Consider the following 57,053-nt stretch of genomic DNA (forward strand, 5'->3'; position numbering starts at 1 on the left):
TGGATTGGCGCGGCGCTGGATGTCCTGCCGGAAGCCGCGGGGGGATTGTCCGGCCGCCTGGCGGAAAAAGCGCGTGAAGTGCGCCGGTTCCGAGAACCCCAGGGCATCTGAAATCTCGCTGATCGTCATCGAGGTGTAGATCAGGCTGCGGCTGGCCTCCAGCGCCAGGCGTTCGTGGATCAGTTGCAGCGGCGTCTTGCCGGCATGGGTGCGGGCGATCAGGTTCAGGTGGGTGGTGCTCAGCCCCAGCTGCCGGGCGTACCAGGCCACGGCATGCTGGCGGCTGTGGGCCTGTTCCAGCAGTTCACCGAAGCGGGCATAGTGCTGCAGCCCCCGGTCTGTCTGTTGGCGCGGGGCGCCATCGCCGGAGCGGCTGCGCAGGCGCGTATAGAGCAGTGTCAGCCAAGCCTCGATCTGGGCTTCCCGGAAGGGCTGGCGCGCCGCGTACTGGGCATTCAGGTGGGCGCAGGCCTCGTGCAGGCCGGCGCCGTGTTCCCCGGACAAGAACCGATGCAGCACGGGGTGGGACGGCGGAGCCGCCGTCGGGCCGAGCCGTTGCGCAAGCTGTGCCAGCAGCGTGTTGGTGATCGTGATGACATGACCCGTGCAATCTGCATCGAATTCAAACCCGTGCACATAGGCCTGGGGAACTTCGACGGCCGCCGGCCCTTCGATGGCGGGGCGATCCTGATCCAGACTGACGATCGCACGCCCCCGGTGCAGATACAGAATCTGATAGAGGCCGGCATGCCGGTGAGGGCGGATATGCCAATTGTGCAATCTGCTGCGAGACGCAATGGTTTCGCAGTGCAGCATTTCTGCCATTGGCCATTCTGCTTGTTCGCCGTATAGCTGGAACAGGGGAGCATGCTGAAAATAGTTCATATTGGCAATTCTATGCTTGAAAAGGCCATTCTCAAACAGACCTGAAGCATTCACCATGTGATGTGCATGCCGGACTTGTTTGAGCGCCATGAGGCGCCTGGTGCCGGCCGGAGGAGCGTCATGAAAACACAAGTTGCCATTATCGGAGCCGGCCCGTCGGGGCTGCTGTTGGGGCAGTTGCTGCATCGTTGCGGAATCGACAATGTGATCCTGGAACGTCACACCCCGGACTACGTCCTGGGCCGGGTGCGGGCGGGCGTGCTGGAATACGGTTTTGTCGACCTGATGCGCGAGGCCGGCGTCTCCAGGCGTATGGACGCCGAAGGGCTGGAACATGATGGGTTTACGCTGGCCTTCCAGGGACACCGGCAGCGGGTCGACATGATGGCGCTGACCGGCAAGTCGGTGCTGGTCTACGGGCAGACCGAACTCACCCATGATTTGATGGATGCCCGGCAGGTCAGCGGGGCGCCGATCTACTATGAAGCCACCGATGTACAACTGCACGATTTCCTGGATGGAAAGCCGCGCGTCACTTTCATGTACGAGGGGCAGCGCAAGACGCTGGATTGCGACTATATCGCCGGCTGCGATGGTTTTCATGGCGTATCGCGCCAGTCCGTGCCGCAGGATCGCATTCAGAATTTTGAACGCGTCTATCCCTTTGGATGGCTGGGGCTGCTGACCGAGACGCCGCCAGTCGAAGACGAGTTGATCTACGTGCACCATCCGCGCGGCTTTGCCCTGTGCAGCATGCGCTCGCATACGCGCAGCCGCTATTATCTGCAGTGCAGTCTGGCCGAGCATGTCGAGGACTGGTCCGATGACCGGTTCTGGACGGAGCTGTCCGCCCGTCTGCCCGAAGACGTAGCTGCCAAGCTGCAGACCGGTCCGTCGTTTGAAAAGAGCATTGCTCCTTTGCGCAGCTTCGTTGCGGAACCCATGCGTTTCGGCCAGCTCTTCCTGGTGGGGGATGCGGCGCACATCGTGCCGCCTACCGGGGCCAAGGGCCTGAACCTGGCCTCCAGCGACGTCTACACCCTGTATCACGCTTTGCGCGGCGCCTGCCTGGACAACCGTCCTGACTTGCTGGATCGCTATTCGGAAATCTGCCTGCGCCGCATCTGGAAAGCGGAACGCTTTTCCTGGTGGATGACGTCTTTGATGCACGCGTTTGATGGGGATGCCTTCAGCCAGCGCATCCAGCAGGCGGAACAGAACTACTACACCAGCACCCAGGCGGGCCTGACCACCATTGCGGAAAACTACGTCGGCTTGCCCTACGAGCCCGTCGTGTGATGGCGGCTGGAGGATCCGGGCGGCATTTGCGCGATAATGGCCGCCATGGATACTTCACTGCTGTCGGTTCGCGTGACCGCCAAACGCCAGGTGGCGCAGGACACCATCTGCCTGGAACTCAGTCCTCTGGATCAGGCCGGCCTGCCGGCATTCTCACCCGGAGCGCATATCGACGTCTATGCGCCTGGCGGGTTGATCCGCCAGTATTCGCTGCTGAACGACTGCAGGCAGCATGCGCATTACCGCATCGGCGTGCTGCGCGAAGCCCAGTCACGTGGCGGCTCGGCAGCGCTGCATGATCGCGTACAGGTCAACGATATTCTGCAGATCAGTGCGCCGCGCAACCGCTTTGCCTTGGTGTCTGCCGCCCGCAGTCTGCTGTTTGCGGGCGGGATCGGGGTGACGCCTTTGCTGTGCATGGCCAGGCAGCTGCAGACGCAGGGGGCGGATTTCGCCTTGCACTACAGCAGCCGGACGCGTGCACGGGCGGCGTTTCTGGACGAGGTCCAGGCGCTGCCCGGGGCTTGCGCCCATGTGTACTTCGATGATGAACCGGTGCTGCATCTGGATGCGGCGGCGGTGTTGGCGGGCGAGGGCGCCGGCACGCATCTGTATGTCTGCGGGCCAGCGGGCTACATTGATTTCATCTGCGCTCAGGCGCGTGCCGCAAGCTTTGACGAGGCTCGCATCCATGTTGAACACTTCGCGCTGGATGCGGCGGACCGCCCGGCGATCACGGATCAGGATGTGGCGTTTCAGGTGCAGCTGGCCAGTACCGGCGAACTGTTTGACATCCCCGCCGATGAGTCGATCACGTCTGCCCTGGACCGCCAGGGGGTATTCATTCCTGTTTCATGCGAAGAAGGCATCTGCGGCACCTGCCTGACCGGCTTGCAAGAAGGCATCCCGGATCATCGCGATACCTACCTGACCGACGAGGAGCATGCGGCCAATGACCAATTTACGCCGTGTTGCTCGCGCGCCCGGACGCCGCTGCTCGTCCTGGATTTGTGATGAACAGGGAAGGCTCATAGCAAGTCGTTATAACTGCTAGTGCCGGGCTCGGGCTTACCCCGCGCCGGTATTCTGGGGATAATCGGGCCACTATGACGCAGACACGTATGATCGCCGGCATGCCGGTGTTTCCGATCGGCCTGGGCTGCATGGGCCTGAGCCATGGCTATGGCCAGGCGGTCACGCCGGAACAGGCGCAAGCCCTGCTGTTGAGGGCGCTGGACCTGGGCGTGACGCTGTTCGACACGGCGGCCCTCTATGGCTTCGGCCACAACGAAGAACTGGTCGGCCGGGTGCTGTCGCCCCATCGCAGCCGTTTCTTCCTGGCCAGCAAATGCGGCATCTTCAAGGAAGACGGCAAGCGCCGCATTGACGGCCGCCCCGAGACCCTGCGCCGCACCTGCGAGGATTCGCTGCGCCGCCTGCGCACCGACGTCATCGACCTGTATTACCTGCATCGTTGGGATAAAGCGGTACCGATCGAAGACAGCATCGGTGCGTTGGCTGATCTGGTGCAGGCGGGCAAGATCCGCCATATCGGCTTGTCCGAGGTCTCTGCCGCTACCTTGCGCCGGGCGCATGCGGTGCATCCCATCGCAGCGGTGCAAAGCGAATATTCCCTGTGGTCACGCAATGTCGAGCTTGCCGTGCTGCAGGCCTGTCGCGAACTGGGGGCTGCCCTGGTGGCCTTCAGTCCCTTGGGGCGAGCGTTTCTGGCCGATGGCCTGTCGTCCGCCGCGTCGCTGGCCGATACGGATCTGCGCCGCAACATGCCGCGCTTCCAGGCGGATGCGTTTTTGCGCAATCAGGCCTTACTGGCGCTGCTGCGGGATCACGCCCGGGAACAGGCCTGCACGCCGGGTCAGCTGGCCCTGGCATGGTTGTTGCACCAAGGGCCGGACATCGTCCCGATTCCGGGAACGACGGATCTGGCGCATCTGCAGGAAAATCTGGCGGCGGTGAATGTGACCCCGGACGATGCGCTGTGCGCCGAGCTGGCTGCGCATTTCCGCCATGACCGGATTGCGGGAGACCGCTACGGGCCGGCGACATTGGCTGAAATCGATACCGAATCGTTTCCGCTGGCCTGAGCCGCTGGCAGCGGCCAGTGGGATGACACACCATCAAGTAGGGGAGCAGTCATGCAAAAAACGCATCTAGGCCTGATCGGCTATGGCGAGGTCGGCGGAATTTTCTGCGCGGGTCTGGCGCCGCAGGTCGAGAGCGCCCGGGCCTGGGATCTGAAACTGGCCGATCCTGGGACCGCCGAGCCCTTGCGCGACAGGGCGGCACATGACGGTGTCACTCTGTGCGCCTCGGCAGCAGATCTGTGCGCCGCCAGTAATCTGGTGATTTCGGCGGTCACGGCATCCAATACGGTGGCCGTGGCCCGAGAAGCGGCTGCCCATCTGCAGCCGGGGACGGTGTTCCTGGACCTGAATTCCGCCTCGCCGGGCGCCAAGCGCGCAGCCGCCGCCCTGATCGAAGCGGCAGGCGGGCATTACGTCGAAGCCGGGGTGATGACATCGGTACCGCCATACGGGATTCGTGTGCCCATGTTGCTGGGCGGCGCGCATGCCGACGCACTGGCCAGGCGGTTGGCGGCCTTCGGTATGGACGTCAAGGTCGTCTCGTCGGATCTCGGTGTGGCGTCGGCCATCAAGATGTGCCGCAGCGTCATGATCAAAGGCCTGGAAGCGCTGGTGATCGAAAGCTATACCGCGGCGCGCGCGTATGGGGTCGAAGACTACGTGTTGCCGACATTGCAGGAAACCTTCCCATCGATCGACTGGTCAGAGCAGGGCCGCTATTTCTACAGCCGGGTGGTGCAGCATGGCCGGCGTCGCGCCGAGGAAATGCGTGAAGTCGCCAATACCGTGCGCGAGGCCGGTTTTGAACCCTGGATGGCAGCCGCTACCGCTGAAAAGCAGGACTGGGTGGCGCGTCAGGCCGCGCAGGGCGTATTCGAGGGCGTCCAGGCGGCGGACAGCTGGCAAGCTTATGCCGACCGCCTGATTGCCGCCGGGCGGCAAAACGCATCCTGATGCCAGAGCCTTGCGGGGCCTGGCGCATTCAGTCTGTCTGAGTCATCGTGGCCGGATAGACTTCGCGCACCGTGTCGCGGATCAGTTGCAGCATGGCCTGTTGTGTCAGCGTCGTGATGCGTCCGGATGCGGTCGCCAGATATAGCTGACTGGGCAGTTCCGGCTGGCAGATCGGCCGGATGTGGTAGCGGTCCGGCTGTGCCGAGGTCAGCACGGCGTGTTCGGTCAGTACCGCATAGCCGGCGCCATCGGCGACCAGATCCAGGATGGCCGGCACCCCGTCGATTTCCAGGCGGATATTAGGACGGCAACCGATCAGGGCCATTTGTGATTCCAGCAGCATGCGTACGGTATGCGGTCGGTTGGGGATGACCAGAGGGATGCCCGCCAGGGATTGCAGCGACATGGCTTGTGTGGACGGGTGGGGGCCTTTGGGGCCGACCAGGTACAGCAGTTCGCTGGTCAGCGGGCGCAGATCCAGTTCCGCCGAGGCGCTGGGGTTGTAGAGCAAGGCGATGTCCAGTCGGCCCGCCAGCAGCCATTCCTGCATCATCAGCGACAGGCCCTCGCTGATGGACAGCGAAGCATTAGGCAGCTGCTTGCGGAATTTTCGCGTCAGCTGCACCGTCAGCATTTTCGACGCACTGGGGGCGATGCCCAATGCTACCCGGCCAGCCAGGGCGCCTTGGACCCGGCCCATGTCTTCTTTGGCGCGTTCGATCTGGTGCAGAATGCCCCGGCAGTGTTCCAACAGCAGCTTGCCGGCATCGGTGGTGGTCACGCCCCGACCATTGCGGTTCAGCAGATTCTGACGCAGTTCCACTTCCAGCAGGCGCACCTGGCGGCTGAGCGCCGGCTGTGCGATGCCCAGGGCATGGGACGCCTGGGTGAAGCTGCCCAATTCGGCGACCCGGGTGAAATATTCCATCTGCTTGATGTCCATCTTGGGGTTTACCCTTAATTTCGGCATGAGGTCCCAGTAATTATATCAATTTGGTATAGCAGCTAGTGTGTTCATGCTCTTATTCATCAGGCTCCTGCCGCCCATAATGGCTGCAATACAGCAAGGGTGATGATGTGATGCAAAAGCCTGTTCCTGCTCTGTTCATGCGTGGCGGCACCTCGCGCGGGCCGTTCTTCCTGGAATCCGACCTGCCGTCCGATCCAGCGGTCCGTGACCGGGTTTTGCTGGCGGTGATGGGGTCGCCTGATCGTCGCCAGATCGACGGCATGGGCGGGGCGCATCCCCTGACCAGCAAGGTCGGTATTGTGCGGGCGGGGACGACCCCGGGCGTGGATCTGGAATTCCTGTTCGCCCAGTTGCAGCCGGATCAGGACACCGTCGACACCACGGCCAATTGCGGCAATATGCTGGCGGCGGTGGTGCCGTTCGCACTGGAGCGCGGCCTGATCGCGGCGCTGGACGATGAAACCACGGTGCGTGTGCTGACGCGCAACACCGGCATGCAGTGCGATATCACGGTGCAGACGCCGCTGACGTCAGCGGGCCGGCGTGTCAGCTACGAAGGCCAGGCCCGGATCGACGGCGTGCCCAAGACTTCAGCCCCCATCACCATCAATTTTCTGGATACCGCCGGTTCGGTGTGCGCCAGCCTGTTGCCGACCGGCCAGGTGCTGGATCATGTGCATGTCGCACCGCCTGCCGGGGCGTCCTTCGAGCCGTTTGACATCGATGTGACCTGCATCGACAACGGCATGCCGCTGGTGCTGTTCCGGGCTCAGGATCTGGGTTGCAGCGGGCAGGAAAGCCCGGCGGAACTGAATGCCGATACGGAACTGAAGGCCAGGATCGAGGCCCTGCGCTTGAAGACAGCCGAACGCATGGGTTTGGGGGATGTCAGCGGGCGCAATTACCCCAAGATGACCCTGGTATCGGCCCCACAGGCCGGCGGCGCGATCAGCACGCGCAGCTTTATCCCGCACGTCTGCCATGAAGCCATCGGCGTACTGGCGGCCGTGACGGTCGGCACCGCCTGCGTGCTGGAAGGTTCCGTGCCGCATGCCCTGGCGCAATTGCCGGGTGGCGTGCGCAAGGCGGTGTCTATTGAGCATCCCAGCGGCGAATTCACCGTTGAACTCGAACTGGACCTGCATGACGCGCAGAAAGTCGTGCGGGCCGCCTTGCTGCGCACGGCGCGCCTCATCATGCGCGGTGAAGTCATGGTCCCTGAATCCGTCTGGTTGGCGGCAGGGGTGAATGGCGAGCACGCTCGCTGATGCGGCTTATCAAAAGGAAACTGTCAGCAATGAACCGAAAACCCCTGATCATCGATTGCCATGGGCACTACACCACGGCGCCGCAGGCCCTGGCTGACTGGCGTGAGCGCCAGATCGCCGGCATACAGGACCCGGTGCAACGTCCGCAAGCGTCCGATCTGCGGATCAGCGATGATGAGTTGCGCGAGAGCATCGAGTCCAATCAGCTGCGCCTGATGCGCGAACGCGGCTCGGACCTGACGATCTTTTCGCCCCGCGCCAGCTTCATGGCGCACCACATCGGTGATTTTCAGGTGTCCAGCACCTGGTCGGCGATCTGCAATGAATTGTGCCATCGGGTCGCGACGCTGTTTCCAGATCATTTCGCCATGGCGGCGATGTTGCCGCAGTCGCCCGGCATCGATCCGGCGACCTGCATTCCCGAGCTGGAAAAGTGCGTCAAGGAATACGGCGCTGTCGGCATCAATCTGAACCCGGACCCTTCCGGTGGCCACTGGACGGCGCCGCCGCTGTCGGATCATTCCTGGTATCCGATCTACGAAAAAATGGTGGAATACGACATTCCCGCCATGATCCACGTCTCGACCAGCTGCAATCCCTGCTTTCATACGACGGGCGCGCACTACCTGAATGCCGACACGACGGCGTTCATGCAGTGCCTCAGTTCGGATCTGTTCAAGGACTTTCCCACGCTGCGTTTCGTCATCCCACATGGCGGCGGGGCAGCGCCCTATCACTGGGGGCGGTTCCGCGGCCTGGCCCAGGCGCTGAACAAACCTTTGCTCGACGAGCATCTGCTGCACAACGTGTTTTTCGATACCTGCGTCTATCACCAGCCCGGGATTGATTTGCTGACACGCGTCATCCCCGTCAAGAACGTGCTGTTCGCCTCGGAGATGATCGGTGCAGTGCGCGGGATCGACCCTGAAACCGGCCATTATTTCGATGACACCAAGCGCTATATCGAAGCCGCCGATGTCCTGAGCGATGCCGACCGATTCCAGATTTACGAGGGCAATGCCCGGCGCGTCTATCCGCGCCTGGATGCCGCCCTGAAGGCCAAGGGCCTTTGACGAACGGAGAACCGAAAAGATGAGCACTTCCCTGAACCAGTTAGGTATCGTTCACAGGACCATCCAGCGGGCCGATGCCGCTGCTGTCGAACATCTGTCGCAGTTCGGCTCGGCCACCATCCACGAAGCCATGGGGCGTGTGGGCCTGATGAAACCCTATATGCGGCCGGTCTGGCGGGGCGCGCGCCTGTGCGGCACCGCCGTGACGGTCTTGCTGCAACCGGGCGACAACTGGATGCTGCATGTGGCCGCCGAGCAGATCCGGCCTGGCGACGTCGTGGTGGCTGCTTGCACGACCGACAGCACGGATGGTTTTTTTGGGGATTTGCTGGCGACTTCCTTCAAGGCGCGCGGCGCCCGGGGCCTGATCATCGATGGCGGCGTGCGTGACGTCGATACCTTGGAATCCATGGATTTCCCGGTCTTCGCACGGGCGGTCAATGCGCGGGGCACGGTCAAGGGCACGCTGGGTTCGGTGAACATTCCCGTGGTGTGCGCCAATGCCGCCGTCATGCCGGGCGACGTGATCGTGGCCGATACCGACGGCGTGGTGGTCGTGCCGGCCGCTATTGCCGCCCAGGTGGCAGCCAGGGCCCAGGCCCGCGAAGACAACGAGGTCAGCAAGCGGGAAATCTTCGCCTCCGGCGTCCTGGGGCTGGATTACTACAAGATGCGCGAAGGCCTGGAAAAAGCCGGCCTGACGTATCTGGATTAAGGACTGCGTCCATGAGTTCCGCCGACACCTTCGTCAAAACACCTGGCTGGCTGGATTATTACGACGGCCCCAGCCGACCGCATTTTCGCTTGCCGCCCGATGCCGTGGATGCCCATTGTCATGTCTTTGGGCCGGGGGCGGTGTTCCCCTATGCGCCGCAACGCAAGTACACGCCTTGCGATGCGCCGAAAGAGGCCCTGTTCGCCTTGCGCGATCACCTGGGCTTTGCGAAGAACGTGATCGTGCAGGCCACCTGCCACGGCACGGACAACCGCGCTTTGGTCGATGCGCTGCAGGCCTCCGCGGGCAGGGCGAGAGGGGTGGCGACGGTGGCGCAGGACGTCACGGATGCCGAACTGCAGGCCCTGCATGCCGCCGGCGTGCGCGGCACGCGCTTTAATTTCGTCAAGCGCCTGGCGGATTTCACGCCGCGCGATGTCCTGGCCGACATCGCTGCCCGCATTGCCCCGCTGGGCTGGCATGTGGTGGTCTATTTCGAGGCCAAGGATCTGCCGGAACTGTATGATTTCTTTACTGCGCTGCCCACCACTGTCGTGGTCGATCACATGGGCCGCCCGGATGTCACGCAGCCGGTCGATGGGCCGGAATTCCAACGTTTTGTCGCGTTGATGCGCGAACATCCCAATATCTGGAGCAAGGTCAGCTGCCCGGAACGCCTCAGCCAGTCGGGGCCGTATGCCCTGGATGGTGAACAACACGCCTACCGGGACGTGACGCCGTTTGCCCGCCATCTGGTGGAGACCTTTCCTGAACGCGTCCTGTGGGGTACCGACTGGCCGCACCCGAACCTGAAGTCCCATATGCCCGATGACGGCCTGCTCGTGGATTTCATTCCGCAGATTGCGCCGACCGCCGAATTGCAGCGCAAGCTGCTGGTCGACAATCCAAACCGCTTGTACTGGAGTTGAGCCATGTCTCTGAACAAGCCTTACACCGACATTCCCGGCACCACGATCTTCGATGCCGATCAGTCCCGACTGGGTTATCACCTGAATCAGTTCTGCATGTCGCTGATGAAGGCGGACAACCGCGCCCGCTTTCTGGCTGATGAACGCGCCTACGTGGACGAGTGGCCCATGAGCGAAGATCAGAAGCAGGCGGTGTTGGCCCGCGATCTGAATCGCTGCCTGCAGCTGGGCGGCAACATCTATTTCCTGGCGAAACTGGGCGCCACGGACGGGCGATCCTTTCAGTACATGGCGGCCAGCATGACCGGCATGTCCCAGGAAGATTACGCGGCCATGATGCTGGCCGGCGGCCGTTCCATCGAAGGCAATCGCAAAACCGGAGAACATTCATGAGCCAGACCCATGCCCGCATCACCGCCAGCGTGTATACCTCGCACGTGCCGGCCATCGGGGCCGCCCTGGATCTGGGCAAGTCCGGTGACAATTATTGGGCTCCTCTGTTCAAAGGCTACGAGCCCTCCAAGCAGTGGATGCAAGATCATCGCCCCGATGTGATCTTCCTGGTCTACAACGACCATGCCACGGCCTTCAGTCTGGACATGATCCCGACTTTCGCCATCGGTTGCGCAGAGCAATACCAGCCGGCCGACGAGGGCTGGGGCGCCCGTCCGGTGCCGCCCGTCATCGGTCATCCGGAACTGGCCGCGCATATCGCGCAATCGGTCATTCAGCAGGATTTCGATCTGACCATCGTCAACAAGATGGACGTGGATCATGGCCTGACGGTGCCCTTGTCACTGATGTGCGGCCAGCCTCAGGCCTGGCCGTGCCCGGTCATTCCTTTCGCCGTCAATGTGGTGCAGTATCCGGTGCCGTCCGGACAGCGCTGTTTCCAGCTGGGGCAGGCGATCCGCCGCGCCATCGAAAGCTTCGACCGGCCCTTGAATGTGCAGATCTGGGGCACCGGCGGCATGAGCCATCAGCTGCAGGGGCCGCGCGCAGGGCTGATCAACCGCGAATTCGACAACGCCTTCCTGGATCGCCTGATCGCCGATCCTGCAGGGCAGGCGTCGGTGCCGCATATCGACTATGTACGCGAAGCCGGTTCCGAGGGCATTGAACTGGTCATGTGGCTGGTCGCCCGTGGCGCCATGGCCGATGTGGCGGGCGGGCCCGCGCCGCGCCTCGTGCACCGCTTCTACCATGTACCTGCCTCGAACACGGCGGTGGGACACCTGATTCTGGAGGAACAATAATGGCCCGGCAGCATCTGAAAGTCGCCCTGGCTGGGGCCGGCGCGTTCGGTATCAAGCATCTGGACGGCATTGCCCGCATAGATGGCGTGGATGTCGTCGCGCTGGTCAGCCGGGATCTGGACAAGACCCGTGCCGTTGCTCAGAAGTACGGCATTGAACAGGCTGCTACCGATCTGGACGCGGTGCTGGATCGTCCGGAGGTGGACGCCGTGATCTTGTGCACGCCCACCCAGATGCATGCGGCGCAGGCGATGGCCTGCCTGCGGGCGGGCAAGCATGTGCAGGTCGAAATCCCCATGGCCGACAACCTGAAGGACGCGCAAGCGCTGGTGGATCTGGCGCAGCAAAGCGGCAAGGTCGCCATGTGCGGTCATACGCGCCGTTTCAATCCCAGCCACCAGTACGTGCATCAACAGGTCCGGAAAGGCGCATTCCACCTCCAGCAGATGGATGTACAGACTTATTTCTTTCGCCGCACCAATATGAATGCGCTGGGCGAGCCACGCAGCTGGACCGACCACCTGCTGTGGCACCACGCTGCGCATACCGTAGATCTGTTCGCCTATCAATGCGGCAGCCCGGTGGTCAAGGCGCATGCCGTGCAGGGGCCGATCCATCCGGCCTTGGGCATCGCCATGGACATGTCCATCCAATTGCAGGCGGCCAACGGGGCCATCTGCACCTTGTCGCTCAGCTTCAACAATGATGGCCCGCTGGGCACGTTCTTTCGCTACATCGGCGATACCGCCACTTATATCGCCCGCTACGACGAGCTGATCACCGGACGCGACGAGGTCATCGATGTCAGCCGGGTGGACGTGTCCATGAACGGCATCGAATTGCAGGATCGCGAATTTTTTGCGGCGATCCGCGAGGGGCGGGAACCGAATGCCAGCGTGGCGCAGGTCCTGCCGTGTTATCAGGTTTTGCATGACCTAGAGCAGCAGCTGGCCGGCTGACAAGCTGGTTTCTTTATTATGATTCTTCCAGGAGTGAGACCATGAAATTCATCAAGACCCTAGGGGCGGTGGCGCTGGCCTTCAGTACTGCCGCCGCCTTCAGCACCGTACAGGCCAAGGATCTGACCATCGGCGTGGTCATGCCGATGTCCGGGCCGTTTGCGGCTCACGGCAAGCAGGTCCAGCACGGCATCGATCTGTATATGGCCGAACACGGCGATGAGGTCGCTGGCCGCAAGATCAAGATCCTCATCAAGGATGACACCGGCATTGCGCCGGCCGTGGCCAAGCGTCAGGCGCAGGAACTGCTGATCAAGGACAAAGTCGATATCCTGGCCGGCTTCACGCTGACGCCCAATGCCTTTTCCGTGGCCCCGCTGGCGACCGAGGCCAAGGTACCCATGGTCGTGCTGAATGCAGCGACTTCGTCCATCACCGAAAAATCGCCCAATATCGTGCGAGTGTCCATGACGCTGCCGCAGGATACCGCCCCCATGGCGCAGTGGGCCTATGCCAACGGCATCCGCTCGGTCTATACCCTGGTGTCCGACTATGGTCCCGGGCATGATGCCGAACAGCAGTTCCAGAAGACCTTTACCGCATTGGGCGGCAAGATCATCGGCGAGGTCCGCACCCCGGTCGCCACGCCCGATTACGCGCCGTATCTGCAGCGCATCAAAGACGCCAAGCCCGATGCCGTGTTCCTGTTCGTGCCCAACGGCGAACAGGGTGTGGCATTGGCGAAAGGTTTCAAGGAACGCGGTCTGGATCAGGCCGGTATCAAGGAACTGGCCACGGGTGACGTCACCGACGAAGACGTGCTGAACGCCATGGGTGACGCCGCTCTGGGCATGATCACGTCTTTCCATTATTCGGCCGCGCATGATTCGCCGGAAAACAAGGCCTATGTCGCCGCTTACCATAAGGCGTTTCCGAACGACCGCCCGAATTTCGTGTCGGTGGCGGGCTATGACGGCATGCATCTGATCTATGCCGCTCTGGAAAAGACCAAGGGTGATGCCAGCGCGCCTGCCTTCATGGATGCCGTCAAGGGCATGAAGTGGACCAGTCCGCGCGGCCCGGTGGAAATCGATCCGCAGACGCGCGACATCATTCAGAACGTCTACATCCGCAAGGTTGAAAAAGTCGACGGCGTGCTGCAGAACGTGGAATTCGACACCATCAAAGCGGTGAAAGATCCCGGCAAGCAAGGCTGATCCGTGCGGGCGGCGGCGCTGATCCGATGCGTTGCCGCCGTCCGGGTTCCTGCGGAGGCGGCGCCTCACCTGGTGCGCCGCCTGTCTTACCCTCCAGGATGAATCATGACTATATTGTTCGACGGCCTTGCCTACGGCATGCTGCTGTTTCTGATCAGCGTGGGCCTGTCCGTGACGCTGGGCCTGATGAATTTCGTCAACCTGGCCCATGGCGCGTTCGCCATGCTGGGCGGCTATGCCTGTGTGATCCTGCTCAACAACTATGGGGTGCCGTTTCTGGCGACGCTTCCGGTGGCGGCCATTGTGCCGGGCATTGCCGGCATCATCCTGGAGCGTTTGCTGTACCGGCGGCTGTATGCAGCGTCCGACCTGGATCAGGTGCTGTTTTCCATCGGTCTGGTGTTCATGGCGGTCGCGGCGGCGCACTATTTTTTCGGCGCCCAGCAGCAGCCCTTGCACCTGCCTGAATTCCTGTCTGGACAGATTCATGTCATGCAGGGCCTGGATGTGGGCGTCTATCGTCTGTTTCTGATCATTGCCGGCCTGCTGGTGGCGGTGTTGCTGCAATGGTCGGTGATCCGCACTTCCTTTGGCGCGCGCCTGCGCGCCGCCGTGGACAATCAGCGTGTGGCACGCGGTCTGGGAGTGGATGTCAACCGCGTATTCAGCCTGACCTTCGCCCTGGGCTCGGCCTTGGCGGGCCTGGGCGGCGCCTTGGGCGTGGAGATGCTGGGTCTGGATCCTGAATTTCCCGTCAAATACCTGGTGTATTTCCTGATCGTGGTGTCGGTAGGGGGCAGCGGCAATATTCTCGGTTCCTTGTATGCCGCCATTCTGTTGGGGGTGGCTGATGTGGCCGGCAAGTACTACATCCCCCAGATAGGCGCTTTCATCATTTACGCCGTCATGGTGGTGACGCTGATCTATCGCCCTCATGGCCTGTTTGGCCGCTCTCACAAATAGGACGCCGACATGACGACTTCTTTCCTATCCGGGGCGGGTGCTGACCGAGGCTTGCAGCGGGCCGAGGTGCTGGCCGCCTATCGCCGCACGGCGCGCTGGAAGCCGCTGGAATATCTGTTCTGGTGTTTGCCGGTCCTGGCATATTTCGCTTTCCCCGGTAATTATCTGCTGCTTAGCCAGATTGCCATCACGGGCTTGTTCGCCCTGTCCCTGGACTTGATTTTCGGCTATGCCGGCGTGATTTCCCTGGGACATGCCGCCTTTTTCGGCGTTGGCGCCTATACGGTGGGATTGCTGGGCTCGCACGGCCTGGGGGATCCCTTGCTGGGGCTGGCGCTGGCCGCTTTTTTCGCCGGCGTGCTCGGGTTTCTCAGCAGCTTCCTGCTGTTGCGTGGTAATGATCTGTCGCGTCTGATGGTGACGCTGGGCGTGGCCTTGATGCTTTATGAATTGGCCAACAAATTCACCAGCATCACGGGGGGCGTGGATGGCATGCCGGGCGTCGAGATCAAACCCATTCTGGGTTTGTTCGATTTCGACATGTTCGGCCGGGTAGGTTTTATCTATTCGGTGATCGTGCTGTTCGTGCTGTTCTGCGTGGCGCGCCGTCTGGTGTATTCGCCTTTCGGGCAAAGCCTGCGCGGCATCCACATGAACGTGCTGCGTATGCCGGCGCTGGGCGTGCCGGTCAATAGCCGCCTGGTCCGGGTCTATACCATCGGTGCGGCGTATGCCGGCGTGGCGGGCGCCTTGCTGGCGCAGACCAATCAGTTCGTGTCCCTGGATGTGCTCAGTTTCCAGCGCTCAGCCGATCTCTTGCTGATTCTGATCTTGGGCGGCGCCGGTCATTTGTACGGCGGCCTGATCGGCGCCGTGGTTTTCGTGATGATCAACTATTTCCTGTCCGACATGAACCCGCAATACTGGCAGTTCTGGTTGGGCCTGATCCTGGTGCTGATCGTGCTGTTTGCGCGCGGCGGCATTCTGGGTACGGCGCAACAATGGATACGATCCGCCCGCCATCGGGCTCAGGCTACTGCCCGTACGGAGTCCTCTTCATGAATGCGGTTCTGCAAACCCATGACCTGGTGCGGCGTTTCGGCGGCTTCATCGCCACCGATCAGGTCAATCTGTCGATCGCGGCAGGTTCCCGTCATGCCTTGATCGGTCCCAACGGGGCAGGCAAGACCACCTTGATCAATCTGCTGACGGGCTATCTGGAACCCACTTCAGGGCGTGTCAGCCTGATGGGGCAGGACGTCACCCGTGTGCCGCAGCACGAACGCTGTCGCCAAGGGCTGGTGCGCACCTTCCAGATCAATCAGCTGTTCATGGGCATGACGGTGTTGGAATCCGTGGCCCTGGCGGTCAGCGAACGCCTGGGCCTGGGTACTCAATGGTGGACGCCGTTGGCGATCCGCGCGGATGTCCTGGACGAGGCAGCTGCCATTCTGGATCAGTTGAAGCTGCTGTCCGATGCCTACGAAACCACTCGCGATCTGGCCTATGGTCGTCAGCGGCTGATCGAAATCGCCTTGGCGCTGGCGCTGCACCCCAAAGTCCTGCTGCTGGATGAACCGGCAGCGGGGGTGCCCACGGGTGAATCGCGCGAATTGTTCGACACCATTGCGCAATTGCCGCGCGACGTCACCATCTTGCTGATTGAACACGATATGAATCTGGTCTTCCGTTTTGCCGAACGGATTTCTGTCCTGGTGTCGGGGGCCTTGCTGGTTGAAGACACCCCTGATGTCATCGCTCACCATCCCAAGGTCAAGGAAGTCTATCTCGGAGAAGCTCATGTCTGATCTCCTGCGTATGGAAAACGTCTGGGCCGGGTACGGCGACGCCATCATTCTGGAAGATCTGTCCTTTGCGCTGGCGGCAGGCGGCAGCCTGGCCTTGCTGGGGCGCAACGGCATGGGCAAGACCACGCTGCTGGCCACTCTGATGGGGGCGACCCGCTTGCGCAAGGGCCGGATTTTCTTTGAAACCCGCGACATCGCCAGGGTGCCCAGCCATCAGCGGGCGCGGGCCGGACTGGGCTGGGTGCCCCAGGAACGCGATATTTTCCCCTCGCTGACAGTCGAAGAAAATCTGACGGTTGTCGCCCAAGCGGGGGAGTGGACGGTGGATCGTGTCTACGACCTGTTTCCGCGTCTGCGGGAACGCCGTGCAAATCTGGGCAATCAGCTATCGGGCGGCGAGCAGCAGATGCTGGCCATGGGGCGGGCGCTGATGCTCAATCCCAAGGTCCTGCTGCTGGACGAACCCCTGGAAGGTCTGGCGCCCTTGATTGCCCAGGAACTGCTGCACATCATCGACCGCATGGTCTCGGAAGGGCGCATGGCGGTGATTCTGGTGGAACAGCATGCCCGGCAGATTTTGCCCATCATGCGTCAGGCGCTGATTCTGGAGCGTGGCAGAGTCGTCTATGCTGGCGACAGTGCCACGCTGTTGCAGGATGCCGCACAGCTGGACCACTGGCTGGGGGCGGGGTCGACGGAAGACAGCTCCAGCGTCCAGGCGGCGCCCGCGTCGGCATCCGGTCTGGATGAGCGGATTCCGGCCATCGAAGCCATCTGCGAGGAACACCGGGCGATCGCCGCCATCCTCAGCGCTTTGTCGCGCATTCTGGAGGGTATCGAATCCGGCCGCCTGCAGCCGGATTTCAAGCTGCTGGCCAGCCTGGTGGAATACATTGCGGAAATGCCGGACAAGCTGCATCACCCCAAGGAAGACCGTATTTTTTCCCTGCTGCGCAGCAAGACCTCAGAGATGGATGCGCATCTGGAGGCGCTGGAGGCCGAGCACCGCAATAGCGTGCCGGCCACCAGCCACCTGGATCGCGCGCTGATCAGCTATATCCAGGGCGGAACAGATGCCTTTGCGGGGTTCCGGGATGTGGTGCGCACTTATATCGCCAACGAGTGGGTGCATCTCAATACCGAAGAACAGCACATTCTGCCGGCGGCGCAGCGTCTGTTCAGCGCCCAGGAGTGGCAGGACATCAATGCGGATTTCGCCCGCAACGGCGATCCCTGGTCGGGCCGGGACAATCGCTACGCCGACCTGTTCAAGCGTATCGCGCATCAGGCGCCGGCCCCGATCGGCGTGGGAGGGGCGGTGCCGCGCGAGGACTGATCCAGGCGCGTTCCGGTCGCCGTGGTTTCAGGCGCGCCGTTTCTGGATCGCCAGGCAGATGGCGCCCAGCACCAGCCCCCAGAAAGCACTGCCGATGCCCATCAGGCTCATGCCGGATGCCGTGGCCAGGAACGTCACCAGGGCGGATTCGCGGTAGTCGGGGGCCTGCAGCGATTCGTGGATGCTGGCCCCCAGCGTGCCCAGCAAGGCCAGCCCGGCAATGGCGGCCACCAGCTCTTGCGGAAAGGCGGCAAACAGGGCGACGACAGTGGCGCCGAAAATTCCGGTCAGCAGATAGAATGCACCGGCCCAGACGGATGCCTTATAGCGTTCCCGGGTGTCCGGGTCTGCGTCGGGGCTCATGCAGATGGCAGCCGTGATCGCCGCCAAGTTATAGGCGAAGCCGCCGAAGGGCGCCAGGACGATACCGGTCAGGCCGGTCCAGGAAATCAGCGGGGAAGCCGGCACGCGGGCGTAGCCGTTGGCCCGCAGAACCGCCAGGCCGGGGACGTTTTGCGACGTCATGGTCACGATGAACAGCGGCAAGGCCACGCCGATCAGGGCAGAAAGAGAAAAGGACGGCGCCATCCACACCGGATGGGCAGGCGTCCAGTTCAGCCCGCCCAAGGCCAGACCGCCTTGCCAGGCGGCGCAGACTATCCCGGCCAGCAGCGCCAGCGGCACGCTGTAGCGTGGCAGCAGGCGCCGCGCCAGGATGAAGGTGGCGAACATGGTGATGACCAGCAGCGGCCGGCCATGCATCGAGGCGAACAGGTCCATGCCGAAACGCAGCAAAATGCCTGCCAGCATGGCTGACGCCAGATGGCGCGGCACCCAGTCCATGATTTTCTGGAACCAGCCGGTGATGCCGCATAGCGTAATCAGCACGGAGCTGGCCATGAAGACACCGATCGCCTGATGCAGGCCGATGTCCCCCAGACTGGTGGCCAGCAGCGCTGCGCCAGGGGTGGACCAGGCGGTCAGCACCGGCGCTTTCCAGGCCAGGGACAGGCCGATGCAGGTGATCCCCATGCCGATACCCAGGGCCCACATCCACGAAGCCAGTTGTGCGTCTTGTGCGCCGGCTGCGCTGGCGGCTTGAAAGACAATCGCGACGGAACTGGTGTAGCCGACCAGGACCGCGATGAAGCCTGAGGAAATATGTGAAACCCGCAGCCAGCCGCCGATCCCGCGCCGGACGGATGCTGCGGGCCGGGAGACGGGGTCGGAGGGAACGGTCATGGCGCGGCGCGGGTGATGCCGTGCGCCCAGGTAAAGGCTTGTTGGACCAGGGAGCCGAGCTGTTCGGCCTGCACGTTCAGGGCCTGCAGCAGCGGCGCTGGCGATTCGATCGGATCCCGGTCCGAGGGGAAGATCAGGGTCGCCAGTCGCAGATCGGTTCCGAGGGCGCCTTCGTGGCGCAGCAGCGCGTCGCGGATCGGCACATCGACACTGACCTGGGACAGCAGATCGCTCATGGTGCCGTTGAACAGCTGGTCCATGATGGACAGGATCCCGGTGGTGAACGCCGATTCGGCGCGCACGGGTTGTTCCGGGTAGCGCAGGGTCGACAGGGCTTCCATCAGGTGAGCGCGGGCGCTGGCCTGGATCAGGATGGGGGACAGGTAGCCTGCCGGGCGGCCTGCCTCGGTGTACATCAGGACCTGGATCCAGCGCTGCAGCTGTCGGCGGCCCAGCAGCATGATAGCCTGGTTCAGGGATTCGACTTCCTGGCTAAGACCATAGGCCGGAGTGTTGACCATATCCAGCAAGGTCTTGACCAGTTCGGCGTCCTGCTTCAGGCAGGCCTCGATTTCGGGCGCTTCGCCTTCTCCCATGATCAGGGTAATCAGGCGCAGCAGGGTTTTTTGGCGCGGCGTCAGCGTCGCGGCGACCAGGTCCCTGGGCCAGTGGCCCTGGAAGATGCTGAAGCCCAGCAGCAGGAAGTTGTCCAGCGTGGCTTTGTCAGGGGTGTTGATCGCCATCAACTGCCGCCCGGCCTGTTTGTGCTGGAAGCTTTGGCGGAAGATGTCGGCTTTATTGCTGAGCGCCGGGTCAAAACCTACGACTTTGGTGAAAGGCAGCAGGGCGGCGCGTTCAGGCTGTGCAGCCAGGTCGCCGCGCAGCGAAAACTTCAGACCGGCGTGGGCCAGGCTTTGCAGTGACTGGATCAGTTCGGGCGTGATCTCCAGCGTTTCCGGAAATTCCAGGTAGCAGCGGTTGCGCGGCAGCGTCGAGGTAAAGACGCTTTGCAGCAGCGCCGGGGTGCCGTCGATCCAGTGCGGCGCGTAGGCCAGAAAGCTGCCGACGCCGTGTTCACGGGCTGCTTGCATCAGGGCGGGCCCCGTATCCACGTCGGCAGGGTCGGGATCCGTCCACAGGATGCGCAAGCGATAGCCGCTTAAACCCCGGTTCTGATCCAGAACGGGTTCGCGGCGAATCAGATACGGAGGGACCGTGGCTGAGGCGTCGTCTTGCGGCAAAGTGGTGTCTGTATCAGCCATCAGTGTTGTCTCCATATATGCTCCTGTGAGGGCTTAGGGCGGGTCTTATGAAGCCGCCTCGTATTGTGTTTTTTAACATTACTTAACTTGCAAGCAGCCATCCGTAATGGTAGATGGCGGATGCCATTATAAGGAAGTCTACAATCAGAAGATTCTTTAATTGGAGAAACCCATGCCAGGATTGCTGCCTCAAGTCGACCCGGACGGTTTGTTGGAATATTCCGTGGTCTATACCGATCGCGCCCTGAACCATATGTCCCAATCGTTTCAGGAGGTCATGCGTGATATTTCAAAGACCTTGAAAGCCGTCTACGGCGCCCATTCGGCCATCGTGATTCCCGGCAGCGGCACCTTCGGCATGGAAGCCGTCGCCCGCCAATTCGGGACGGGCAAGCGCTGCCTGGTCATCCGCAACGGTTGGTTCAGCTACCGCTGGACGCAGATTTTCGAAACCGGCGATATTCCGTCGGCGTCGCACGTGCTCAAGGCCCGTCCGGTCGAGTCCGGCGATCAGGCGCATTTCGCACCGCCGCCGGTTGCGGAAGTCATCGCCGCCATCCAGGCATTCAAACCCGATGTCGTCTTTGCCGCCCATGTGGAAACGGCCTCCGGCATCATGCTGCCCGATGACTACATCCGCCAGGTGGCCGATGCCGTGCATGCGGCTGGCGGCTTGTTTGTGCTGGATTGCATTGCTTCCGGCACCCTCTGGGTCAATATGCGGGATGTGCATGTGGACGTGCTGATTTCCGCCCCGCAAAAGGGCTGGACGTCTTCCGCCTGCTGCGGTCTGGTGATGTTGGGCGAGACTGCCCGCCAGCGCATCGAATCCACGCAAAGCACCAGTTTTGCCTGCGATTTGCGCAAGTGGCTGGGCATCATGGAAGCCTACGAAAAGGGCGGTCATGCTTATTACACGACTTTGCCCACGGATTCCCTGATCGTGTTGCGCAACGTCATGGCCGAGACCGAAGCCTATGGCTACGACAAGGTCAAGGCCGAGCAGCAGCAACTGGGCAATGCCGTGCGTGCCTTGTTGCGCGAACGCGGCTTCAAGAGCGTCGCCGCGCCGGGCTTCGAAGCGCCGGGTGTCGTGGTCAGCTACACCACGGATGACGGCATCCAGTCCACGCGCAAATTCGCGCAGGCTGGTCTGCAGGCCGCCGCCGGCGTGCCGTTGGCCTGCGACGAGCCGGAGGGCTTCAAGACGTTTCGCATCGGTCTGTTCGGCCTGGACAAGCTGCACAACATCGAGCGCACCGTCGGTACGCTGGCCCAGGCGCTGGACCGCATGCAGTAAATATTTATGGGCGCAGGCGGTAGCCGGTCCGAAAGATCCAGGCTACCGCCGCCAGGCACATGACCAGAAACAGGGTCGTCATGCCCAGGCTCAGCCAGATATTGACGTCGGCCAGGCCAAAGAAGCTCCAGCGAAAGCCGCTGACCAGATAGACCACCGGGTTGGCCAGCGTCACGGTCTGCCAGAAAGGCGGCAGCATGTCGATGGAATAGAAGCTGCCCCCCAGAAAGGTCAGGGGGGTGACGATCAGCAGCGGCACGAATTGCAGTTTTTCAAAGTTGTCCGCCCAGATGCCGATGATGAATCCCAGCAGACTGAAGGTAAACGCGGTCAGGATCATGAAGGCGAGCATGGCCAGGGGATGGTCGATGCGCAAGGGCACGAACAGCGTGGCGGTGGCCAGAATGATCACCCCCAGGATGATGGATTTCGTGGCGGCTGCGCCAACGTAGCCCAGCAGGATTTCCAGGTAAGACAGCGGAGCGGACAGGATTTCGTAAATAGTGCCGGTGAATTTCGGGAAATAAATACCGAAGGCGGCGTTCGAGATGCTGTGGGTCAGCAGCGACAGCATGATCAGCCCCGGCACGATGAAGGCTCCGTAACTGACGTCGCCCACCTGCTGGATGCGCGACCCGATCGCGGTGCCGAACACCACGAAATACAAAGAGGTCGAAATGACCGGGGCGACGATGCTTTGCAGCAGAGTGCGCCGGGTGCGGGCCATCTCGAAACGATAGATGGCGTAGATGGCGGGCCAGTTCATGCCGGGCTCCTGATCAGATCGACGAAAATGTCTTCCAGGGATCGTTGTTCGGTATCCACGTCGGCCAGCGCCAGGCCTTGGGCCTGCAGCGCCGCCATCAAGGCCGGCACGGCTGCGCCCGCCTGGGGCGTTTCGTAGCGGTAGCGCAGGGTGCGTCCGTCATCGGCCAGTTCCAGTGGCCAGACGGCCAGGGAATCCGGCAGTCGCGTCAGCGGGACTTGCAGGTGCAGCGTCAGGAATTTCTGGCCTAGTTGGCGCATCAGGCTGGCTTTTTGCTCGACCAGCAACAGCTGGCCGTGGTTGATGATGCCGACGCGGTCGGCCATTTCCTCGGCTTCCTCGATATAGTGGGTCGTCAGGATCACCGTGACGCCGGTGGCCCGCAGCGAACGCACCAGATTCCACATGTCCTTGCGCAGCGCCACATCCACCCCTGCAGTGGGTTCGTCCAGGAACAGGATGGCGGGCTCGTGCGATAGCGCCTTGGCGATCATGACGCGCCGTTTCATGCCGCCCGATAGCGTGATCAGCTTGCTGTCGCGCTTGTCCCACAAGGAAAGCGAGCGCAGGATGCGCTCCAGGGCATCGGGGTCGGGCGCCTTGCCGAACAGGCCGCGGGTAAAGCAGACCGTGTCCCAGACGGTTTCAAAGGCGTCGGTGGTCAGTTCCTGGGGTACCAGCCCGATGGCGGAACGGGCTGCCCGATAGTCGCGTACGATATCGTGGCCGGCCACTTGAACCGTTCCCGCGCTGGGGTTGACCAGGCCGCAGACGATGCTGATCAGCGTGGTCTTGCCTGCGCCGTTGGGGCCCAGCAAGGCGAAGATCTCGCCCGTCCGGATGTCCAGGTCGATCTGCTGCAGGGCGCGGTGGCCGGAGGCGTAGGTCTTGCTGAGTTGCCGGATGGCGATGATCGTGTCCGCCGGGGCTTGCGTCGCGGCGCTGGGTAAGGCTGAAGTATCTGGCATAGTGCGAGAAAATAGGGCGAAGGGCCTAGCGTAACCCGGATGGAGAAATCAGTGCGATCCAGCATCACCCTCAAACTGTTTCTGGCGATTCTGGCGACTTGCATCGTCGTGGCGCTGGCCATGGGCGTGGCGGTGCGGGTCAGTTTCGACAGCGGTTTTGATGATTATGTCCAGGAACGCGAGCAGCAGCGTCTGGATACGCTGGCCCAGCTGCTGGCGGCTGACTATGCTGAATTCGGCGGTTGGCAGTTTTTGTCTGATCGCCGCGATCACTGGTGGCGCAGCCTGCGCCTGTCGCGGCGTGATTTATCTGATCGGCGGGGACATGATGGCGGGCCGCCGCTGCGGGTGACGCTGATAGACGGGCAGGGCGACTGGCTGGCCGGTCCTCGTGTGCGGCCTGCCGCCGACATGCGCCGCGTGCCGGTCGTCGCCTTGGGGCAAACGGTGGGCTGGTTGCTGACGCCGCCTTTCATGCCGCGGGTGGTCAGCGACGACATCGACGAGCAGTTCCAGTCGCGGCAGCTGCGAGCGACCTGGGTCATCGTCGGCCTGTCGGTCTTGCTGGCCGCGTTGGTCAGCCTGTTGCTGGCGCGGATATTGTTGGTGCCGGTACGGCGTCTGGCGCAGGCCACGCATCGTCTGGCGAGCGGCGATTATCAGGCGCGGGTGCGTGTGGGGGCGCCGGATGAATTGGGCAGGCTGGCTCGGGACTTCAATCGCCTGGCGCACAATCTGGCGCGGCACGAGCAGTGGCGGCGTGAATTGATGGCTGACGTGTCGCATGAACTGCGTACGCCATTGGCGGTGCTGCGTGGTGAAATCGAGGCCTTGCAAGATGGCTTGCGCCCCTTGGACCAGGCGGCCTTGGCTTCGCTGGTGCACGAGGTCAAGCAACTCAGCGATTTGATCGACGACCTGTATGAGTTGTCGCTGGCGGATGTGGGGGCCTTGAATTACCACCTGGAAGCGGTAGACCTGGAATCCATTGTCACGCAGGCGGTGGATGCCGTACGGGACCGTTTCGAGCGCCATGGCCTGGCGCTGGATGTGCATGTGACGCCGGGTTTGATGCTGCAGGGGGACGCGCGGCGTTTGTCGCAATTGGTGGGCAATTTGTTGGAAAACAGCTTGCGGTATACGGACAGCCCGGGTCAGGTCCGGGTGAGAGCCGGCCGTCAGGGCGGTGACGTGTTGCTGGAAATCGCGGACACGGCCCCGGGGGTTGCGCCCGAGCATCTGTCGCGCCTGTTCGAGCGCTTGTACCGGGCGGAAGCCTCGCGCAGCCGTCAGTATGGCGGCGCCGGCCTGGGGCTGGCGATCTGCCGCCGCATTGTCGAAGCGCATGGCGGGCAGATCAGCGCCTCGGCAGCCGATCTGGGGGGGCTGGCCATACAGATGCGCTGGCCTGCCAATGGAATCACAGAGGGAATCGCATGAATATCCTGGTTGTCGAGGACGAACCCAAATTGGCCGAGGTGCTGCGCACCTATCTAGAAGCCGCGGGTTATGCGGTCCGCTGGGTGGACAACGGTTTGCAGGTCATGGATATCGTGCGCGAATGGGCGCCCGACTTGGTGCTATTGGATCTGATGTTGCCGGGGCGAGACGGTCTGGATATCTGCCGGGACATCCGCGCCCAGACGACGATTCCGGTCATCATGGTGACCGCCCGCACCGAGGAAATCGACCGGCTGCTGGGCCTGGAACTGGGGGCGGATGACTATATCTGCAAACCCTACAGTCCCCGCGAAGTCGTCGCCCGGGTGCGGGCGGTGCTGCGCCGGGCCGAGGCCGCCGTGGCGGCGCCTGCGGCGGATGGGGCGTCTGCGTCGGGGTTGATGATCCAGGCCGAAGCCTGGCAAGCCCGCCTGGATGGGGTGGCGCTGGATCTGACGCCAGTCGAATTCCGTCTGTTGGCCCTGTTGGCCAGCCAGCCGGGGCGGATCTTCAGCCGGGATCAAGTGCTGGATGGTTTGTACGACGACCACCGCGTCGTCACGGATCGCACCGTGGATAGCCATGTCAAAAATCTGCGCCGCAAGCTGGCGGATGTGCGCCCCGATGAAGACCTGATCCGCTCGGTGTACGGGGTGGGATATCGGCTCGAACTGTCAGGGGGTGCATCATGATGCAGCGGCTGTTTGGTCTGGATGCTGGCGCACGGTGGGCCGCCCTGTCGCGCTGGTGGCTGATGGCTGGGCTGGCAGCCGTTCTGGCGGGGTGCGCGGGGCCTTCAGGGCCGCAGCATACCGGTCAGGCATTCATCCAGATCGATGCAGCGCAACGCACCGAGGTCGTGATGACGGCGCTTAGCCTGTTGGATACCAAATACCGCTACGGCAGCGCCCGGCCTGCAGGGGGATTGGATTGCAGCGGCTTGGTCAAATATGTGTTTGCCACGGCGACGCGCACGACGCTGCCGCACAACACGGATCAGATTGCGCAGCTTAGCCGCTCCGTGCCGCGCCGGGATTTGCAACCGGGCGATCTGGTGTTTTTCAACACGCTGGGGCAGCCCAATTCGCACATGGGCATTTACCTGGGGGATGGCCGTTTCATCAACGCTCCCTCGACAGGCGGGCAGGTGCGCGTGGATTCTTTGGATAACCCCTATTACCGCAAGCACTTCCAGTCAGTTGGAACCCTGTTTGGCAGCTGAGGGGGTGTCTTTGCCTTGGGACGGCCCGGCGACAAAGAGGGCCCCCGCGCGGCGCAAGCGGGCGCCTGCTGGCAGGGGGGGCCGTGAAGTGACAGCGGAGCGCTTGGGTGATCAGGATTTCTTCATGCCGGATTCGCCTTTGTCTTTACGTTGATGGCGTTTGGCCATTTGCTGCCGCTGTTCAGGCGTCAGGACGGCGCGGATCTGGGCCATGGATTGCGCCCGCAGCAGCGCCAGCTGACCCTGGGCCTGGCCCAGTGTGTCGGCGGCTTGTTTGGCCTTGGCTTGATCAAAGGCATCTGACTGGCTCAGCTCGCGCAGCGTGCCGGCAGCGGCTTTTATCGCCTTTTTCTGATCGTAGACGGCTTGTTCCTGGTCGTGGCGGATCTTGAAGATCTGGTCCTGCTGATCCTGGCTGAGGTTCAAGCCGCGCAGCCAGCGGTCGCCATGTTGCCGGGCCTGATGATCGGCTTTCTGGTGGTGGCGCGCACCTTCGGCGTGCGGGCCGGACGCTGCGTTGACGGCCAGCGGTGCGGCAATGATGGCGGCTGCCAGGGCCAGAGCGGAAAAAGTACGAGTGGCTTGGATCGTCATGATCTGTGTCCTTCTGGTGTGGCCGTACCCGGGTGGTGCGGCGATGGAGACAGATTACGGGCCGACTGCGGCGCAACCGTGGATGAAATGTGGAAAAAATATGGAACCGTCCAGAGCAGGCCGTGGGCCGCAGGACGCGTCAAGCCGTTGGTGCGACGGCTTGACGCGATCGGTCAGGGCTTGGTCTTGTCTTCTGGCCAGTAATAGCTGTCGGGCAACGTCCGCGATCCGAAGATCGCCTGGCCGACGCGCACCGTGGTGGCGCCTTCTTCAATGGCCCATTCAAAATCGCCCGACATGCCCATCGATAATTCGGCAAAGGCCTCGCCCTGGGGGGCGTCCTGGCGCAGTTGATCGCGCAGGGTGCGCAGCAGTACGAAGCAGGGCCGCACATGGTTTTTGTCGGACGAGAACAGCGCCAGCGTCATCAGGCCGCGCACCCGCAAGCTGCTGTAAGCGGGCAGGGCGCGGACGAAATTCAGCACCTGATCGGGCGCCAGCCCGAACTTGCTGTCTTCGTTCGAGGTATTCACCTGCACGAACACATCCAGGCTGCGGCCTTCTTCCTGCAGGCGGCGGTCCAGGGCCTCAGCCACGCGCAGATTGTCCAGGGCCTGGAATTCCTGTGCGAAACGGGCCACGAATTTGGCCTTGTTGGTCTGCAGGTGGCCGATGACGGCCCAGTGCAGATCTGTCAGGTCGTTCATGGTTTCCCATTTGCCGTAGGCTTCCTGCACCTTGTTTTCGCCCAGCAGGCGGCAGCCCGCCGCGTAGGCCATGCGAATGCGGGATTCGTCCACGGTCTTGCTGACCGGCAGCAGACGGATGTCGGCCGGATCGCGGCCTGCGCGAGAGCAGGCGGCGGCGATTCTATGCCGGATATCGGCTAGATTGGCCTGGATTTCTTCCTGGGACGATGCCGTCTGGTAAGCGGGACGGACCGGTGGAACAGCGCTCATGGCAAGCCTCGGATCATGCAGTCACAAATCCATTAAGGATACCCGCAATTGCGGGCGCAGGCCTGGGTGAACAGCTGGCTTTGCAGCGTGAATCCCGTATCATGCTGTTGTTGAGGACGGGAGGCATGCATGCGGGAACCAGCGACGGAACTGATGCCAGGTCTGGTGCTGGTGCATGGCAACCGGGCTGAACAGCTGCGCGACATTCTGGTCGCCTGGATGCAGCACGACCCGCTGAGTCCGCTGGAAAATGAATGCCTGCTGGTCCACAGCAACGGGATCGCCCAGTGGCTGCGTCTGGCGCTGGCCCAGGATGATCAGGGCGGGATTGCGGCAGCGCTGGATTTTCTGCTGCCCTCGCGTTTCATGTGGCAGGCCTATCGTAGCGTGCTGGGGGCCGGCGCCGTGCCCGAAGACTCCCCCCTGGACAAGGACGCCTTGATCTGGCGTCTGATGCGTTTGCTCCCGACCGTGCTGGATCGGCCTGAATACGCGGTGTTGCAGCGGTTTCTGGCGGATGATGCCGATGTGCGCAAGCGCTATCAACTGGCCGGCCGGCTGGCGGATCTGTTCGATCAGTACCAGGTCTATCGGGCCGACTGGCTGCAGGCCTGGTCCGAAGGCCGCACCGCGCTGCCCGATGGCCGAGGCCAGTCACAGGAACTCCCGGCGACGCAAGCCTGGCAGGCCCATCTGTGGCGCGCATTGCTGGATGATCTGGGCATGCAGGCGGCTGGCGTCGTTGGCCGCGCCGCGACTCACGAATCCTTCATGGCCAGCGTCCTGTCGGCCGATGCAGCGGATCGCCCCGCAGGTCTGCCGCGCCGCATCCTGGTATTCGGTATTTCCGCCATGCCGCGACAGACCTTCGAGGCGCTGGCCGGACTATCGCGCTGGGTGCAGATACTGGTCTGCGTCCATAACCCTTGCGCCCATTATTGGGCGGATATTCAGGGGGACCGGGATCTGCTGCGGGCGCGGTTTCGCCGCCAGGCCCGCCGGCCGGGAATGCCGGAGGTGCTGGATGACACGGCGCTGCATCAACAGACGCATCCCTTGCTGGCATCCTGGGGGAGGCAGGGGCGCGACTATATCGGCATGCTCGATGATTTCGACGACCCTGCCCAGCGCGCGCGCTGGGACCCCTTATTCGCTGCGCTGCATCGGCGTATCGATGCATTTGAGGAACTACCCGGCGGCAGCTTGCTGGCGCAGTTGCAGGATGATATCCGCGATCTGCGCCCCTTGTCCGAAACACGCGCCCGCTGGCCGACGGTGGATCCGCTACGCGACGAGTCCATCCGTTTTCAGGTGGCCCATAGCGCCCAGCGCGAGGTGGAAATTCTGCAGGACCAGCTGCTGGCTGCCTTTCAGGCGGACCCTGCCTTGCAGCCACGCGACGTCATCGTCATGGTGCCCGACATCGAGGCCTATGCGCCCTACATCCAGGCCGTGTTCGGTCTGTACGGGCCACGCGACTGGCGCCATATTCCCTATGCCCTGGCTGATCGCAGCTCGCGCCGTGCCGATCCGCTGGTGATCGTGCTGGAACAATTGCTGTCGCTGCCGCGCCTGCGGCTGGGCATCAATGAAGTCCTGGAATGGCTGGAAGTGCCCGCCTTGCGGCAGCGTTTCGGGATTGCGGCCGAGGATCTGCCCTTGTTGCAGACCTGGGCCAAAGAATCCCAGGTGCGCTGGGGGCTGCATGCGGCACACCGGGCGACGTTCGAATTGGATCAAAACCCGCAGGCGGCGCACCGGCATACCTGGCATTTCGGCCTGCAGCGCATGCTGCTGGGGTATGCGGCAGGCGCCGATGCCCCTGCCTGGCAGGGCATCGAGCCCTACGATGAACCGGCCGGGCTGCAGGCCGCCGTCCTGGGGGGGCTGGCCCATTTCCTGGATGCCTTGGACCGCTATTGGCAACGGCTGAGCGAGTCCGCCAGTCCGTCGCAGTGGGGCAGCTGCCTGCAGGCCCTGCTGAATGATTTTTTTGCGCCGGATCAGGATGCTGACACCTTGATCCTGAGCCGCTTTCGCGAAGGCTTGCAGGATTGGCTGCAGCACTGCCAGGCAGCCGGTCTGCAGGAACCTTTGCCGTCGGGCATCGTGGCCGAGCATTGCCTGGCCTGGCTGGATCAGGGCGGCCTGTCCCAGCGATTCTTTGCCGGCGCCGTGACGTTTGCCACCTTGATGCCGATGCGGGCCATTCCTTTTCGCCGGGTATGTCTGCTGGGCATGCAGGATGGCGCCTTTCCGCGGATCCGTCCGCCATCCGACATGGATCTGATGGCCACCCACCCGCGCCCGGGAGACCGTTCGCGACGGGAAGATGACCGCTATCTGTTTCTGGAAGCCTTGTTGTCCGCCCGTGAACAACTGAGCATCTCGTGGATCGGCCATAGCATTCAGGATAATGCCGAGCAACCGCCGTCGGTGCTGGTTGCCCAGTTGCGCGACCATCTGGACCGGGGGTGGCGCAGCATCCAGGAAGGCCCGCTGCTGTCCGAGGCATTGACCTGTCACCACCCCTTGCAACCCTTCAGTCGACGCTATTTTCCCCGCTTGCCGGCGGCGGGGCCGCAGGGCTTGTTCACCTATGCCGTCGAATGGCGCACGGCGCAACGGGATGCCGAACAAGCGCAGACCGCAACGATGGGTACGGCAGATCTGCCGCCCTTGCGTCTGTCGGATGCGCCCCTGACCCTGAGCCGCTTGAGCGCCTTTCTGGCGCATCCCGTGCGGAATTTCTTCCAGCAGCGGCTGCAGGTCAGTTTTCAGGATGCCAGCGCCGCGCTCGATGAGGACGAGCCCTATGCGCACGATGCGCTTGAGCGCTGGCGCCTGTGTCAGGAACTGCTCGATGCCGCCGTCTCGGCGCAGCGCGGCGTGCCGGCGCAGGATGCCCGCCGCGACAGCCTGACGCCGTCCATCTGGCGGGCGGTCGATCAGGGGCTGCGGCGCCAGCAGCGTCGCGGTGATCTGGTGGATGGGGCGCTGGGCCGTGTGGCCGCCGATGCGCTGCGCAGCCTGCTGGATCAGCCGCTGGCAGCGTATGTTCAGGCCTGCGAGGATTGGCCTGTTCAGGCTGAGGACCCCTTGCGCTTGCAGGTGAGCGTACCGGTCCTGCACGACGAATGCCGGTCGGTTCAGGATGTGCTTGACGGCTGGCGGCGCAACGATCAAGGCGACTGGTGTCGTGTGCTGTTGCAGGCCGGCCACCTGGTCAGCACTAAAAATCGCTACCGTTTCAAGGCCTTGCTGGGTGCATGGGTGGAGCATGTGGCGGCGCATCTGCAGGGCCGGAGCCTGACGACTGTGCTGATCAGTCCCAAAGGGCAGCTTGTCTTTGCGCCTCTGCCGCCGGATGCGGCTCGAACGATCTGGCAGGATTGGTGGTTGTGCTGGCAGCGGGGCATGCAGGCGGCGCTGCCGATAGACGCCAATGCGGCGGGCGCCTGGCTGCGATCCGGGGCGGACCCGCAAGCAGACAGCAGCGCCTGTCAGGCGGCCCGGGATGCGTATGCCCAGGCCCTCGAACGGGATCTGTATTTGCGCCGCTGCTATCCGGATTTCGACGCGCTCAGTCAGGATCAGCGGTTCTTCGCGCTGGCTCGCACGCTGTATGGCGCGCTATCCGACAGCCTGCCGGCGGACACCCGCAAGCGCGCAACCAAAGGGAGCGCGGCATGACAGCGGATCAAGCGATGATCGTGCCTGACCTGCCCCAGGTGGACCCTCTGCGTTTCGTGCTGCAGGGCAGTCATCTGATCGAGGCCAGCGCCGGTACTGGCAAGACGTGGACGATTGCAGCGCTGTATGTGCGGCTGGTATTGGGGCATGGCGGGCAGCCGGCCCGGCTGCCGGGGCAGATCCTGGTGCTGACGTTTACCGATGCGGCGGCTCAGGAACTGCGTGATCGCATCCGCAGCCGGCTTTCCGAGGCGGCCGCCGGGTTTGCCGATGGCGCCGACCCGGCAGTCGCTGCGCCGCTGGACGACCCCTTCCTGCATGCCTTGCGCGCCAGCTATCCGCAGGATCAGTGGCCCGCCTGCGCCCGCACCCTGGATCTGGCGGCGCAGTCCATGGACGAAGCCGCCATTTCGACCATCCATGCCTGGTGCGCCCGGGTGTTGAAAGAGCACGCGTTCGACAGCGCCAGCCAGTTCGAACAGGAATTGCTGACGGATCTGAGCGAAGCCAAGCGCCAGGTCGCCTGGGATTATTGGCGCGCCTGCGTCGCGGCACTGGACGGCGTGGCGCTCGACGAATGGCTGAGCATCTGGGCGGGCCCGGATGCGCTGAATCAGGCTTTGTCTCATGTGTTGACCCAAGAAGGCCTGCCAGCGCCCGGTGGCGACACGCTGGCGCAGGTCTGCGACCGGGCGCTGGCGGATCGTCTGGCGGCGCTGCAGGCGCTCAAGACGCCGTGGGCCGATCTGGCGGATGCTTTCGAGGCCTGGCTGGAAGCGCAAGGCAAGCAGCTCAAGATGCGGCCGCATGATCGCGGCAATTGGCTGCAGGCGTTGCGGGATTGGGCCGCCCAGCCGGACCAGATCGAACCGGCGCTCAGCAAAACGGCGTGGGATGCGCTCCTGCCCGATGGGCTGACGGATCGGTGGCTGGGCGGCGGCCCGGCGCCGGAACCGCCGCTGGCCAGTCGGGCCTTGCAGCAGCTGCAGCAGGACTTGCGCAGCTTGCCGACGGTGCAGCTGCCGGCGCGCCGGCATGCGCTGGCCTGGATGGCGGATCGCTTGCGCCAGGTCTTGAACCGCCGCGCGGCCATGGGCTTTGACGGCTTGTTGACCGGTCTGGATACCGCCTTGCAGGATGTGCGCGGCGAACCGCTGGCGCAGACCTTGCGGCAGCAATTTCCGGTCGTGCTGATTGATGAGTTTCAGGATACGGATCCCATCCAGTACCGGATTTTTGACCGGATCTACCGCGTAGCGGACCCGCAGCCCTTGACGACGCTGATCTTCATCGGCGACCCCAAGCAGGCCATCTATGGATTTCGCGGCGCTGATGTGCAGACGTATCTGCAGGCGGCGCAGGCGTGCGGGGATAGGGTGCAGACGCTGAACTGCAATTACCGTTCCGCACGCCCATTGGTGCAGGCGGTCAATCATTGTTTTGACCGGCGGGATGGCGAACCGGTGTTCCCGACCGGTCTGCCAGGCCAAAGCATCGCCTTTCATCCGGTGCAGGCCCGGGGCCGGGACGAGCGCTGGACGGTAGGCGGCCACGTGCCGGCTGCGCTGCAGGCTTATTGGATCGAGGCGGACGCAGAAGGGGGGCTGGGGGTCGGCGCCTATTGCGCCCAGGCGGCGCAGGCCTGCGCCCGGCAAGTAGCGGATTTGCTGCGGTTGGGACGGCAGGCGCAGGCCGGATTCCGGTCGGCGCAGGGCTTGCAGGCGGTCCGGCCGTCGGATATGGCGATTCTGGTCAACAATCGGGATGAAGCCGGACTGATCCGGGATGCTTTGGCGGCGCTGCGCGTGCGCAGCGTCTACCTGTCCGACAGGCGTTCCGTGTATGAGTCCGACGTAGCCCTGGAATTGGGTTTCATCCTGAATGCCTGCGCCCATCCCGATCGTGAGCAAGCCGTTCGCGCGGCCTTGGCGGTTCCCTTGTTGGGGCTGGATGTGGCGCGCCTGGCGGAGTTGGTCGAGAGCGAATGGGAATGGGATGAGCAGGTGGCGCAATTCCAGCTCTACCATCAGCGCTGGCGGCAGCGCGGCGTGCTGCCGATGTTGCGCCAGCTGCTGCACGATTTTGCCGTTCCGGCCCGCTTGCTGGCCCAGGGCGCGGCAGGCGAACGTCAGCTGACCGATTGCCTGCATCTGGCCGAGCTGCTGCAGCAGGCCAGCGTGCAGCTGGATGGGGAAGAAGCGCTGTTGCATTATCTGGAACGGCAGCGTGAGTTTCTGGATGCCGATGCGGACGCCGAGGGCGCCCGCCGCCTGCGCCTGGAAAGCGACGAAGCGCTGGTGCGTGTTGTCACGGTCCATAAGTCCAAGGGCCTGGAATATCCCCTGGTGTTTCTGCCCTTTGTGTGCCGTGGCCGCTCAACCCGGGTCAAGGCCGGGCCCTATGCGCTGCACTGGGAAGGGCGGCGGCAGTGGTTGCTGCAGCTGGATGCCGAGCAGACGCAGCAGATGCTGCGCGAGCAGTTGGGCGAGGAAACGCGCAAGCTCTATGTCGCCTTGACCCGTGCCCGGCATGCGGTCTGGATGGCTTTGGGCGATACGGGTCGAGACAGCGGCATGGCGCATGTGCTGGGGAATCAGGTGCGGCAGGCCTGGGATCAGCGTTGCCAGGACCACCCGGAGCAATTCGCCTGGGAGACAGTGCGGGTTGAGGCGCCGGTTGCCGAAGACGAGACGCAGCCGTCTGTCGACCCGTTGGGTCCCGCCCGGCGCTTGTCCGATTTCGTGATCCGGGAATCTTGGTGGATCGCCAGTTATTCCGCCTTGCAGCTGGCGGATCGGCCGATGCGTGCGGCTGATCCGGCGGATGTGCCGCCGGAGTCGGTGGCGGAGGACGTGCTGCGGGAAGAGCAGGACAGGCGTTTGCCTGCAGATCCTGCGCAGCGAGTGTCGTCGGCGAGCACCGACGGCGATGCGCCGGACCTGGCCTTGCTGCCTGCTTGCCTGCCCGATTTTCCCCGGGGCAGTGAGGCCGGCACTTTTTTGCATAGTCTGTTGGAATGGGCGGCGCAGCGGCGATTTTGCCGCCTGGACGGGATGCGGGACATGATTGCCCGGCGCTGCGCTGTACGGGGCTGGGAAGCGCATATCGATGACCTGCACGCCTGGTTGTCGCGTTTTGCGCAGACCGACTGGTGTCCGCAGCTGCCGGGTGATCCGGTGATCCGGCTGGATGCCTTGCCTGCCTGCTTGCCTGAAATGGAATTCTGGCTGCCGGTGCAGCAGGCGCCGGTCGCCGAGCTGGACCGTCTGATCACGACGGGCGTTTTCGGCGGTGCGCCGCGCCCGGCCCTGGCTGCGCATAGCCTGAACGGCATGTTCAAGGGCTTCATCGACCTGACGCTGCAGCTGGGTGATCGGTATTACCTGATCGATTACAAATCCAATTATCTGGGGCCGCGTGCGGCGGATTATGCGTCGCCGCTGTTGCAGCAAGTGATGTGCGACACCCGCTACGATGTGCAGATGCTGATGTATGTGCTGGCGCTGCATCGGCAGTTGCGCGTGCGCCTGCCGGACTATGACTACGGGCGTCACATGGGCGGGGCTGTCTACCTGTTTTTACGCGGCCAGGAGGCACCGGGCCAGGGACTGCTGTCCCTGTGTCCGCCGCAGGATCTGGTCGAGTCACTGGATAGGCTGTTTGCCGCAGAGGGAGCCGGCCATGACTGATCGACTCCCGAGCTGGCCGGCATGGCTTTCCTACGGACAGAGCGATACCGTTCAGGATCTGGGTGTCGCCTTTGCCCGCCTGCTGGTCGAGCAATTTCCGGATGCGCCGGAACCTGCTGTTCGTCTGGCGATGTGGTGTTGTGCGCAATTGGCCCAGGGCCATCCTTGTCTGGACCTGGAGGCCGCGCCGGGCCGCTTGCCCCTGCCGTTGGGGGATTGCCTTGATCTGCTGGCGGCCGCCCCTTTTGTCGGAGACGGCAGCGGCAGCGAACCGCTGGTGCTGCATGGCGCCCGTCTGTACCTGGCCCGCTATTGGCGCGCCGGTGAACGCATCCGTCAGGCCATCGGCTGGCGCCTGTCGTCTGCAACGGATGCGGTGGCGGACATGCATCTGGCGCGCCAGTGGCTGGATCGTCTGTTCCCGCCCATGGCCGAGGAGGCGCTGGATTGGCAGAAGCTGGCCTGCGCAGTGATGCTGGGGCAGCGCTTCGGGTTGATCACCGGAGGGCCGGGCACCGGCAAGACGACCACTGTGGTGCGTTTGCTGGCGGTACTCCAGGGTCTGGCCCAGGCGCGGGGCCTGACGCAGGGGCTGCGCATCCGTCTGGCTGCGCCGACGGGCAAGGCGGCGGCACGACTGAATGAATCCATCGCAGGCAAGCTGCAGGAGCTGGGGTGCGAGAGCGATCCTCTCTTGCAGGCGGCGCTGGATTGCGTGCCGTCCCAGGTGGTGACGCTGCATCGTCTGCTGGGCAGCCGGCCGGGCACCCGGCGCATGAGTCATCATGCAGGGCATCCGCTGGATGTGGATGTGCTGGTGATCGACGAGGCGTCGATGATGGATATTGAAATGACCGACGCCGTTCTGTCGGCATTGCCGGCCACGGCGCAATTGGTGCTGCTGGGAGACAAGGACCAGCTGGCGTCGGTCGAAGCCGGCGCCGTGCTGGGGGAGCTCTGCGCGCGCGCCGAAGGCGGTCATTACACTCCGTCCACCTGCGAGCGCCTGGCTGATCTGAGCGGTCAGGATTTGCTGGCAGCCGCCGAAAAACCGGCATTGGCCGGGGTGGATGAGGACATCCTGAGCTGGCCGGACCCCAGCGGCACTGCCCTGGATCAGGCGCTTGTCATGCTGCGTCGCAGCATGCGTTTTGGAGCGGACAGCGGCATTGGCCGTTTTGCCGATGCCGTCAATCGGGGGCGGGTGGCGCAAGCGCGCACCTTGTTGCAGGCCGGCTTGGCGGATCTGAACGGCATTGTGCCTGCTGCTGCGGCGGGAAACAAAGGATCAAGCGGCCCGGGCAGCGCAGCCGGCTGGCTGCAGGATGCAGGCATACTGGCGGATACCGCTTATCCGGCGGTGTTCACGTCCTTGCAAGCCCATCGGCCCGCGCCGGACGCACCGCCGCCGGATTGGGACCAGTGGGCGTTGGGTCTGTTGGGTATCCAGGCGCAGTTTCAGGTCTTGTGCGCGGTCCGCCAGGGAGCCTGGGGCGTTCAAGGGCTGAATCAGCTGATCGAATCGCGGTTGAAAGCTGCCGGCCTGATCCAGGCCGGGCCTGGCCCCTGGTATCCAGGACAGCCGGTGCTGGTGCGCCGCAATCTTCCCGCGTTGGGGCTGGCCAATGGCGATATGGGGCTGGTGCTGCCTATACCGGCGCCTGGCCAATCGGGGGATCGCCTGCGGGTGGCTTTTCCCGGCTCCCGGCAGGGTGAAGTGCGTTGGGTGTCGCCCGCGCGCCTGAGTGATGTCGAGACCGCTTATGCCCTGACGGTGCATAAATCCCAGGGTTCTGAATTCGAGCGGGTGGTGCTGGTCCTGCCGGATCGTCCGGGACCGCTGGTGACGCGTGAACTGCTCTATACCGGTGCGACCCGGGCGCGCCGATCCTTGACGCTGGTGTTGCCGTCGGGTGAGTCCATCATTGACCATGCCGTGCGCCATCCGACCCGGCGCGCCGGTGGGGTGTGGAATCCCTGATTGTTTGCGCAGGCGCAGAGGGTGTGCACGCCTTGCGCCGTTAAAATGGCGCTTATCCCGAAGGAGACTCCCATGGCTTCGATATACGATCAGGATTTACCCCAGAGTGCTGCCAATTTCGCGGCTTTGACGCCGCTGCTGTACCTGGAACGCGCTGCCGGCGTCTATCCGCAGCGTCTGGCCGTGGTGCATGGCCTGGGCGCAAACGCCATTCGCCGCAGCTGGGCTGACGTGTATCAACGCAGCCGGCGTCTGGCCAGCGCCTTGGCAGGCAAGGGCATTGGTCACGGGCAGACCGTGGCCGTCATGTTGCCCAATGTGCCAGCGATGGTCGAAGCCCATTTCGGCATTCCCATGTGCGGCGCAGTCCTGAATGCGCTCAATACCCGGCTGGATGCCCAGACGCTGGCCTTCATGCTGGATCACGCCGAGGCTCGCGCCGTTATCGTCGACCGGGAATTTTCCCGCGTCATGAGCCAGGCGCTGGCGCTGCGTGCGCGCACCGATCCCATCCTGGTCATCGATGCCGATGATCCGCAGTACGGCGGTCCGGGCGAAGCCATCGGGTCCCTGGATTACGAGGCCCTGCTGGCCCAAGGGGATCCGGCGTTTGCCTGGTCGATGCCGGCATCCGAATGGGATGCGATCGCCCTGAACTACACCAGCGGCACGACCGGCAATCCCAAGGGCGTCGTCTACCATCATCGGGGCGCCGCCCTCAATGCCATCTCGAACATTCTGGAATGGGACATGCCCAAGCATGCCGTCTACCTATGGACCTTGCCCATGTTCCACTGCAACGGTTGGTGTTTCCCCTGGACGGTGGCCGCCCGTGCGGGGGTCAATGTCTGTCTGCGGCGGGTGGAAGCCGCCGCCATGGTCGATCGCATGGTCGAGCACGGCGTCACGCATTATTGCGGCGCGCCCATTGTGCAGAGCATGCTGGTCAACGCGCCGCCTGCGCTGCGAGATCGGATTCCCGCCGGCATCAGCGCCATGGTGGCAGGGGCGGCGCCCCCGGCTGCAATGATCGAAGGCATGGAGGCCCTGGGCATTGACCTGACGCATGTCTATGGTCTGACCGAGGTCTACGGGCCAGCGACCGTCTGCGCCAAACGGGCCGATTGGGACGGGCTGGATATCGGCGAACGGGCGCGTCTCAATGCCCGCCAAGGGGTGCGCTATCACCTGGAAAAAGCCGCCATGGTGCTGGACCCGGCGACGCTGCAGCCGGTCCCGGCCGATGGGCAGACCATGGGCGAAATCATGTTCCAGGGCAATATCTGCATGAAGGGTTACCTGAAGAATCCGCAGGCTACCCGGGAAGCCTTTGCCGGCGGCTGGTTTCACAGCGGCGATCTGGCCGTCATGGACCCGGACGGCTACATCAAGATCAAGGACCGGTCCAAGGACATCATCATTTCCGGCGGCGAAAACATTTCCTCGATCGAAGTCGAGGACGTGTTGTATCGCCATCCGGCGGTCCTGGCTGCCGCCGTGGTGGCGCGGCCGGATGATCGCTGGGGCGAGACCCCTTGCGCCTTCGTCGAACTCAAGGCCGATGCGCAGGTCAGCGCCGAAGACATCGTGGCGCATTGCAAAGCGCATCTGGCCGGCTATAAGGTGCCGCGCCTGATCATTTTCGGCGAACTGCCCAAGACCTCGACCGGCAAGATCCAGAAATTCGAGCTGCGCCAACGGGCGGCCAAAGCGGTATGAAGATGCGGTTCGCCGACGATTGCGTCCTGCTCAGTCCCGCCCAGATGATGGCCGCGGATCAGGCTGCCGCAGCCGCCGGTGTGCCGGGGACGCAGCTGATGGAATCGGCCGGCGCCGCTGTTGCGCAGGCGATCCAGGATCGCTGGAAACCGGTCCCTGTGCTCGTGCTGTGCGGTCCTGGCAATAACGGCGGCGATGGTTTCGTCGTCGCCCGGCTGTTGCGGGCGGCTGGCTGGCCGGTGCGCCTCGCCTTGCTGGGGAATCGCGCCGCCTTGCGCGGGGATGCGGCCTGGGCTGCCCAGGGGTGGACGGGCGCGGTCGAACCCGCCGGTCCCGCCGCCGTGGCGGGGGTCGGGTTGATTGTCGATGCCCTGTTTGGCGCCGGGTTCAACCGCGTGCCCGACGCCGCAGCGGATGCCTTGATCCAGGCGGTCAATGCCTCGGATGCGCCGGTGTGCGCGATCGATGTTCCCACGGGGCTGGATGGCGCTACCGGCCAGCATCCGGGGGCGGTGATACGGGCGGACCTGACCGTGACTTTCTTTCGCCGCAAGCCCGGTCATCTGCTGTTGCCGGGCCGGGTGCTGTGCGGCGAACTGCGCTGCGCCGATATCGGCATCCCGTCAGAGGTGCTGGGGCCGATCTCACCCCAGGTCTGGGCCAACGATCCCGATCTGTGGTCGGTGCATTTCCCCTGGCCGCAGGCAGGCGATCACAAATACCGGCGCGGCCATGTGCTGATCATCGGTGGCGCGGTCATGCTGGGCGCCAGCCGCCTGGCCTGCCTGGCAGCCGCCCGCATCGGCGCCGGCCTGGTGACGCTGGCTGTGCCGCCGGTAGCGTGGGCGGTTCAAGCGTCGGTCCTGACGTCCGTCATCGTCGAGGCGCTGCCACAGGATGGCGGGTTGGACCAGGCATTGGCAGATTCCCGGCGCAACACCTTGCTGATCGGTCCGGGATTAGGGCGGTCGGCAGCTGCCAGACGACAGGTGCTGGATCTGTTGGCAACCAGGCGGCCCTGTGTTCTGGATGCCGATGCACTCAGCATCTTTGCCGATCAGCCTGGTGCGTTGTTCGAGGCCCTGCATTCCCGATGCGTCCTGACGCCGCACGAGGGCGAGTTTGCCCGCCTGTTTTCGCTGTCCGGCGATAAACTACAGCGGGCGCACTCGGCCGCGCAGCGCAGCGGCGCTGTTGTGGTGATCAAGGGCGCCGATACGGTGATTGCGGCGGCGGATGGGCGTTGCGCGATCAACGATAATGCACCGCCCACTTTGGCGACAGCTGGGGCGGGAGACGTGCTGGCAGGTTGCGTCGCGGGTTTGCTGGCCGCCGGCATGCCGACCTTCGAGGCTGCCTGTGCCGCCGTCTGGCTGCATGGCCTGGCCGCCGATCAACTGGGCTGGGGCCTGCTGGCCGAGGACCTGCCTGGCGCCTTGCCGGCTGCTCTGGCATCGCTGGCGCGGCTGACCGACTATCGGATGGAATGATTTATGGCTGATGTGATTGCGCTGGTTTTTGATTTTGACGATACGCTGGCGCCGGACAGTACGTCGGGTTTTCTGCAGGAAATGGGGGTGGACGTCGCCGCCTTCTGGAAAGACCAGGTGGGGCCTTTGCTCAGCCAGCAGGATTGGGACCCGGTGCCCGCCTATCTGTACCGCATGCTGGCGCTCTCGCGTACCGGCCCGCACGGTCGCATCACCCGAGAACGCCTGCAGGATTGGGGCCGTCGCCTGCCGCTGCACGAAGGCGTGGAAACACTGTTCGATCGCTTGCGCACCCGGCTGCATCAGGCGCACCCTACGGTGCAGCTGGAATGCTATCTGATTTCCAGCGGCATCGGCGATGTGCTGCGCAGTACGCGGATCGCCGAGCAGTTCACGGATATCTGGGCGTCGGAATTTCATTATGACGCGGACGGCGCCATCGATTTTCCGCGCCGTATCGTCAGCTTCACGGACAAGACCCGCTATCTGTTCCACATTCAAAAGGGCATGATCGGGCCGGAATCACGCAACAAACCCTTTGAAGTCAATCGCAAGGTCGACGCGGACAAGTTGCGCGTGCCTTTCGATCAGATGATCTTCGTGGGCGACGGCTATACGGATATTCCGTGTTTTTCCCTGATTCGCCGTTCGGGCGGGGTGGCGTTCGGCGTCTGGGACCCGCGCCACAAGGAAAAGCGCAGCCGTGCCTGGGGGTTTATCGAAGACGGGCGGGTCTCCAATCTGAACCAGGCGCGTTTCGGTGAAGACGCAGAACTGTATCAATGGCTGGAAGCCGCCGTCGAAAGCCTGGCGTCCAAGATCGTCCTCAAGGCGCGTACCTATCGTGGGTAAACACGCTGCTTGTCCCCCCGGGCTGAATGTTTTGTCCGCAGAAACCGCCCAGGCGGGCGGGGATGGTCCTGTGCTGGATGAGGTCGCCGCCATGTCGCTGGCCCTGGGGCAGGCGCGTCTGGCCGCCGGTCTGGGCGAGGTTCCGGTCGGCGCCGTGGTGTTGGATGCCGCCGGTCGCCTGCTGGCAACGGGACACAACCGCACGATTCTGGACCGCGACCCGACGGCGCATGCCGAGATTGTCGCCTTGCGGGCCGCCGCCCGTCGCCTGGATAATTACCGTTTGTCCGGTGCGCGTCTTTTTGTGACGCTGGAACCTTGCGCCATGTGTCTGGGCGCCATGTTTCATGCGCGGTTGGCGGAAATCGTCTACGGCGCTCCGGATCCCAAGACAGGTGCGTGCGGCGGTGTAGTGGACCTGACCCTGCAGCCGCGCCTGAACCATCATGCTGCCGTGCGCGGCGGCGTGTGCGCCGATCCCTGCGGCGAACTGCTGCGCACTTTTTTCCGCGCCCGGCGGCTGGCTGCCCGACACGCACGCCAGGGCGACGGTCCGGTATCCGATTCCGATCATCAGGATTCATCTCTCATGCACAAAAACGCTTCCACATCCGCTGATCACACCGCACATACCCATTGGGCCTGCCCAGACGGCGAGGCCCATGCGCATCAGCATCATCATGAAGCGCCATCCGGCATCTATCTGATTTCTCCGTCCGGCGCCGTGCCGGACCCTGCCGTGCTGGACCTGTCGGTTCAGCGCTTGAAAGCCATGGGCTATCGGGTCACGGTCGATCGTACCGCCTGCGCCGTGCATGAGCGGTTCGCCGGCACCGACAAGCAGCGTCTGGCCGGCATCCAGCGCGCTTTGAAGCAGAAGCATCCCGTGGTCATGGCGACGCGCGGCGGATACGGCTTGAACCGTCTGCTGCCCTTTATCGATTGGCAGGCGGTGGCCGACAGCGGCAAGACCTTTATCGGTCAGAGCGATTTCACTGCATTCAACCTGGCGCTGTTGGCGCAGACCGGCGCGGTCAGCCTGGCAGGACCCACTGCGCTATATGACTTCGGCGCTAAAAAGGTCGATGACCTCACGCAGGCCCTGTTCCAGGAAACCTTGTCCGGCGAACTGGAAATCCTCAGCTTCGAATCCCCTGGCTCAGACCCGGTCGATGCCCGGGGTGTGTTGTGGGGCGGCAATCTGGCGATGGTGGCGTCCCTGGTCGGCACGCCTTATCTGCCCGACGTTCCGGGCGGCATCCTGTTTCTGGAAGATATTGCCGAACATCCCTTTCGCATCGAACGCATGCTGACCCAGCTATGGCATGCTGGCGTACTGGCCAAGCAGCATGCCATTGTGCTGGGGCATTTCACCGACTATCGCCTGGCGCCGCACGACAATGGCTACGACCTGGCATCCGTGGTGACGTGGCTGCGCCAGACGGTCAAGGTCCCGGTCGTCACCGGTCTGCCGTACGGGCATGTGAAGGTCAAAGCCACCTTGCCGGTCGGCGCGCGCGTCGGCATCGCTACCGAAGACGGCATGGCGCATCTGGTGCTGCAAGAACACGAGCACTGATCATCGCCAGGGCACGCCTCAGCGTCCGATGCCGTGACCGTATACCAGCCGGCCGCCTAGCCACCCGCCGATGGCCAAGGCAATGAACCCGGTGGCGTCCAGCAGCAGCGCCAGCCACCCGGGCGCCAGGGCTTGCAACTGATCCAGCCCTGTCAGCAGGCGGGCGGTGAACAGGATGAAGGCAGTCAGCATGATCCCCATATGCCAATAGGTGTCGCGCAGTGCAGGACCATCCGGTATGCGGGATAGTTCCATCAGGCCAGCCATCATGGCGGCCAGCGCCATGGTGCAGCCGATGGCCAGCAGGATGGCCGACCAGCGCCAGGCGGCCTCGCCCACCCACGGGCTGGCAAAGTCGCTGACGACGGCCAGCGACCAACAGGCGATGGGGAAGTGGACCAGAGCGGGGTGCAGAGGGTGGCGCATGATGTCACAGAACCAGACTGAGCAAGGTCAGAAAGCCGATGATGGCCAGCCCGGCATGCAGGACGACGACGGCTTTCGGCGGCAGGCGTTTACGCAGATGGAAGGACGCCAGAAAGAATCCGCCCAGGGCTGCGATCAGCAAAATGATGAAGCCCACGAGGATCTGCTGAGCGGCATTGCCTTGCACCAGGATGACGATCAGCAGGATCAGGCCGATGGCGCCCAGCAGGGCATGCAGCGCCGATAGCGCCCAGGGAGCGAATTTGTTGCGCAGCACATGGGCTGCAAGCACCAGGCCGCCAATGGCGGCAATGGCGAAAATCAATAGGGCGGTAGTCAGCATTTGATGAGTCTCCTGGATAAACATTCGCGGGGCGGTGCGGCGCCTGGCGCCGCATCCTCGTCCAATAGATGCAGGATGGACTCGAAACGTTTCAAGGCCCCTGTCGTTGGTGCAGTTCACGGCGGGGCTTGTAGAATCGTGACATAAACGAGCGCGAGGGGAGACTCCAATGGCATTGAAGGACTATCTGGGTGAGCAGCTGCTGGGCGTGTTGGCGTCCTACCAGCACCAGGGCATCGTGCACCACGTCGGCGTGGTCTATCCCCGTGCGAATAATGAGCTGCGCGTGTTCATTCCCAAAGGCCACGCGCTGGCGGTCGGGTCGCTGGTGACCTTGCATCTGGACAATCGCACCGGCGTAGACGAACTGGACGCCGAACTGCGCGTGTATCGCACGTCCTATAAGGGCCGCGTGCTGGGGGTGGATGAAAGCTGGGTGACGCTGCAGCCGGTTGAATACATGCTGATTCATGGCTTGCGGGTCGTCGAGCAGTTCCGGGAGCCAGGCTACGATTTTCCGGCCGATGAACGGACTGCATCCCGTTTGCCCGTCACGCCTTTGCAGCGGCTGGGTCCGATTCAGGAAAAAGAGCATCACAACAAAGTCGGTATTCTGACCACGCTGGCTGTCGATCAGCCCCATACGACCGTGCTGGCTTTCTTGAATACCGAAGCCGACGATGTATTTCTGGTTTCCGTGCCGGGTACGTTCAAGCAGATGCAGCTGGAACGAGATCCGCATTGCTTTTTTATTATTGATGAGCGCGCCAAATTTACGTTCGAGCAGGCGATCGATTGGAATTACACCATTTTGGAAGCGCAAGCCCATCGGGTGCCTCCGTCTCTGCCCTTGTACGAGCAGGTTCGGACGGCTTTTGTGCTCAAGAATCCCTGGGAAGCCGGTTTTTTCCGGATGGACGGCCTGGAGATGGTGCATCTGCAGTGCCAGTCGATGGTCTTTGCGGGCGAGCCCCGGCCTGTCGCTCCACTGTTAGAATAGCAGGTTATTTTGACTTCAATTTTCCAATCCAGCCACCGTGATATCCACCAATAACCTCACCATCCAGTTCGGCAGCAAGCCCCTGTTCGAGAACGTCAGCGTCAAGTTCGGCGACGGCAACCGCTATGGCCTGATCGGCGCCAACGGTTCGGGCAAGTCCACCCTGATGAAGATCATCGGCGGCGATCTGGAGTCGTCCTCCGGCAATGTGGCCCTGGATCCGGGCGTGCGTCTGGGCAAGCTGCGCCAGGACCAGTTCGCTTTTGAAACGCTGCGGGTGCTGGATGTCGTCATGATGGGGCACGCGGAAATGTGGCAGGCCATGACAGAGCGCGATGCCATCTACGCCAATCTGGAAGCGTCCGAAGACGATTACATGCGCGCCGCCGAACTGGAAGGAAAATTCGCCGAATACGACGGCTATACCGCTGAAGCGCGCGCCGGGGAACTGCTGCTGGGCCTGGAAATCCCCGTCGAACAACACCAGCTGGCCATGAGCGAGATCGCGCCGGGCTGGAAACTGCGCGTCTTGCTGGCGCAGGCCCTGTTTTCGAATCCGGATGTCCTGCTGCTGGACGAGCCCACCAACAACCTGGACATCAATACCATCCGGTGGCTGGAAAACGTGCTGAACGGTTACGACAGCACCATGATCATCATCAGCCACGACCGTCACTTTCTGAATCAGGTCTGCACCCATATGGCGGACCTGGATTATGGCGAATTGCGCGTTTATCCCGGCAATTACGACGACTACATGCTGGCCTCCACCCAGGCGCGTGAACGCCAGGTAGCCGCCAACGCCCGCGCTAAAGAACGCGTCACGGAACTGCAGGATTTCGTGCGCCGCTTCGCCGCCAACAAGTCCAAGTCCCGCCAGGCCACGTCCCGCCTGAAGCAGATCGACCGCATCAAGGCCGATACCGTGCAGGTCAAACCTTCGTCGCGTCAGAACCCCTATATCCGCTTCGAGGTCAACAAGGTCCTGCACCGCCAGGCGGCGCACATCGAAGAATTATCCAAATCCTATGACCGGCCCATCATCAAGGGCCTGAACACCATGATCGAGGCGGGTCAGAAGGTCGCCATCATCGGCGCCAACGGGGTGGGGAAAACCACGCTGCTGCGCCTGTTGGCGGGCAATCTGGCGCCGGACGAGGGCCATGCGCGCTGGTCGGAAAATGCGGATATCGGCTATATGGCGCAAGACGTCTCCGATCAGTTCGATTCCGACCGAGATCTGTTCGACTGGATGACCGATTACCGCCAGGCTGGCGACGAGGATCAGTCCATTCGTTCCGTGCTGGGCCGCCTGCTGTTTTCGGGCGACGAGATCACCAAGGCTGTCCGGGTACTGTCCGGGGGTGAAAAGAACCGCATGAGCTTCGGCCGCCTGATGCTGGGACGGCACAACGTCATGCTGATGGACGAGCCGACCAATCACCTGGATATGGAGTCCATCGAATCGCTGCAGTACGCCCTGGAACAGTATCCGGGCACGCTGGTATTCGTGTCGCATGACCGGCAGTTCGTGTCCGGTGTCGCGACCCGCGTGATCGAGATCCTGCCCGACGGGCGCCTGAACGACTACCCCGGCACCTACGAGGAATACCTGGCCTCGCAGGGCATCGAGGTCTGATTCATCGGGCGCCGATGTCCTACACGTTGACCGGCCCGGCCCGTCACGAGGTCGACATCCGTAAAAGCCGGTTTCTGGCGCTGGCTGCACCCATTGATTCTCCGCAGTCGGCCCAGGCCTTTCTAGAGGCGCAGCGGGATCCCCAGGCCACGCATAATTGCTGGGCCTGGCAGGTCGGGGATCAATACCGCTTCAGCGATGATGGCGAACCCGGCGGCACGGCCGGGCGTCCCATCCTGCAGGCCATTCAGTCTCAGGATTGTGACCGTGTTGCGGTGCTGCTCATCCGCTGGTTCGGTGGCGTCAAGCTGGGTACCGGCGGGCTGGCGCGAGCCTATGGCGGCACAGCCGCCGAATGTCTGCGCTTGGCAGAAAAAACAGAGTTGCGCGAAGAGTGCCGTGTGCGCTGCAGCTGCCTTTATCCCGATATGGATCGTATCCAGGCCCGATTGTTGGCGGCTGGCGCACGCATCGAAGAGGCGCGGTTCGACGCCCATGGCGTCGTCTGGGATCTGGTGATGGCGCTGGCCGACGCGGCTGAGCTTGAAACGCTGTACGTCGATCAGACCCGAGGGCAGGGGGATTGGCGCGTCTTGACGGACTAGAGCGCAGTCACACGCATCACCCCAGGGCGGACAGCGCCTGTCGCCAGGCCACCAGCGCCAGCAGCGTTGCCAGCAGGACCGGCGGGGTGATCAGCAGTCCGATTTTCATGTATTGCCCCCAACTGATCCGATAGCCCTTCTGGGCCAGCACGTGCAGCCACAGCAGGGTGGCCAGGCTGCCGATGGGGGTGAATTTCGGTCCCAGATCGTTGCCGATCACATTGGCGTAGACCATCAGTTCCTGGGTGACTGCGGGGACGTGGGCCTGCTCGATGGCCAGAGCGCCCAGCAGCGTCGAGGGCAGATTGTTCATCACCGAGGCGATCAGCGCCGACAGAAAACCAGCGCCGATCGTGGCGACGAAATCCCCCTGCAGCGCCAGCCATTGCAACGCCCGGGCGCCGGTTTCGGTCAAGCCGGCCTTGCCCAGGCCGTAGACCACCAGATACATGCCGATGGAAAACAGCACGATCTGCCAGGGCGCATGGCGCAGTGTCTCCGTCACCGGGATGACGGCGCCGCGACCCGCCCGCCACCAACGTCCGGCCATCGCCGTCAGCAGCAGGGCGGCGGTGCCGGTCACCAGCGAGACCGGGACGCCGAAGGGGGCCGTCACGAAGTAGGCCAGCAGCAGTACGGCCAGCAGCGGAAAGGCGGCGCGAAAGACCCCGGCGTCGCGGATTGCGGATGCCGGGTTCTGCAGTCCGGCGAGGGGGTACTGTGCGGGGATGTGCCGGCGAAACGCCAGCCATAGGACGATCAGGGTCGCGGCCAGAGACACCAGATTGACCGGGACCATGACCAGCGCGTAGCGGCCGAATCCGATCTGAAAATAGTTCGCGCTGACGATATTGACCAGATTGGAAATGATCAGCGGCAGGCTGGTGGTGTCGGCCACGAAGCCGGTAGCGATAATAAAAGCCAGCGTGGTCTTCGCCGGGAAATTCAGGCGTGCCAGGATGGCGATCATGATGGGGGTCAGCAGCAGCGCTGCGCCGTCGTTGGCGAAAAAGGCCGACATGGCCGCCCCCAGCACTACGATCAGTGCGAATAGCCGGTGTCCGCATCCCTTGCCCCAGCGGGCCACGTGCAGCGCCGCCCAGGAAAAAAACCCCGCCTCGTCCAGGATCAGCGAAATGATGATCAGGGCGACGAACGTGAACGTCGCATCCCAGACGATATGCCAGACGGTGGCGATGTCTGTCCAGTGCACGACGCCCGTCAGCAGGGCGACGCCGGCGCCGGCCAGGGCGCTCCAGCCGATGCCCAGGCCACGGGGCTGCCAGATCACCAGCGTCAGGGTGACGGCGAATATTGCAAATGCCAACATAGGGGATTCTAGGTTCAGTCCGCCTGGGAATGAGTGCTCATCAGGCCGCCGGGGCGACGGCGGCCCCCTGGATGCCGTGGCGGGCCAAGGCCTCGGCGACGAACCCGGATGCTTTGGCGTCCTCTAGGAAGTCCGTCAGGAAGGCTGCCTGCCGGGCATCGCGGCTGCGCGACACGCCCATGGCCTGGCGGATCAGCATGAAATGGCCGTCCAGCAGGCGCAGACCACCGAATTCCTGGGCGCCGGCCTCCAGTTGCTGGCGCACGCCTGCGGCGACGTCGGCCCCGGTTTCCAGGAAGGCGCCCACCACCGCAGGCGAGGTGGGTGCGCGGGTGATGGTGGCGTGTTTCAGTTCGCGTGACAGGAACAGGTCGTAGGCGCTGGCTTTGCCCACGACAACGGTGCGGCCTGGGTGATCTACCTGGGCGTTCTCCGTCAGCGGGGAATCCTGGCGCACCAGGTAGCTGCCCTCGATCAGCACGTACGGGGTGGTGAAGGCGATTTGCTCTCCGCGTTTCGGATCGATGGCGAAAAAGCCGAAGTCCGCCTCGCCGCCCGTGACGCCTTCCACGGATTTGCCTGCCGTGTCGTAGATGACTTGTTGCAGTGTCAGCCCCAGCAGGCCGGCCAGGCGCTGCGCCAGATCGATGGAGACGCCCTGCGCCTGTCCGGTGGCCGGGTTCAGGTTCGCGAGTATCGGGTTGCCGATGTTGATGGCTGCACGCAGGACCCCGGTGGGCGCCAGTTCGCGAGCATCGATGCGGGACGTATCCATGTGAATTTCCTCTCTGATCGAAGTCTGGACTGTAAGGGAAGAGGGGGAGGGCAGGCAAGCGTCTGATCGCTTGGACTGGAATAGGCTGCAGGGTACTGGCGTATTGCACTGATTGCCCTGCGTCGCTTTCCTTTACACTGCCCTTTTTAGCCTATTGATAGGAAGAGGTTCTCATGGGCCCCAGTCAGAATATCGTGGATGACCGTGCCAGCCTGACCGGCACCAACCGGTTCGAACTTTTGCTCTTTCGTCTGGGGGCCAATACGGAATCCGGCCAGTCCGAACTGTACGGCATTAACGTGCTCAAGGTACGTGAGATCGTCACGATGCCGACCGTGACCGCCGTCGCGGGGGCGCCGAAATACTCTCTGGGCGTGGTCCAGCTGCGTGATCAGGTGATCCCGGTATTCGATCTGCCCGCCATCGTGGGCTGCAAGCTGCCCACGGCGCCGACCTTGATGCTGGTCACCGAATTCGGTCGTACGACCCAGGCGTTTACCGTGGAATCGGTCGACGATATCGTGCGCCTGGATTGGAATGACGTGATTTCCGCAGAATCCAGCGGCACGTCTCAAAGCCTGGTCAGCAGCATGGCGCGGCTGGACGACTCCGCCGACAATACCCGTTTGGCTCAGGTGCTGGATGTCGAAGCCATCCTGCAGATGGTCACGCCGGAAAAGGACCGCCATCAGGTGGATGCCAAAGACGTCGGCGACAAGATCACCCTGCGACCTGGCTCGGTCGTGCTGGCAGCGGATGACTCCTTTGTGGCGCGCTCCTTGCTGGAGCAAGCACTGAAGGCCATGCAGTTGCCCTATGAAATGGTCAAATCAGGGCGCGAGGCCTGGGATCGCCTGAATGTCCTGAAAGCCGCCGCCGAGGCCGAGGGCAAAACCATTCTGGACAAGGTCAGTCTGATGCTGACCGACCTGGAAATGCCTGAAATGGACGGCTTTACCCTGACCCGCAACATCAAGCAGGACACCCGCCTGCGGGTCTTGCCGGTGGTGATTCACTCCTCTCTGTCGGGTTCGGCCAACGAGGATCACGTGCGCAGCGTCGGTGCGGATGGCTATGTGGCGAAATTCTCCGCCGAAGAACTGGCCGCGACCTTGCGCAAGGTGCTGACGCGCTAGCCGTCTCGGTCTGACGCGGACAGGTCGCCGCATCGCTTCGCCTCTGCGGCCCATCCTTGATGGGCCGTTTTGCTGGGCGCCATCGTTCGGTCCGGCGGGGCGGGTGTGTCTGGAATCTGCGGAGTGCGCTACTATGCCTTTTGGCTTATATGCTGCGATGCAGCACCCATCACGGAGACATCATCATGCAGGATATCGTTATCGTACAAGCGTGCCGCACGGCGGTTGGGGACTTCGGCGGAGGGCTGAAAGATACGGCTCCTTGCGAGCTGGGCACGCTGGTGGTGCGCGAGGTGCTGAACCGTGCAGGCGTGGACGCAGCGGATGTCGGTCATGTGGTGTTCGGCCACGTCATCAATACCGAGCCGCGTGATATGTATCTGTCGCGGGTCGCAACCATCAATGCGGGTATTCCGCAGGCGACGCCGGCGTTCAATGTCAACCGCCTGTGCGGGTCCGGGCTGCAGGCCATCGTATCCGCCGCGCAGGTGCTGATGCTGGGCGACGCGGAGGTCGCCATCGGCGCCGGAGCCGAAAGCATGAGCCGCGCCCCCTATGTGGCCACGGGTCAGCGTTGGGGATCGCGCATGGGGGATTCGCGTCTGGTGGACATGATGACCGGCGCCTTGTCCTGCCCGTTCGAAAAATACCACATGGGGGTAACGGCGGAAAACGTGGCCCAGAAATACGGCATCAGCCGCGAGGATCAGGATGCGCTGGCGCTGGAATCCCACCGCCGCGCAGCACACGCCATCGAACAGGGCTACTTCAAATCCCAGATCGTCCCCGTGGTGCAAAAGACCCGCAAGGGCGAAGTCGTCTTTGATCAGGACGAGCACGTGCGTTTTGATGCGACGCCCGACAGTTTCAATAAATTGAGGCCTGTTTTCGCCAAGGAAAACGGTACGGTCACGGCCGGCAATGCGTCCGGCCTGAATGACGGGGCTGCTGCGGTTCTGTTGATGACGGCCGGCGCCGCCCGCGCGCGCGGGCTCACGCCCATGGCGCGGCTGGTATCTTACGGTCATGCTGGCGTCGATCCCCAGTACATGGGCATCGGGCCGGTGCCGGCCACTCGTCAGGCCTTGCAGCGGGCAGGCCTGAGCTTGGACCAGATCGACGTGATCGAAGCCAACGAGGCCTTTGCCGCCCAGGCCTGCGCGGTTTCCCGCGAGCTGGGCTTTGACCCTGCCAAGGTCAATCCCAACGGCAGCGGCATCAGCCTGGGTCATCCCATCGGCGCCACCGGCGCCCTGATCACGGTCAAGGCTTTGCACGAGCTGGAGCGCGTTCAGGGCCGCCATGCCCTGGTCACGATGTGCATCGGCGGCGGGCAGGGGATTGCCGCTATTTTCGAACGACTGTAATTTTTTCCATGGCTCGACTCCGTCATACTGCGGCAGCGCGACAGGCTGCCATCGATGCCGATCTGCCCACCCTGTCCGAGCAGGACGGGGTGCGCTATCTGCACTTCAATTCCGAATGGGTGCAGGGCGCCATGCGGGTGTCCAAACCGTCCGAACTGGTGCTGGCGTACACGCAGCAGATGATGGCCTGGCTGTTGTTCGTGCAACCAGGCGGACGCGATCATCTGGGGGTCATGGGTTTGGGGGCGGGGTCCCTGCTGCGTTTCACCTTGCGCCATACCCGTTCCCAGGTGGAAACCGTCGAGCGCAATCCCGGTGTGACCGCCATGTGCCAGGCCTTCTTTCGCTTGCCGGGCAGCGAGCGGTCCGTGCTCGATCATGCCGATGCCCGTGATTGGGCCGCCGAACCGCAGCGGGCAGGGCGTTATCGCGCCCTGATGGTGGATCTGTACGACAGCCAGGCCCAGGGGCCGGTCTGCGACGAGGCATCTTTTTACCGGGATTGCTACCGGATACTGGACGAACCCGGCGTCATGGCGGTCAATCTGTTCGGTCACCATGACAGCTTCGAGCGCAATCTGCAGCGTATCCGCGACGCATTCAATGGCCGTGTCCTTTGCCTGCCGGAAATCGACGAGGGCAATACGGTGGCGCTGGCCTTCAAAGGCCATGCCCTGGAGGGCTCGGCCGGCGCCTTGCTGGACAGGGCTGCGCTGCTGGAATCCCGCACCGGGCTGCCGGCCCAGCGCTGGGCAAGATCGTTGCTGGCCTTGATGTGAGTCCGCGCGGACCGGCCGGTGGCATCCGGCAGGCGCAGCACCGTCAAAAGCAGTATTTCATCGGCATTTGACAGTGTCCTGAATCCCCCCTAAAATCTCGTTCTTTCTTCAGGCGGTTAGCTCAGTTGGTTAGAGCGCTACGTTGACATCGTAGAGGTCGCTGGTTCGAATCCAGTACTGCCTACCAGAATCCGCAAAAGCCGCCGTCATCCATCAGGTGACGGCGGCTTTTGTCTTGTTTGCAACAATTATCAGAAATCAGCCTTGCGGCAGGCCCGCAAACGTAGGCAGGCTGCGCGGTGAAATTGATTGTTGACGGTCCGATTGCTAAACTGTAGGCATATCCCTCCTGCATGGCTAATCTAGACTTTTACCGACGCGGCGCAGGCCGCGTTTTGTATTTTCAGGACACACATTCATGGTTTGCATCACCTTGCCAGACGGCTCACAGCGTGAGTTCGATCATCCCGTTTCCGTGCTCGACGTCGCGCGGTCTATCGGGACCGGGTTGGGCAAGGCCGCCCTGGGGGGCAAGATCACCGTCGATGGGCAGCCCGCCCGGCTGGTGGATGCCAGTCATGTCATTGATCAGGATGCGGCGCTCAGCATCATTACCGACAAGGACCCCGATGGTCTGGATCTGATCCGGCATTCCACGGCGCATCTGCTGGCTTACGCCGTGAAATCGCTGTTTCCCGATGCCCAGGTCACGATCGGTCCCGTGATCGACAACGGCTTTTATTACGATTTTTCGTATAAACGGCCTTTCACTCCTGAAGACCTGCAGGCTATTGAACAGAAAATGGCCGAATTGGCCAAACGGGATGAAACCGTCGTCCGCGAAGAATGGGACCGCGACGAGGCCGTCAAATTCTTTCATGGCATCGGTGAAGCCTATAAGGCCGAAATCATCGCGTCCATTCCCAGCAACGAAAAAATCAGCCTGTATCGCGAGGGCAATTTCATCGACCTGTGCCGCGGGCCGCACGTGCCGTCCACTGGCCGCCTGAAAGTCTTCAAACTGATGAAGGTCGCGGGCGCCTACTGGCGCGGTGATAGCAAAAATGAAATGCTGCAGCGCATTTACGGCACCGCCTGGGCGCGCCAAGCCGATCAGGATGCCTACCTGCACATGCTGGAACAGGCTGAACTGCGCGATCATCGCCGCATCGGCCGTGAACTGGACCTGTTTCATTTCCAGGACGAAGCTCCCGGCCTGATTTTCTGGCACCCCAAAGGCTGGACCCTCTGGCAGCAGGTCGAACAATACATGCGCCGGATATATCAGGACAACGGCTACCAGGAAGTCAAAGCTCCGCAGATTCTGGACTTGTCTCTCTGGAAGAAAACCGGTCACTGGGACAACTACCAGGAAAATATGTTCACGACGGAATCCGAAAACCGCGTGTATGGCCTGAAGCCCATGAATTGCCCCGGTCACGTGCAGATCTTCAATGCCGGCTTGCATTCCTATCGCGAATTGCCGCTGCGCTACGGCGAATTCGGCCAGTGCCACCGCAACGAGCCCTCTGGCTCTCTGCATGGCATGATGCGGGTGCGCGGCTTTACCCAGGATGACGGCCACATCTTCTGCACCGAAGACCAGCTGCAGGAAGAATGCGCGGCCTTCACCCGCTTGCTGCAAAAGGTCTATGCCGATTTCGGCTTTACCGAGATCCTGTACAAGGTCGCCACGCGTCCTGAAAAGCGCATCGGCGCCGATGACGTGTGGGATAAGGCCGAAAAGGCTTTGATGGACAGCCTGGACCTGTCGCATTGCACCTACGAAGTCTCCGAAGGCGAGGGCGCTTTTTACGGTCCCAAGATCGAATACACCCTGAAGGACGCCATTGGCCGCCATTGGCAGTGCGGCACGATTCAGGTGGATTTTTCCATGCCGGTGCGTTTAGGCGCAGAATACGTGGATGCACAGGATCAACGTCGTCCGCCCGTCATGCTGCATCGCGCCATCCTGGGATCACTGGAGCGTTTCATCGGCATGCTGATTGAAAATCATGCCGGCGCCTTGCCCGCCTGGCTGGCGCCGCAGCACGCCGTGGTCTGCTGTATTTCCGACAGTTCAGCAGACTATGCGGATCAGGTCTCTAAAACTCTTGTTAAACAAGGGTTTAGGGTTTCGTCCGATTTGCGCGGCGAAAAGATCACCCGTAAAATCCGCGAACACAGTTTGCAGAAAATTCCGTATATTCTGGTCGTAGGCGATAAGGAACGCGAATCCGGCGCCGTGGCCGTGCGAGGGCGTGGGAAACTGGATCTGGGCGTCATGCCGGTCGCTGATTTCTCCGCCCGCCTGCAGCAGGAAATCGAAACCCGTTATCAGGGGGGCGATTCAGGCCAGGCCTGAAGCCTTCATTCTTTCAATTCACAGGAGTCCTAGACATCGCAACCGAAAAGAAACACCGTATCAACGGTGAAATCCGTATCCATGAAGTCCGCCTGCTGGGCGTAGAAGGCGAACAGTTGGGCATCGTGCGCACTGCCGACGCCTTGGTCCTCGCCGAGCAGAACGACGTCGATCTGGTCGAGATCTCGCCGACGGCTGATCCCCCGGTGTGCCGACTGATGGATTACGGCAAATTCAAGTATCAGGAACAAAAACGCCAGGCCGAAGCCCGCGCCCGCCAGAAGATCATCCAGGTCAAGGAAGTCAAGTTCCGCCCGGGCACCGACGAAGGCGACTATCAGGTGAAACTGCGCAATCTGCGCCGCTTCATCGAAGACGGCGACAAGGCCAAGGTCACGCTGCGTTTCCGCGGCCGCGAAATGGCCCACCAGGAACTCGGCATGCGTGTGCTCGAGCGGGTGCGTGATGATCTGGGCGACCTGATTCAGGTCGAAGCGATGCCCAAACTGGAAGGCCGGCAGATGGTCATGGTGTTGGCGCCGCGCCGGAAAGCCGGCAAACAGGGCGATGCCGCCTGATCACGGTTCCTGATCGATAGCGCCTGTCCGGGCGGGTCGATCGTCATTGGATGGGTTCTTTCATGCATGTCCTGTTTGTCATCGATCCGCTGCCCGGCCTGAAGGCCTGGAAGGACTCGTCGGTCGCCATCATGCGCAGCCTGGCTGCGCGTGGTCATCTGTTCAGTTTCGCCTTGATGGGCGACCTGTACATCGACCAGGGGCGGGTGCGGGTGGCCGCGACCGCCATGCAGTTGCGGGCGGATGCCGATTGGCTCGGACACGATTGGTGGACTCAGGACGCCGGTGCACAGGAATGTGATCTGGCGGATTTTGACGCTGTCCTGATGCGCAAGGATCCGCCCTTCGATATGGAATACGTCTACGCCACGCATCTGTTCGACTATGCGGCGGCGCAGGGCGCCAAGATCTTCAATGCCGGGTCGGCCATCCGCAATCACCCGGAAAAGCTGGCCATTACGGAATTCGCCCACTACACGGCGCCAACCTTGGTCAGTCGTGACATGGGCCGCTTGCGGGCTTTTCATGCACAGCATAGCGACGTGATCGTCAAGCCGCTGGACGGGATGGGCGGCAGCGGTATTTTCCGTCTGCGCCCGGAAGAACCCAATCTGGGGGCCATCCTGGAATCCCTCACCGATCTGGGGTCGCGCACCATCATGGCGCAGCGCTACATCCCCGAGATCGTGCAGGGGGACAAGCGCATCCTCATCATCGGCGGGGAACCCGTTCCGTTTGCGCTGGCGCGGATTCCGCTGCAAGGGGAAACCCGCGGCAACCTGGCCGCCGGCGGTCGCGGGCTTGCCCAGCCGCTGTCAGCGCGTGACCAGGAACTGGCCCAGGCGGTCGGTGATCATCTGGCGGGGCGCGGTCTGCTGCTGATCGGCCTGGACGTCATCGGCGACTACATCACCGAAATCAACGTCACCAGCCCGACCTGTTTTGTGGAAATCACGGAACAGTCCGGCTTTGATGTCGCCGGCCGCTTTGTCGATGCGCTGCAGCAGGCTGTGGAAACATCATGAAAACCCGGCTGGCCCTGGTGATGCACCAGCCCCTGGGTTCGGCGTTTCGCGCCTGCGCCCAGCATGTGCTGGGCCGGGTGCCCGATCTGCAGGTGTTCGACGTCGTGCCCGATGCGCCGCCGCAAGAACAGACAGACCGGGTGCTGGACTGGGTGCATGCCGGTCCGATCGATGAACCCGTCCTGATGCTGTGTGATCTGTATGGCGCCACACCGTTCAATATCGCCGCGCAGGCGCTACGCCAGGCGCTCGAAGAAGGCTATATCATTCATCTGTTGACCGGCACCAACGCCTGCATGGTCCTCAAGGCCTTGACCGATCAGCAGGAAAACCCGGAATCTCTCAGTGAACGCGTGCGACAGGGGGCGCTGCGCGGGATCGTCAACGCGGATCCCCCCTCCGACTGCTGCTAGGAGTTTTGTCCATGCCCATGATCGACCTGGTGATTTCGAACAAGCTTGGCCTGCATGCGCGCGCAGCAGCAAAACTGACCCAGCTGGCGGGTCGCTTCAAAAGCGATGTCTTCATTTCCCGGGGCGCTCAGCGCGTCAATGCAAAAAGCATCATGGGCGTCATGATGCTGGCGGCGGGCTTGGGGGTGACGGTCAAGATCGAGGCGCTGGGCGTCGACGAGGATCAGGCCTTGGGCGATATTCGCGCCCTGTTCGAAGGCAAATTCGGGGAAGCCGAATGACGCTGGCCGTCGCTGGCAGTGCCTCGGCTGGGGCGCCATGAGCGCATCCGATGCGGCTGCCTCTCCAGCCTTGAATTCCACCCTGTGCCTGGTGGGGCAGGGGGTCGTGCGCGGGTATGCGATCGGCCGGGCGGTTGTCATGAGCGCAGCGGCGCTGGAAGTCGCGCACTATCGGATTGCCGACGAGGATGTCGCTGCTGAACGGCAGCGCCTGTGCCAGGCGGTCGAAGCCGCCGCGCAGGATCTGCACCAGATGGTCGAGACCTTGCCTGACGATGCGCCGCGCGAACTAGGCGTGCTGTTGTCGGTTCATGCCATGCTGCTGCAGGACCCCATGCTGGTGCAGTCAGTCTGTCAACTGATCGAAGAACGTCAGGTCAATGCTGAATGGGCGCTGACGACCCAGGGCCAGACGCTGGCCGAACAATTCGCGCTCATGGAAGACGCCTATTTGCGCGAACGCAGCGCTGATGTGCGTCAGGTGATCGAACGGGTCTT

The 57,053-nt window shown here is 63.0% G+C and carries 51 protein-coding genes, 1 tRNA gene and 2 pseudogenes (2 of these 54 cut by a window edge); 42 read left to right on the forward strand and 12 right to left on the reverse strand.

Annotated elements, in window-relative coordinates:
- Positions 1-885 carry the 5' portion of a helix-turn-helix domain-containing protein gene (locus tag VDP79_RS05935; RefSeq protein ID WP_323017297.1) on the reverse strand. 81 nt of this gene lie to the left of the window's left edge, so the window shows 885 of its 966 coding nt (coding positions 1-885); its start codon is at positions 883-885; the stop codon falls past the left edge of the window.
- Positions 886-1,005: 120 nt separating this feature from the next.
- Here VDP79_RS05935 and pobA point away from each other — a divergent pair, with 120 nt between their 5' ends.
- The 4 genes from pobA to VDP79_RS05955 all read left to right on the forward strand — a co-directional run bounded on the left by pobA (position 1,006) and on the right by VDP79_RS05955 (position 5,243).
- Positions 1,006-2,184: a 4-hydroxybenzoate 3-monooxygenase gene (pobA, locus tag VDP79_RS05940; protein ID WP_323017298.1), complete on the forward strand. Its 1,179-nt coding sequence runs from the start codon at positions 1,006-1,008 to the stop codon at positions 2,182-2,184.
- A 36-nt stretch (positions 2,185-2,220) separates the two neighbouring features.
- The gene (locus VDP79_RS05945) at positions 2,221-3,198 is read left to right on the forward strand and encodes a PDR/VanB family oxidoreductase (protein WP_416233056.1); all 978 of its coding nucleotides are present in this window, start codon (positions 2,221-2,223) and stop codon (positions 3,196-3,198) included.
- A 92-nt stretch (positions 3,199-3,290) separates the two neighbouring features.
- Positions 3,291-4,289: an aldo/keto reductase gene (locus VDP79_RS05950; RefSeq protein WP_323017300.1), complete on the forward strand. Its 999-nt coding sequence runs from the start codon at positions 3,291-3,293 to the stop codon at positions 4,287-4,289.
- A gap of 51 nt (positions 4,290-4,340) precedes the next feature.
- The gene (locus tag VDP79_RS05955; RefSeq protein ID WP_323017301.1) at positions 4,341-5,243 is read left to right on the forward strand and encodes an NAD(P)-dependent oxidoreductase; all 903 of its coding nucleotides are present in this window, start codon (positions 4,341-4,343) and stop codon (positions 5,241-5,243) included.
- 28 nt (positions 5,244-5,271) lie between these two features.
- Here the strand turns inward: VDP79_RS05955 and VDP79_RS05960 are convergent, their stop codons facing one another.
- The gene (locus VDP79_RS05960) at positions 5,272-6,186 is read right to left on the reverse strand and encodes a LysR family transcriptional regulator (protein ID WP_323017302.1); all 915 of its coding nucleotides are present in this window, start codon (positions 6,184-6,186) and stop codon (positions 5,272-5,274) included.
- Positions 6,187-6,323: 137 nt separating this feature from the next.
- Between VDP79_RS05960 and VDP79_RS05965 the strand changes: the two genes are divergently transcribed.
- The 13 genes and pseudogenes from VDP79_RS05965 to VDP79_RS06025 all read left to right on the forward strand — a co-directional run bounded on the left by VDP79_RS05965 (position 6,324) and on the right by VDP79_RS06025 (position 17,737).
- The gene (locus VDP79_RS05965) at positions 6,324-7,481 is read left to right on the forward strand and encodes a 4-oxalomesaconate tautomerase (protein ID WP_323017303.1); all 1,158 of its coding nucleotides are present in this window, start codon (positions 6,324-6,326) and stop codon (positions 7,479-7,481) included.
- 44 nt (positions 7,482-7,525) lie between these two features.
- Positions 7,526-8,554: an amidohydrolase family protein gene (locus VDP79_RS05970; protein ID WP_323017586.1), complete on the forward strand. Its 1,029-nt coding sequence runs from the start codon at positions 7,526-7,528 to the stop codon at positions 8,552-8,554.
- Between the two features lie 19 nt (positions 8,555-8,573).
- The gene (ligK, locus tag VDP79_RS05975; RefSeq protein WP_323017304.1) at positions 8,574-9,269 is read left to right on the forward strand and encodes a 4-carboxy-4-hydroxy-2-oxoadipate aldolase/oxaloacetate decarboxylase; all 696 of its coding nucleotides are present in this window, start codon (positions 8,574-8,576) and stop codon (positions 9,267-9,269) included.
- Between the two features lie 11 nt (positions 9,270-9,280).
- Entirely contained in the window at positions 9,281-10,198 is a 918-nt protein-coding gene (locus VDP79_RS05980) for an amidohydrolase family protein (protein WP_323017305.1), read from the forward strand.
- A gap of 3 nt (positions 10,199-10,201) precedes the next feature.
- A complete protein-coding gene (ligA, locus tag VDP79_RS05985) occupies positions 10,202-10,591 on the forward strand; it encodes a protocatechuate 4,5-dioxygenase subunit alpha (protein ID WP_323017306.1) in 390 nt (129 codons plus the stop codon).
- A complete protein-coding gene (locus VDP79_RS05990) occupies positions 10,588-11,454 on the forward strand; it encodes a class III extradiol dioxygenase subunit beta (protein ID WP_323017307.1) in 867 nt (288 codons plus the stop codon). Before ligA ends, VDP79_RS05990 begins: the two co-directional genes overlap by 4 nt.
- Positions 11,454-12,413: a Gfo/Idh/MocA family oxidoreductase gene (locus VDP79_RS05995; RefSeq protein ID WP_323017308.1), complete on the forward strand. Its 960-nt coding sequence runs from the start codon at positions 11,454-11,456 to the stop codon at positions 12,411-12,413. The genes VDP79_RS05990 and VDP79_RS05995 overlap by 1 nt, the downstream gene beginning before the upstream one ends.
- A gap of 41 nt (positions 12,414-12,454) precedes the next feature.
- Positions 12,455-13,630, forward strand: coding sequence for an ABC transporter substrate-binding protein (locus tag VDP79_RS06000; protein WP_323017309.1), 1,176 nt, complete (start codon positions 12,455-12,457; stop codon positions 13,628-13,630).
- 105 nt (positions 13,631-13,735) lie between these two features.
- A complete protein-coding gene (locus tag VDP79_RS06005; RefSeq protein ID WP_323017310.1) occupies positions 13,736-14,593 on the forward strand; it encodes a branched-chain amino acid ABC transporter permease in 858 nt (285 codons plus the stop codon).
- Between the two features lie 9 nt (positions 14,594-14,602).
- Positions 14,603-15,655: a branched-chain amino acid ABC transporter permease gene (locus VDP79_RS06010; protein WP_323017311.1), complete on the forward strand. Its 1,053-nt coding sequence runs from the start codon at positions 14,603-14,605 to the stop codon at positions 15,653-15,655.
- Complete coding sequence (locus tag VDP79_RS06015; RefSeq protein WP_323017312.1) at positions 15,652-16,401, forward strand: ABC transporter ATP-binding protein; 750 nt, start codon at positions 15,652-15,654, stop codon at positions 16,399-16,401. The genes VDP79_RS06010 and VDP79_RS06015 overlap by 4 nt, the downstream gene beginning before the upstream one ends.
- Positions 16,394-17,071: pseudogene (locus VDP79_RS06020) on the forward strand (ABC transporter ATP-binding protein); the annotation flags it as partial. The gene VDP79_RS06015 and the pseudogene VDP79_RS06020, both read left to right, overlap by 8 nt.
- On the forward strand, positions 17,051-17,737 hold the full coding sequence (locus VDP79_RS06025; RefSeq protein WP_323017587.1) for a hemerythrin domain-containing protein: 687 nt from the start codon (positions 17,051-17,053) through the stop codon (positions 17,735-17,737). The pseudogene VDP79_RS06020 and the gene VDP79_RS06025, both read left to right, overlap by 21 nt.
- Positions 17,738-17,764: 27 nt before the next feature.
- Here the strand turns inward: VDP79_RS06025 and VDP79_RS06030 are convergent, their stop codons facing one another.
- Both VDP79_RS06030 and VDP79_RS06035 read right to left on the reverse strand, forming a co-directional pair.
- On the reverse strand, positions 17,765-18,979 hold the full coding sequence (locus VDP79_RS06030; protein WP_323017313.1) for a benzoate/H(+) symporter BenE family transporter: 1,215 nt from the start codon (positions 18,977-18,979) through the stop codon (positions 17,765-17,767).
- The gene (locus VDP79_RS06035; RefSeq protein ID WP_323017314.1) at positions 18,976-20,241 is read right to left on the reverse strand and encodes an EAL and HDOD domain-containing protein; all 1,266 of its coding nucleotides are present in this window, start codon (positions 20,239-20,241) and stop codon (positions 18,976-18,978) included. The genes VDP79_RS06030 and VDP79_RS06035 overlap by 4 nt, the downstream gene beginning before the upstream one ends.
- A 172-nt stretch (positions 20,242-20,413) precedes the next feature.
- On the opposite strand from VDP79_RS06035, the gene VDP79_RS06040 reads away from it, so the two are divergent.
- Positions 20,414-21,541, forward strand: a complete 1,128-nt coding sequence (locus VDP79_RS06040) for an aminotransferase class V-fold PLP-dependent enzyme (RefSeq protein WP_323017315.1) — start codon at positions 20,414-20,416, stop codon at positions 21,539-21,541.
- Between the two features lie 4 nt (positions 21,542-21,545).
- Here VDP79_RS06040 and VDP79_RS06045 read toward each other — a convergent pair whose 3' ends face one another.
- The gene (locus VDP79_RS06045) at positions 21,546-22,307 is read right to left on the reverse strand and encodes an ABC transporter permease (protein ID WP_323017316.1); all 762 of its coding nucleotides are present in this window, start codon (positions 22,305-22,307) and stop codon (positions 21,546-21,548) included.
- Positions 22,304-23,275: an ABC transporter ATP-binding protein gene (locus tag VDP79_RS06050; RefSeq protein WP_323017317.1), complete on the reverse strand. Its 972-nt coding sequence runs from the start codon at positions 23,273-23,275 to the stop codon at positions 22,304-22,306. Before VDP79_RS06050 ends, VDP79_RS06045 begins: the two co-directional genes overlap by 4 nt.
- Positions 23,276-23,326: 51 nt before the next feature.
- Here VDP79_RS06050 and baeS point away from each other — a divergent pair, with 51 nt between their 5' ends.
- The 3 genes from baeS to VDP79_RS06065 are packed head-to-tail and all read left to right on the forward strand — an operon-like array spanning position 23,327 to position 25,937.
- Positions 23,327-24,715, forward strand: coding sequence for a sensor histidine kinase efflux regulator BaeS (baeS, locus tag VDP79_RS06055; RefSeq protein ID WP_323017318.1), 1,389 nt, complete (start codon positions 23,327-23,329; stop codon positions 24,713-24,715).
- Positions 24,712-25,407, forward strand: a complete 696-nt coding sequence (locus VDP79_RS06060; protein WP_323017319.1) for a response regulator — start codon at positions 24,712-24,714, stop codon at positions 25,405-25,407. The genes baeS and VDP79_RS06060 overlap by 4 nt, the downstream gene beginning before the upstream one ends.
- On the forward strand, positions 25,404-25,937 hold the full coding sequence (locus VDP79_RS06065) for a C40 family peptidase (protein WP_323017320.1): 534 nt from the start codon (positions 25,404-25,406) through the stop codon (positions 25,935-25,937). Before VDP79_RS06060 ends, VDP79_RS06065 begins: the two co-directional genes overlap by 4 nt.
- Before the next feature lie 111 nt (positions 25,938-26,048).
- On the opposite strand, the gene VDP79_RS06070 is transcribed toward VDP79_RS06065, so the two are convergent.
- Positions 26,049-26,531, reverse strand: coding sequence for a Spy/CpxP family protein refolding chaperone (locus VDP79_RS06070; protein ID WP_323017321.1), 483 nt, complete (start codon positions 26,529-26,531; stop codon positions 26,049-26,051).
- A 173-nt stretch (positions 26,532-26,704) separates the two neighbouring features.
- On the reverse strand, positions 26,705-27,490 hold the full coding sequence (locus tag VDP79_RS06075; protein WP_323017322.1) for a YggS family pyridoxal phosphate-dependent enzyme: 786 nt from the start codon (positions 27,488-27,490) through the stop codon (positions 26,705-26,707).
- Positions 27,491-27,619: 129 nt separating this feature from the next.
- Between VDP79_RS06075 and recC the strand changes: the two genes are divergently transcribed.
- From recC to VDP79_RS06115, 8 genes and pseudogenes are all read left to right on the forward strand, one after another.
- The gene (gene recC, locus VDP79_RS06080) at positions 27,620-31,183 is read left to right on the forward strand and encodes an exodeoxyribonuclease V subunit gamma (protein ID WP_323017323.1); all 3,564 of its coding nucleotides are present in this window, start codon (positions 27,620-27,622) and stop codon (positions 31,181-31,183) included.
- The gene (gene recB / locus VDP79_RS06085) at positions 31,180-34,872 is read left to right on the forward strand and encodes an exodeoxyribonuclease V subunit beta (protein ID WP_323017324.1); all 3,693 of its coding nucleotides are present in this window, start codon (positions 31,180-31,182) and stop codon (positions 34,870-34,872) included. Before recC ends, recB begins: the two co-directional genes overlap by 4 nt.
- Positions 34,865-36,853, forward strand: coding sequence for an exodeoxyribonuclease V subunit alpha (gene recD, locus VDP79_RS06090; RefSeq protein ID WP_323017325.1), 1,989 nt, complete (start codon positions 34,865-34,867; stop codon positions 36,851-36,853). The genes recB and recD overlap by 8 nt, the downstream gene beginning before the upstream one ends.
- A gap of 72 nt (positions 36,854-36,925) precedes the next feature.
- On the forward strand, positions 36,926-38,572 hold the full coding sequence (locus tag VDP79_RS06095; RefSeq protein WP_323017326.1) for an acyl-CoA synthetase: 1,647 nt from the start codon (positions 36,926-36,928) through the stop codon (positions 38,570-38,572).
- Positions 38,569-40,062 carry an NAD(P)H-hydrate dehydratase gene (locus tag VDP79_RS06100; RefSeq protein ID WP_323017327.1) on the forward strand — a complete coding sequence of 498 codons (1,494 nt, stop codon included), beginning with the start codon at positions 38,569-38,571 and terminating at the stop codon, positions 40,060-40,062. The genes VDP79_RS06095 and VDP79_RS06100 overlap by 4 nt, the downstream gene beginning before the upstream one ends.
- A 3-nt stretch (positions 40,063-40,065) precedes the next feature.
- Positions 40,066-40,914: an HAD family hydrolase gene (locus VDP79_RS06105; RefSeq protein ID WP_323017328.1), complete on the forward strand. Its 849-nt coding sequence runs from the start codon at positions 40,066-40,068 to the stop codon at positions 40,912-40,914.
- A 91-nt stretch (positions 40,915-41,005) separates the two neighbouring features.
- A pseudogene (tadA, locus tag VDP79_RS06110) lies at positions 41,006-41,443 on the forward strand (tRNA adenosine(34) deaminase TadA); the annotation flags it as partial.
- Between the two features lie 60 nt (positions 41,444-41,503).
- Entirely contained in the window at positions 41,504-42,493 is a 990-nt protein-coding gene (locus tag VDP79_RS06115) for an LD-carboxypeptidase (protein WP_416233062.1), read from the forward strand.
- A gap of 18 nt (positions 42,494-42,511) precedes the next feature.
- On the opposite strand, the gene VDP79_RS06120 is transcribed toward VDP79_RS06115, so the two are convergent.
- Both VDP79_RS06120 and VDP79_RS06125 read right to left on the reverse strand, forming a co-directional pair.
- The gene (locus VDP79_RS06120) at positions 42,512-42,919 is read right to left on the reverse strand and encodes a DUF2231 domain-containing protein (protein WP_323017329.1); all 408 of its coding nucleotides are present in this window, start codon (positions 42,917-42,919) and stop codon (positions 42,512-42,514) included.
- 4 nt (positions 42,920-42,923) lie between these two features.
- Positions 42,924-43,262, reverse strand: a complete 339-nt coding sequence (locus VDP79_RS06125; protein ID WP_323017330.1) for a hypothetical protein — start codon at positions 43,260-43,262, stop codon at positions 42,924-42,926.
- A 169-nt stretch (positions 43,263-43,431) separates the two neighbouring features.
- Here VDP79_RS06125 and VDP79_RS06130 point away from each other — a divergent pair, with 169 nt between their 5' ends.
- From VDP79_RS06130 to VDP79_RS06140, 3 genes are read left to right on the forward strand one after another with little or no spacing between them, the layout of a single operon-like run.
- On the forward strand, positions 43,432-44,262 hold the full coding sequence (locus tag VDP79_RS06130) for a hypothetical protein (protein ID WP_323017331.1): 831 nt from the start codon (positions 43,432-43,434) through the stop codon (positions 44,260-44,262).
- A gap of 37 nt (positions 44,263-44,299) precedes the next feature.
- The gene (locus VDP79_RS06135) at positions 44,300-45,901 is read left to right on the forward strand and encodes an ABC-F family ATPase (RefSeq protein WP_323017332.1); all 1,602 of its coding nucleotides are present in this window, start codon (positions 44,300-44,302) and stop codon (positions 45,899-45,901) included.
- A gap of 14 nt (positions 45,902-45,915) precedes the next feature.
- A complete protein-coding gene (locus tag VDP79_RS06140) occupies positions 45,916-46,506 on the forward strand; it encodes a YigZ family protein (protein WP_323017333.1) in 591 nt (196 codons plus the stop codon).
- Positions 46,507-46,522: 16 nt separating this feature from the next.
- Here VDP79_RS06140 and VDP79_RS06145 read toward each other — a convergent pair whose 3' ends face one another.
- Positions 46,523-47,836 carry an arsenic transporter gene (locus VDP79_RS06145; RefSeq protein ID WP_323017334.1) on the reverse strand — a complete coding sequence of 438 codons (1,314 nt, stop codon included), beginning with the start codon at positions 47,834-47,836 and terminating at the stop codon, positions 46,523-46,525.
- A gap of 40 nt (positions 47,837-47,876) precedes the next feature.
- Entirely contained in the window at positions 47,877-48,611 is a 735-nt protein-coding gene (locus tag VDP79_RS06150; protein WP_323017335.1) for an ABC transporter substrate-binding protein, read from the reverse strand.
- Positions 48,612-48,784: 173 nt separating this feature from the next.
- Between VDP79_RS06150 and VDP79_RS06155 the strand changes: the two genes are divergently transcribed.
- From VDP79_RS06155 to ptsP, 10 genes are all read left to right on the forward strand, one after another.
- Entirely contained in the window at positions 48,785-49,747 is a 963-nt protein-coding gene (locus VDP79_RS06155) for a chemotaxis protein (protein WP_323017336.1), read from the forward strand.
- Between the two features lie 185 nt (positions 49,748-49,932).
- On the forward strand, positions 49,933-51,114 hold the full coding sequence (bktB, locus tag VDP79_RS06160) for a beta-ketothiolase BktB (protein WP_323017337.1): 1,182 nt from the start codon (positions 49,933-49,935) through the stop codon (positions 51,112-51,114).
- Positions 51,115-51,122: 8 nt separating this feature from the next.
- Positions 51,123-51,893, forward strand: a complete 771-nt coding sequence (locus tag VDP79_RS06165; RefSeq protein ID WP_323017338.1) for a spermidine synthase — start codon at positions 51,123-51,125, stop codon at positions 51,891-51,893.
- 110 nt (positions 51,894-52,003) lie between these two features.
- Positions 52,004-52,080 (forward strand) — tRNA-Val (locus tag VDP79_RS06170).
- A 231-nt stretch (positions 52,081-52,311) separates the two neighbouring features.
- Positions 52,312-54,258 (forward strand): threonine--tRNA ligase, encoded by a 1,947-nt coding sequence (thrS, locus tag VDP79_RS06175; RefSeq protein ID WP_323017339.1) that lies wholly within the window; start codon positions 52,312-52,314, stop codon positions 54,256-54,258.
- On the forward strand, positions 54,255-54,836 hold the full coding sequence (infC, locus tag VDP79_RS06180; RefSeq protein ID WP_323017589.1) for a translation initiation factor IF-3: 582 nt from the start codon (positions 54,255-54,257) through the stop codon (positions 54,834-54,836). Before thrS ends, infC begins: the two co-directional genes overlap by 4 nt.
- Before the next feature lie 62 nt (positions 54,837-54,898).
- Positions 54,899-55,861 (forward strand): glutathione synthase, encoded by a 963-nt coding sequence (gene gshB, locus VDP79_RS06185; RefSeq protein ID WP_323017340.1) that lies wholly within the window; start codon positions 54,899-54,901, stop codon positions 55,859-55,861.
- Positions 55,858-56,274 (forward strand): PTS sugar transporter subunit IIA, encoded by a 417-nt coding sequence (locus VDP79_RS06190; protein WP_323017341.1) that lies wholly within the window; start codon positions 55,858-55,860, stop codon positions 56,272-56,274. The genes gshB and VDP79_RS06190 overlap by 4 nt, the downstream gene beginning before the upstream one ends.
- Before the next feature lie 11 nt (positions 56,275-56,285).
- A complete protein-coding gene (locus VDP79_RS06195; RefSeq protein ID WP_323017342.1) occupies positions 56,286-56,555 on the forward strand; it encodes an HPr family phosphocarrier protein in 270 nt (89 codons plus the stop codon).
- A gap of 37 nt (positions 56,556-56,592) precedes the next feature.
- Positions 56,593-57,053: the start of a phosphoenolpyruvate--protein phosphotransferase gene (gene ptsP, locus VDP79_RS06200; RefSeq protein ID WP_323017343.1), read on the forward strand. It continues 1,297 nt past the right edge of the window; 461 of the gene's 1,758 nt are visible here — the first part of the coding sequence; its start codon is at positions 56,593-56,595; the stop codon falls past the right edge of the window.

This window comes from Castellaniella sp. (assembly GCF_034675905.1).
Lineage (GTDB): Bacteria > Pseudomonadota > Gammaproteobacteria > Burkholderiales > Burkholderiaceae_B > Castellaniella.

Bases quoted from the DNA above. Each gene is read 5' to 3' on its own strand.
- VDP79_RS06065 (WP_323017320.1), top strand. From the start codon at position 25,404: ATGATGCAGCGGCTGTTTGGTCTGGATGCTGGCGCACGGTGGGCCGCC.
- VDP79_RS06155 (WP_323017336.1), top strand. From the start codon at position 48,785: ATGGGCCCCAGTCAGAATATCGTGGATGACCGTGCCAGCCTGACCGGC.
- VDP79_RS06125 (WP_323017330.1), bottom strand. From the start codon at position 43,262: ATGCTGACTACCGCCCTATTGATTTTCGCCATTGCCGCCATTGGCGGC.
- recC (WP_323017323.1), top strand. From the start codon at position 27,620: ATGCGGGAACCAGCGACGGAACTGATGCCAGGTCTGGTGCTGGTGCAT.
- VDP79_RS06040 (WP_323017315.1), top strand. From the start codon at position 20,414: ATGCCAGGATTGCTGCCTCAAGTCGACCCGGACGGTTTGTTGGAATAT.
- bktB (WP_323017337.1), top strand. From the start codon at position 49,933: ATGCAGGATATCGTTATCGTACAAGCGTGCCGCACGGCGGTTGGGGAC.
- VDP79_RS05995 (WP_323017308.1), top strand. From the start codon at position 11,454: ATGGCCCGGCAGCATCTGAAAGTCGCCCTGGCTGGGGCCGGCGCGTTC.
- VDP79_RS06140 (WP_323017333.1), top strand. From the start codon at position 45,916: ATGTCCTACACGTTGACCGGCCCGGCCCGTCACGAGGTCGACATCCGT.
- VDP79_RS06005 (WP_323017310.1), top strand. From the start codon at position 13,736: ATGACTATATTGTTCGACGGCCTTGCCTACGGCATGCTGCTGTTTCTG.
- VDP79_RS06145 (WP_323017334.1), bottom strand. From the start codon at position 47,836: ATGTTGGCATTTGCAATATTCGCCGTCACCCTGACGCTGGTGATCTGG.
- thrS (WP_323017339.1), top strand. From the start codon at position 52,312: ATGGTTTGCATCACCTTGCCAGACGGCTCACAGCGTGAGTTCGATCAT.
- recB (WP_323017324.1), top strand. From the start codon at position 31,180: ATGACAGCGGATCAAGCGATGATCGTGCCTGACCTGCCCCAGGTGGAC.
- VDP79_RS05980 (WP_323017305.1), top strand. From the start codon at position 9,281: ATGAGTTCCGCCGACACCTTCGTCAAAACACCTGGCTGGCTGGATTAT.
- VDP79_RS06120 (WP_323017329.1), bottom strand. From the start codon at position 42,919: ATGCGCCACCCTCTGCACCCCGCTCTGGTCCACTTCCCCATCGCCTGT.
- VDP79_RS05955 (WP_323017301.1), top strand. From the start codon at position 4,341: ATGCAAAAAACGCATCTAGGCCTGATCGGCTATGGCGAGGTCGGCGGA.
- VDP79_RS05950 (WP_323017300.1), top strand. From the start codon at position 3,291: ATGACGCAGACACGTATGATCGCCGGCATGCCGGTGTTTCCGATCGGC.
- VDP79_RS06190 (WP_323017341.1), top strand. From the start codon at position 55,858: ATGAAAACCCGGCTGGCCCTGGTGATGCACCAGCCCCTGGGTTCGGCG.
- VDP79_RS06030 (WP_323017313.1), bottom strand. From the start codon at position 18,979: ATGACCGTTCCCTCCGACCCCGTCTCCCGGCCCGCAGCATCCGTCCGG.
- VDP79_RS06060 (WP_323017319.1), top strand. From the start codon at position 24,712: ATGAATATCCTGGTTGTCGAGGACGAACCCAAATTGGCCGAGGTGCTG.
- VDP79_RS05990 (WP_323017307.1), top strand. From the start codon at position 10,588: ATGAGCCAGACCCATGCCCGCATCACCGCCAGCGTGTATACCTCGCAC.
- VDP79_RS06015 (WP_323017312.1), top strand. From the start codon at position 15,652: ATGAATGCGGTTCTGCAAACCCATGACCTGGTGCGGCGTTTCGGCGGC.
- VDP79_RS05945 (WP_416233056.1), top strand. From the start codon at position 2,221: ATGGCCGCCATGGATACTTCACTGCTGTCGGTTCGCGTGACCGCCAAA.
- VDP79_RS06000 (WP_323017309.1), top strand. From the start codon at position 12,455: ATGAAATTCATCAAGACCCTAGGGGCGGTGGCGCTGGCCTTCAGTACT.
- VDP79_RS06195 (WP_323017342.1), top strand. From the start codon at position 56,286: ATGCCCATGATCGACCTGGTGATTTCGAACAAGCTTGGCCTGCATGCG.
- VDP79_RS06100 (WP_323017327.1), top strand. From the start codon at position 38,569: ATGAAGATGCGGTTCGCCGACGATTGCGTCCTGCTCAGTCCCGCCCAG.
- pobA (WP_323017298.1), top strand. From the start codon at position 1,006: ATGAAAACACAAGTTGCCATTATCGGAGCCGGCCCGTCGGGGCTGCTG.
- VDP79_RS06095 (WP_323017326.1), top strand. From the start codon at position 36,926: ATGGCTTCGATATACGATCAGGATTTACCCCAGAGTGCTGCCAATTTC.
- recD (WP_323017325.1), top strand. From the start codon at position 34,865: ATGACTGATCGACTCCCGAGCTGGCCGGCATGGCTTTCCTACGGACAG.
- VDP79_RS06070 (WP_323017321.1), bottom strand. From the start codon at position 26,531: ATGACGATCCAAGCCACTCGTACTTTTTCCGCTCTGGCCCTGGCAGCC.
- VDP79_RS06150 (WP_323017335.1), bottom strand. From the start codon at position 48,611: ATGGATACGTCCCGCATCGATGCTCGCGAACTGGCGCCCACCGGGGTC.
- gshB (WP_323017340.1), top strand. From the start codon at position 54,899: ATGCATGTCCTGTTTGTCATCGATCCGCTGCCCGGCCTGAAGGCCTGG.
- ligK (WP_323017304.1), top strand. From the start codon at position 8,574: ATGAGCACTTCCCTGAACCAGTTAGGTATCGTTCACAGGACCATCCAG.
- VDP79_RS05960 (WP_323017302.1), bottom strand. From the start codon at position 6,186: ATGGACATCAAGCAGATGGAATATTTCACCCGGGTCGCCGAATTGGGC.
- VDP79_RS06010 (WP_323017311.1), top strand. From the start codon at position 14,603: ATGACGACTTCTTTCCTATCCGGGGCGGGTGCTGACCGAGGCTTGCAG.
- VDP79_RS06115 (WP_416233062.1), top strand. From the start codon at position 41,504: ATGCACAAAAACGCTTCCACATCCGCTGATCACACCGCACATACCCAT.
- VDP79_RS06130 (WP_323017331.1), top strand. From the start codon at position 43,432: ATGGCATTGAAGGACTATCTGGGTGAGCAGCTGCTGGGCGTGTTGGCG.
- VDP79_RS06105 (WP_323017328.1), top strand. From the start codon at position 40,066: ATGGCTGATGTGATTGCGCTGGTTTTTGATTTTGACGATACGCTGGCG.
- ligA (WP_323017306.1), top strand. From the start codon at position 10,202: ATGTCTCTGAACAAGCCTTACACCGACATTCCCGGCACCACGATCTTC.
- VDP79_RS06045 (WP_323017316.1), bottom strand. From the start codon at position 22,307: ATGAACTGGCCCGCCATCTACGCCATCTATCGTTTCGAGATGGCCCGC.
- VDP79_RS06165 (WP_323017338.1), top strand. From the start codon at position 51,123: ATGGCTCGACTCCGTCATACTGCGGCAGCGCGACAGGCTGCCATCGAT.
- VDP79_RS06075 (WP_323017322.1), bottom strand. From the start codon at position 27,490: ATGAGCGCTGTTCCACCGGTCCGTCCCGCTTACCAGACGGCATCGTCC.
- VDP79_RS05965 (WP_323017303.1), top strand. From the start codon at position 6,324: ATGCAAAAGCCTGTTCCTGCTCTGTTCATGCGTGGCGGCACCTCGCGC.
- VDP79_RS06050 (WP_323017317.1), bottom strand. From the start codon at position 23,275: ATGCCAGATACTTCAGCCTTACCCAGCGCCGCGACGCAAGCCCCGGCG.
- VDP79_RS06035 (WP_323017314.1), bottom strand. From the start codon at position 20,241: ATGGCTGATACAGACACCACTTTGCCGCAAGACGACGCCTCAGCCACG.